A 55,664-nucleotide genomic window follows, 5' to 3' on the forward strand; every position below is an offset into this window, starting at 1 on the left:
TCCCCTCCGGCCTGCATTTTAGGGCCAAACCGGCCCGCCCCCTCTTGATCCGGCTCAAGCCCGGAACAGGCTGCCCGCCAGATAGGCCACCGCAGCGGCACAGGAGCCGATCAGCAGCGTCTCCAGCCCGGATTTCCACCAGGGCGCCAGCGACCAGGCGCTCTTGCTGGCGCCGATGCCGAAAAACACCGCCCCGGTGGCAAGGGCCGCCGTCAGAAACGGATCCGGCAGCCCCAGCATGAAGGGCAAGAGCGGCACGATGCCCGCTGCCATGAAGGCGGCAAAGGTGGTCAGCGCCGCCGCCACCGGGTTGGGCTCGGCCGGCGCCAGCCCGTATTCGCTGGTCAGCATCAGCGACACCCATTTCTCCGGCTTGGCGGCAACCGACCGCACCGCCCCTTCCAGCACCTCGCCGCTCAGCCCCAGCTCCTGGAAGATCTGGCGCAGCTCCTCGCGCTCGCCCTCAGGATACTGGCGGATATGGCGTTTCTCCACCTTGTAGAGCCGCCGCCGGTCGTCCAGATCCGCCTTGGTGCCCAGGTAGTTGGCCGCCGCCATGGAAAACCCGTCCGCCAGCACGTTGGCAATGCCCAGGGCGATGATCACGGCTGGCGAGAACCCGGCCCCCTCGACGCCCGCGGCAATCGCAAAGGTGGTGACCGCGCCGTCAATGCCGCCGTAGACCGCGTCCCGCAGCCGCCCGGTGCCGTTGCTGCCGGCCAGGCGGCGCGCGATTTCTTCCTTGCTGTGCCCGTGGTCGCCCTTCATGCCCGCAGCATGGACCGGCACATCCGCCGCCGCATTGAGGGAGGTCAAGCCGCCACGGCTGCCCGCCCCTGGCGGCGGCGCCCGGCAAGGTAGCGCAGGGTTTTCAGCATCTCCGGCACCAGCAGGACCGGCAGCACCAGCAGCGCGATCAGCCCCCATTGCTCCGCCTGCAGCGGCACCGTGTGCAGCAGCACCTGCAGCGGCGGCCAGTACACCGCCGCCGCCTGCGCCCCGATGGTCACCGCCAGCGCCGCCAGCAGCAGCGGATTGCTGAAGAACCCGATCCGCCAGCACGGCAGATGCAGCGAGCGGAAGGCAAAGACGCTGGCCTTCTCAAAGACCACCATGGCGGTAAAGGCGGCGGTGCGGGCCAGATCCTCGTTGCCGTCCAGCAGATGCAGGAACAGCCACAGGCTGGCGAGCCCGGTATAAAGCCCCAGCGCCAGAATGGTCAGCAACCCGCCCTGCCCCACGATCGGCGTGTCTTTCCTGCGCGGCGGATGCTCCATCTGGTCCGGCTCGCCCTTCTCCAGCCCCAGCGCCACCGCCGTCACCCCGTCCGTGACCAGGTTCATCCACAGAATCTGGGTGGCCAGGAATATCAGCGGCCCGCCGATCAGGATGTTGATCAGCAGCGCAATCACCTCGCCCGCGTTGGAGGACAGCAGGTAGCGCACGAATTTGCGCACATTGGTGAACTGCCGCCGCCCCTCGCCGATGGCCCGCACGATGGTGGCGAAATTATCGTCCAGCAGCACCAGGTCGGAGGCATCCTTGGCCACATCCGTGCCCCGCACCCCCATCGAGACGCCGATGTCGGCCTGCTTCAGGGCCGGCGCATCGTTCACCCCGTCGCCGGTCATCGCCACGATCTGATGCTGCCCCTGCAGGGCGGAGACGATCCGCATCTTGTGGGCGGGCCTTGTGCGGGCAAACAGCACATCCTGCTGCAAGAGCTGGTCCAGCTCCGCATCCTCCAGCGCCTCCAGCGCATCGCCGGTCAGGGTCTTTCCGGCAGGCAGGCCCAGCTGGGCGGCAATCGCCTCAGCGGTCAGCGGGCTGTCGCCGGTGATCATGATCACCCGGATGCCCGCCGACCGGGCCGCGCCGATTGCGGCCCGCACCTCCGGCCGCGGCGGGTCGATCAGCCCGGCCAGCCCGAGGAAGGTCATATCCTGCTCGCGGATCTCCCCGCCCTGCGCCGCCCCGGCTGCCAGGCCGATCACCCGCAGCCCCTCCGCGGCCATCGCCTCATAGGCTTCGGTGATGGCTGCCGCTTCCTCCGCACCCAGCTTCCGCGGGCCGTCCTGGGTCAGCACCTCTGTGCAGATGCCCAGAACCTGCTCCGGCGCGCCCTTGGTCAGAACCTTTTCGCCGCTGCTGCCCCGCACCAGCACGCTCATCCGCTTGCGCTCGCTGCTGAACGGGATCTCCGCCGCCACCGCATCCGGCGGCGGCAGTTCCGCCCAGCCCTTGTAGCCGAGGGTGACCAGCGCGCCCTCGGTCGGGGCGCCGGTCATCTGCCAGTGGCCGCCCTCGCGGTGCAGGCTGGCATGGGTGCAGGTCAGCCCCGCTTCCAGCAGCTGCGCCAGCACCGCATCCTCCCGCGCACCGGTGACCGCCCCTTCCCAGGCAATATGGCCGGCCGGGTCATAGCCGGTGCCGGTGACCTGATAGAGGCGGTCCAGCGTCCAGACCCGGGTCACGGTCATCTTGTTCTCGGTCAGGGTGCCGGTCTTGTCGGTGCAGATCACCGAGGCCGCACCCAGCGTTTCCACCGCCTGCAGGCGGCGCGCCAGCGCCTTCTGGCGCACCATCGCCGCCGCCCCCAGCGCCAGGGTGATGGTGACCACCGCGGGCAGCCCCTCCGGCACCATCGCCACCGACAGCGACAGGCCGGTCATGAACATCTCCGCCGCGTCCCGCCCCATGTAAAGCCCCAGCGCCAGGATCGCGGAGGCGATGGCCAGCGCCGCAAACCCCAGCTGCCGCGCCAGGCGGCCCAGCTGCACCTGCAGATTGGTCTTCTTCAGCCCCACCGCCCCGGTCAGCGCCGCGATCTCCCCGAAGGCGGTGCGCGCGCCGGTCGCCGTGACCACCGCCAGCGCCCGCCCCGCCGCCACCACCGTGCCGGCAAACACCTCCGCGGCGTCTTCCCCGGGCGCCTTGTCCACCGGAACCGATTCCCCGGTCAGGGCGCTTTCATCCAGCCGCAGCCCGGCGGCTTCGTGCAGGCGCGCATCGGCGGGCACCCGGGCGCCCGCCTCCAGGATGATCAGATCGCCCGGCACCAGCTCGCGCGCCTCAATCACCTGCTCGCGCCCGTCCCGCACCGCCAGCGCCTGCGGCGACAGCATGCTGCGCAGGCTTTCCAGCGCAGTCTCCGCCCGCCATTCCTGCACAAAGCCCAGGATCCCGTTCAGCCCGATCACCAGCCCGATCGCCAGCGTGTCCGCATATTCGCCCAGCGTGAAGGCGATGATCCCAGCGGCAATCAGGATCAGCACCAGAAAATTGCTGAACTGGCGCAGGAACACTTTCAGCGGCCCGGTGCGCCGGCCCCGCGGCAGCTCGTTCCAGCCAAACGTCCGCCGCGCCGCCTCAGCCTGCTGCCGCGTCAGCCCGCAAAGCGGCCCGCCGCCGCGCTCCTCAACAGGCTCTCCCATGCTCCGACCTCCGCTGACCCAACCGGCTGCTGCTCCCAGCCTGCCGCAATCAGGCCGCATCCGGCAACCGTGCCAACGCCGCAGGCCGGCGGTTCCCCTGTCTCCGGGGCCAGTGCGTGCCCCTGATATCCAAGCCTTGCGAACCGGCAATGGCACATTGCATAACCGCGTTTTCTTAACGGGCATCCTCAGGGCGTGTCTTCGCCCCAGAGCATTGAAAACTCGCCTGCGGCGGGCATCCAAGCTGGCGCAGGCTGCACTGGCCGTCCTTCAAACCGCCTGCAAAAACTGTGCCAGAATGCACGTACTCAGCATTTACAAACAATAACATTCAAATTATTGATTATGTATGGGCAGAAAACAACAACTTTCCCGCCGCATTTTTCTGTACCAAGGCGCCTGTCTGGCGGCTCTTGGCAGTCAGGCTGAGATTGTGCGTGCAGATTTGCCGCTTGGTTCGTCAGCATGGATCACAACATTATCGGACGGGTACTTGTCATTACCGCCTGAAATGGTGTTCGGGGCGATGCCGCAGAAAGAACTCGAAGAGCTGCTGGCCCGCCATCAGACCAGCCTCAGCAAGTATGAGCCAAATTGCAACGTTGTGTTGTACCGTGATGGGGAAAACACGGTGTTGTTCGACGCGGGCGCCGGACCGGATTTCATGGCCACATCCGGCAAGCTTCCGGAAACTTTCGACGCGATTGGCTTGTCCCCCGATGAAATCACACACGTTGTACTCACACATGCCCACCCGGATCACATCTGGGGAGTTCTGGATGGTTTTGATGACCCGTTCTTTCCCAAGGCCGTTCATCTCTTTGGCCGGAAAGAGTGGGATTACTGGTGGAACCCTGCAACAGTGGATTCCATTGGGGCCGATCGCGCATCATTCGCTGCAGGTGCGAAGCGGCGTATGGAAGCAATCGAAGATCAGGTCGAGTTTTTTGATGACGGGCAGGAGATCCTCCCCGGTATCGCAGCACGCGCAGCCTACGGTCACACGCCCGGTCATATGGCGTTTGAGGTCCGCAAAGGCAACGACGCGGTGATGGTTGTCGGAGATGCGCTCGGCAACCCTCATGTCGCGTTCGAACGTCCCGGTTGGCTCAATGGCACAGATCAGGATCCAAAGGCCGCGGCAACCGCCCGAAAATCGCTGCTGGAACAGATTTTGGCAGAGCAGATGAGGCTCGTTGGCTTTCACCTGCCAAGCGGCGGATTTGGCCGCGTTGAAAAGGCTGGTTCGGCCTATCGCTTTATCGGGGAGCCGTCATGAATCGGATTGTATTGATTGTTGCCGCTTTGGCCCTGCCAGCTTGGGCCAGCGAAGATATCGCAGACCAGTATCCGCAAAGTGTGCTGTACTCAAAACCGGTCGAGTACATTCCTGGCGTGTTTTCCGCCATTGGCGCAACCGCGCCGCCTACTTATGAAAACTCAGGCCACAACAACAATCTGAGCTTCATTGTGACGGGAGAAGGCGTTGTCGTTGTGAACAGTGGTGCGGCATATACGCTTGCCGAGGCTCTTCACCGGGAAATTCAGGCTGTCACCGATCAGCCGGTCAAGCTTGTCTTCAATGAAAACGGACAGGGGCATGCGATGCTCGGTAATGGCTACTGGTCTCAGATCGGTGTGCCCATAATTGCCCATACGGATGCCGCGGCGGAGTTCGAGGAATATGGCCCGCAGATCCTCGATCAGATGAAGAAATACAACCAGGATAAGGCAGAGGGCACTTATCTGGCGGGCCCGACCGAGACGTTCGACGACGAATACGTGGTCGAAATGGGCGAGTTCCGCATCGAAGCCAGATACCTCGGGCCTGCGCACAGCCCCGGAGATATTTCGATATGGCTGCCCAACCAAAGCCTCGTCATTGCGGGCGACATGGCCTTTCACGAGCGGATGCTGCCGATCTTTCAGGAAACCTACACAGCGGATTGGCTTGAAACCTGGGACAATGCGTTTGAACCTCTGGGCGCCACCTATGTCATCCCGGGGCATGGCCATCCGACGAACATGGATCAGGTCCGCAGGTATACACGCGGTTATCTAAGATACCTGCGCAGCAGAATTCAGGAACATATGGACGCCGGCGGAAATCTGGCCGAAGCCTATTACGTTGACCAGTCACCCTACGCCCATCTGGATACATTCGAGGAACTGGCAGCAAAGAATGCCGGCCGTGTCTACGAGCAAATGGAATTTGAATAACTCAGGATCTCTGTGGAACCGGAAGCCGCTTCATCAGCCGATGCGTGGCAACTGCACCAGCCCACATCGCGAACACTGCTATCCATGCGGTCAGTGAAAAGGCCGACCCGCCAGACAGGCCGGCACCAACCGCACAGCCCCCTGCTAGCATTGCTCCGAAGCCCATAAGGACGGCCCCGGCGAGATACCGTTCCATCGGAGTGTCTGCGCCGAACCTTTCAATTTTCCAGTCACCCGAATGAATGGCTGATGCAGCGGCGCCCATTGCGACCCCGGGAACGAGGCCAATGCCAAAAGACAGTTCCACGTTCCGCTCCGCAACCAGCGCCATCAGGGTATCCGTGGCAGGGCCGGTGAACGTGACTGACGATACCGGCACGATTTCAAACGATGTTTGGGCAATCGCAAACGTCATCAGCCAGCCAATCGCCACCGCTCCCCCGACACCCGCAGCTGGCACCATCGTTGCCACGGGCACCTTCTGCGCGACTGCAAACGCTATTGCCAGCAGGAATCCTGCCATTGCCAAAATGGTGTAAACAGCCGTTGGTAAGCCAAATATCATGGACAGATCCCGCGCCGCGCCGCCAGAGACCATCCACATACCGGCGAGCGCCTCACGTACTGGGCTGAGCACACCCGTAAAAGCCGCTTGTGCCACGAGTGTCAGGATCAGCCCCGTGACCAATGCCCGCAAGTTGCCGCAAGAGGCCAAAACCAGCAGGCGCGACGCGCATCCGCGCGCCAAAACCATTCCGGTGCCGAACATCACGCCGCCGATCAAGGCACCGCTGATGCTGCCTGTTGAAGCGATCGCACGCGTGCCGGACAGCTCCAGAAAATCCAGGGCAACAGATCCCTGAACAAGAGACAGTGCCGACATGAAGGCAATCAGCCAAACCGCCAAGCGGGGCCCAAGCCGACCGTCGGCGACTTCAACCGTGGCAGCGCGCAAACAGAAATGGGATTTCTGTGCTGCGGCCCCGAACATGATGCCAACAACCAGCCCGGCAACGGCCAAAGCACCGGCATCCCCCAGCAGATCGATGAGCACCTCCATGGATAGAAACTCTCACTCGGTTACGTGGCTGTCCTTGTCTTTTGTCAAATGCCGCCTGCGCGGCCGCTGGCCTGCTCGCGGACGGGGCAAGGTCCACAGCCTGCTCAAAGAAGAACCTGCCGCTCCACCTCTCCCGGCGGCTGGCCGCATTTCTCTTCAGTTTCCAACAGCCTCTTCGACGATTTCCGACAGCAGGGCCTCGACCTTGCCCATCGGACCGTCCGGATAGCTCCGGTAGCCGACCTGAACTCCGCTTTCGTCCTCGGCGACAAATATTCCGTAAGGGCAATAACCGATGTTCATCGGGTCAGCTTCCATCACTTCACGCGAGATTTTTGCTGAGCAGAAGATAAAGATATCCGCGGCAGAGAAGATCTGTTTATCGCTTCCAACATCGGCACCAGTCCGGTTCAGCATCTCGCCAACGTGGCTCACGTAGTCAATGACCAGCCCTTGACCGACAATTGCAGATTCAACTGCAAATGTGGCGTCATCAAAACTGCCGTCAAAGGGGACTGTGACAATCTCTCCGGCAATGGCCTGGCTTGCCAAAACGCCAGCGATTGCAGCGGCCGCAACATAGTGGTTCATGATCGTATTCCTCCTCCAGACCCGCTGTTCACGTATAGAGCGGCAGTGCCATGGCAACGGCCGCCCTCTGTTTCCCTATCCAAACATGTCCGAGGTGATGCCCGCGTACCAGCCAAGCGATTCTTCGTAGGTGGCTTTCCTCAGGTTGGCGTCTTCGCCGGTCTGGCTGATAAAACCATCCACCTTGGCGATTTTTTCTGGAGTGGCCTCATAGGTCGCACCGACCTTGACCCCGTCATCGGTGCCGATCAGCGACCAGCAAGTGTTCGAGAACTTGGCCGGAAAAACCTTGGACCCGGTGAGCGCGCCGCGAACGGCATTCGCGCAAACCTTCGCCTGGCTATTGGCAGAGAAGCCGGATTTCGGCATATCGCCCTGCTGGCTTGCATCACCAAGGACGTAGATGTCAGGATTTGCCTTCGACGACATGTCGGCTGCGTTCACAGGAGCCCAATTGCCATCGGTCACCCCCGCCATTTCCGCAATGCGGCCTGCTTTCATCGCCGGGATCACATTGCAGACGTCAACCTTGGTTTCTTCTCCGTCGATGGTCACCGTCATGGCATCCGGGTCCACAGAAACGTTGCCGCCGCCGAAATCCTCTCCAATCCAGTCAACCATTCCTTCGTAGTGGTTTGCCCAGCCTTCTTGGAACAGAGCCATCTTGGAGAATTTGGGCTTGGGATCGGCGACAATGATCTTTGCGGCCGGGTTGCTGGCTTTCAAAACATGCGCCACCATCGAAACCCGCTCATAGGGTCCCGGCGGGCAGCGGTACGGGTTCGGCGGCGCCACCATCGCAAAGGTTCCCCCTTCGGGCATCGCCATGATCTGCGCCTTCAGAAGCTCCGTCTGGGAACCGGCCTTGTAGGCATGGGGCATCTTGTTCTGTGCCGAGACATCCCACCCCTCTACCGCTCCATCAACAAAGTCGATACCCGGACTCAGGATCAGCTTGTCATAGGGGACGGTTCCGCCACCAGCCAAGGACACGGTCCTGGCATCAGGATCAACCCCAGTGGCCCAATCGTGGATGACGTTGATACCATAGCCGGCTGCCAGCGTTCCATAGCTGTGCGCGATGCCGGAAAGCTCCTGGAAACCGCCCAGGTACAGGTTGGAGAAGAAACAGGTGTAATAGGTCCGCGACGGTTCGATCAGCGTGACATCAATCTCGCCCTTGCTGTCCTTGGCGATGTAGCGGGCTGCGGTTGCACCGCCTGCCCCGCCGCCGACAACCACAACCCGCGGCTTGCCCTGCGCCAAGACGGCCGGCGCCGACAGCCCGGCAGCGACTGCACCGGCGGTCCCAAGAAATGTGCGTCTGTTGAGTGTCATTGCGTTTCCTCCCCTTTTGCCACTTTTACTCCGGGTTCTTGAAATACGCGGCCAAGGCCGCGATTTCCTCGTTGCTCAGGCGCCCGGCAATCATCTGCATCACAGGATGGGGGCGCTGCTTCTCCTTGTAGGCGTGCATGGCAATGATAAAGTCCTCATCCGGCCAAAAGACGATGGAAGGGATGCCCTCATCGCCGCCTTCGATCTGATGGCAGGTTGTGCATTCGCTGCTGAGATAGGCGCCGTATTCCGGGTCGCCCTGAATCGCCAGAATCCCGGGATCCACTGAGTGGTCCGTTCCTTTGGCCGTCGGGTCAGCCTCCGGGATGTCCTGCGGATTGTCCGAGAACTTGCGCAGGTAAGCAATTACATTTGCCCGCTCTTGCGGGTCTTTCAGTCCTGGAAAGCTCATCCGGGTTCCCGACGCAAATGAGCGCGGATTTTCAACGTAGGCCGACAATGTGTCCGCATGCCATTCCAGGCCGGAGTTTCCCGCACGCTCAAGGCTCTTGGAGTAATTGAACCCTTCAAGCCCTGCTGCTTTGCGCCCAAAGACGCCGTTCAGATGCGGGCCGATCCTGCTTTCAGCACCTTCTCCAACCTGGTGGCAGCCCTTGCATTTCTCGAACACAAGCTTTCCGGCTACTGCGTCACCGAGTTCTGCCGCACTGCCGGCCGCGGGGGAAAGAACCCCGGCCACTGCAGCAAACACCTGTGCGCCCGGCCACCGCATGATCAGCTTCCGAATGACTTGAGGTATACGATCACCGCGTCGATTTCGTCCTGCTTCCCGAGGCCGGCAAAGGACATCCGCGTCCCCTTCATATAGGCCTTGGGTTTGGCAAGGAACGCAGCCAGCTCTTCGTCGGTCCAAACAAGCCCCTCCTCAGCTGCCGCTTTCATCGCCTTGGAGTATTTGAAGCCTTCGATGGCACCCGCAGTGGCACCGGCAATCCCGTTCAAGGCCGGACCCGTGCGATGTTTGGCGCCTTCGCCAACCTGATGGCAGGACTTGCATTTCTTGAAAACCTTTTCACCGCTTTCGATCATCTCGGGGTCAAGCACTGCAGTGTCCTTAACTTCCGCAGATCCTTCCGAAGCCCCTTCAGATTTTGCTGGGGCTTCCTGCTCAGATGCTTGTACTTCCACGGCCCCTGTCTCTTCGGGCGTCACGTCCAGAACGGCCGCCCGCATGGCGATTTCAACATTTTCCTTGCAGTCCTCCATGCACGGCTCATCCATCCAGAAATGCGCCTCGGCGGTTTCGCGGTCATCCACGATGAATCCGTCGGCATTCGGCATGTCCACCTCGAGAAAATTCTCGTGCGTCAGCGTGAATTCATCGTCGACGATGTCGTTGGAATAGAGGATGTAGGCCACGATCGCATAGACCTCATCCGGTTCCAGCGACTGCGCGTTTCCAAATGGCATTGACCGGTTCACATAGTCCCAGACCGTTGAAAGATAAGGCCAATAGGATCCAACCGTCTTTAGCGGATCCTTGTCGGCAAGCGTCCCTTCGCCGCCCGCCAGTTTGGGCCAGTTGCCGACGCCTTCAGCAAAATCCCCGTGGCAAACGGCACAATGTTCGGCAAAAACCTCCTCTCCGGTGAACACGTCGCCGGATCCTTCGGGAAGTCCGGTTACATCCGGGGCAACATCCAGGTCCCAGGCAGCGATCTCTTCCGGCAGTGCTGGACGGCCAAGGCCGAGGCTCCCGGCAAATGCGGGAACCGCCAGGCACAGGCCAAGGGCTGAGGCAGCGAACAGCTTATGATACTTCGACATTTTCCGCCTCTCCGTTTTCCTTGATCCACCAGGTCTGGATGCAATTGTTGTGGTAGATCGAGTTCTCTCCACGCACCTCCCGCAATTGCGCTTTGCTGGGCTGGACGTATCCGGTGGAATCCTTGGCGCGGGCCTGCAGCAGCATTTCCGATCCGTCCCAGTTGTAGTCCAGGTAGAACCGGGTCAGCGCCTTGTCGGTACCGGGTGCTGCCAGACGCGCGGGCATCCAGTTCTTGCCGCCATCGACAGAAACGTCGACACCGGTGATCGAGCCGCGGCCGGACCAGGCCAGACCCGTGATCACCAGCGGCCCCGGTCCATGCGCGATCGGCGCCTGCGGGCTGGGCGCCGTGACAACCGATTTGGCGTCCATCACCCATGTCCACTTGCGTGACATGCCGTCCTCGAGCGTATCTGTATACTTGGACGTCTCTTCGCGGCTTTCAATGGCCATCCCGGTCACTTCGACCCGGCGCAGCCACTTGACCCACATGTTGCCTTCCCAGCCGGGCACCACCAGCCGGACAGGATAGCCGTGTTCTTTGCGCAGCGCCTCTCCGTTGGCCTTGAACGCAACCAGCACGTCATCCAGCGCCTTTTCCAGCGGGATCGAGCGGCCGTTGGAGGATGCATCAGCACCCTCGACATAGACCCACTTGCCTTCAGGTTTGACGCCGGCTTCCTCCAGCAAAAGGCGCAGCGGCACGCCGGAATACTCCATGTTGTGGATCATGCCATGCGTGAACTGCGCGCCGTTCAACTGCGCGCCCGCCCATTCCATGCCGGTATTCGCCGCGCATTCGCAGAAATAGACACGGTTCTCACGCGGGAAGCGTTCAAGATCCTCATAGGTGAAGACAAGCGGCGTATCGACCAGGCCGTTGATCATCAGGCGGTAGTCCGCCTTGCTCAGCTCGATAGCGCCGGAATGGTGCCGTTCGAAGGCGCAGCCTTGCGGGGTGATCGTCCCGTCCAGCGCATGAATCGGCGTGAAGTTGATCGAACTGATCGTGTCGGCTGTCAGCCATTCAACGTTGCGCCGCACCACGTCCTTCTCAAACTGGATCGGCAAACCGTAGGGCGTTGCGTCCACGCCTTCTCCGGTTACCTGCGCCCACTCCTGGACGTTGGTGATCAGCGGATCCGGGTCCGCGGCGCGGGCCGTCCCGGCAGCAGCCGCCCCTACTCCAACGGCGGCTGCCCCGCTCAGGAATTGGCGGCGGGAGGGTGCCTTTGCTCTGGAGTTTGCACTCATTTTTGTTTGCCTCCGTTACTCGATCAGCAAATCTTGTTCTGGCGTTTCAAGGCCGTACGAGGCCCCGGTATCAGGCGCCGATCACCTCGACTGATGTATTCGGCCCGACGGTCACCGTGCCCTGATTGCGAATGTGGTTTTCAACGACGTCCCAGACCGGCGGGCCTTCGGTGCCTTCATTGACGCTGGCCCAGCCCGCCACGACGTAGGTTTTCGCCGGATCGATCGCCTCGCCGGTTTTAAGCAGGGTCATGTTGCTGATCCGCTGCCCCTGCGGCTTGGCCACGTCGATGCGGTAGCCAAGCCCGCCGACACGAACCATATCGCCGCCCTGCTGGTAATAGGGATCGGGGTTGAACAGGTTGTCGCCAACGTCTTCCAGGATAACGTGGATGAATTCACCGGTCATTTCAGTCCGGTAGGCATTCGGATACGTCATCGAGGTAACGTTCCACAAATCCTCGCGCGTGATGTCCTGACCCGGCAGGATCGAAGGCCCCCAGCGCACCCCTGGCGACATCGCGATATCTGCTTCCCGCTCGCTCAGCAGCGCATCGCAGATCAGGTCGTCCCAGGTGCCGTTGAAGTTGCCACGCCGGTAGAGCAGCGTATCCGTCTTTCCGATCACTTCGTTCAGCGCCGCTTCATAAGGCGCACGCTGCTCATCAATCAGTAAGGTGATCGCCGGGTCGGGCGCAATCACGTCCGAGAATATCGGGATCAGCTTGTGCTTCAGGCCCATCATCCGGCCGTCCCGCACATCCAGGTCCACACGGCTGACGAACTTGCCGTTTGAGCCGGATGCAATGATGTGCGTTTTGTTAACCAGAACCGGCTCTGGCAGCGCGTCGTGGGTATGCCCGCTCAGGATCACATCAATCCCTTGGACACGTCCGGCCATCTTCTTATCGACATCGAAACCATTATGGCTGAGCACGACAACCGCATCGGCGCCAGCGTCGCGGACTTCATCCACCATGGCCTGCATGTTCTCGTCACGGATTCCAAAGGAGTATTCGGGGAACATCCAGCTGGGGTTCGCAATCGGCATGTACGGGAACGCCTGTCCGATCACGGCAACCTTGGCACCGCCGCGGTCGAAGAACTTGTAGGGCTTGAACAGCTCAGCCGGTTCGTCCCATTCAGCGTCGAAAATATTCTGCCCTAGGGCGGCAAATGGCAGCCCTTCGACGATTTCATTGACCCGGCCGCTGCCCAGGGTGAACTCCCAGTGGAACGTCATTGCATCGGGTTTCAGCGCGTTCATCACGTTGACCATGTCCTGACCGGCAGTGTGATAGCAGGTGTATGACCCATGCCATGTGTCGCCGCCGTCCAGCAGCAGCGCATCGGGGCGGTCGGCGCGGATGGCGTTGATGACGGTCGAAACCCGGTCCAGCCCCCCTACCCGGCCGTATGTCCGCGCCAGCGAGGTAAAATCGTTGTAGGTCAGCGCATAAGCGGATGGGCTTCCGTCTTCGATCCCGTAGGCCTTGCGGAAGGCCGCGCCCGTCACATGCGGCATCTGCCCGCGTGCATCCCCGATGCCAAGGTTGACTTCGGGTTCGCGGAAAAATACCGGCTTCAGTTGCGCGTGAATATCGGTGACATGGATCAGGCTTATGTTGCCGTAGGTCTCGAATTCCAGCAATTGGTCCTGGGTCAGGCTTTGCTGCGCCGCCAGCCGGGCCCAATTCCCATAACCGGACACCCCGTAAAGTGCCGAAGCCGCCATGGAAACCTGCAGAAAGTCACGTCGCGAAATCATCTTCGGCTTTCCCTTTTCACATCTAAATATGTGAATGTTATTGGTGTGAAATGCCCGCGCCAGGCATCCCCGGCGCGGGCGCAGCGTTACTGTCGGACTGCAGGGGTTTCGACCGAAAGCCCGTTGCCCCGCGATGCAACATAGAGCTCCAGCGCCCGGAACTCGTCCGAACCTTCGGCAAACGTTTCGGCGCGCGTGTCGCGGATACAGCCGCGGAACCGGTTGTGGCGCGAGATCAGCTTGGCCTGTTTCAGCCGGTAGGTGGGGAAACCGTTGGTCATACCCTGGCTCAGATGGTCGGCACGGATCATATTGCCCCAGTTTTCTTCATGGCAGTTGGCGCAGCTGAGCTCCAACTGGCCATAGCGGGTATAATACATCTCTTTACCTTGCTCCCAGAACGGGGCCGCGGCGCCATCAATGGCAACGTTCACAGGCATGCCGCGTGACTGCAGGCCAATCAGTGCAACTATCCCCTGCATGTCGGCACCGGACCATTTCCAGGCATCCGCTTCCATACGATCGGTCCGGCACTTGTTGATCAGGTCCTCCATCACAACCAATTTGCCGCTTTCGGCATCGACCTTGGGCATTGATGCCTGCAGGCCCTTGAAGCTTTCCACGTCTTCATGACAGGAGGCACAGCTCTTGCCAGCCGCTCCATCCACAGTTCCGAAAAGGTCTGCGGCCTGATCGACGAATACCATTGCCGGATTGTCAAAATCGTCAGTCTGCAAGGCCTGCGTTTCGTCGGTACGGAAATGCCACCCGGAATAGATCGTATCCAGGTTTTCCGCATGCGCCGGCGCTTCCGTCACCGAGATCATGTTCAGTTCTTCATTGATCACAAGTTTGTCTTCGTCCGGACCGGCTATCGCTGCAACAGGATAGGCCAAAACTGCCGCGATCGCCGTAAGTGCCTTTTTGTTCATTGCTTTCCTCCCTTGGTGAACCAGCGCCAGCGTTCACAGGCGGGCGCTGATCTGCCTTAGTGGCCGAACCATCAGGCGACCTCGATCGACTTCTTGGTGTCGTAGACGGAGCCGTCGTCGTCATACCAGGTGAACACGAACTCCCCGGCTTCGGGCACAGTGGCCTCAAACTGGAAATAGGGGTTCGTTGAAATCGCAGGTTCCATCGTCACGTCCACCACCAGCTCTCCGTTGAACTCACAGGTGAAACGGTTGATGATCGAACGCGGAATGACATTGCCTTCCTTGTCCTTGCGCTGACCGCTTTCCATCTTGTGGCTGATGAGAGTCTTGATTGTGACCGCTTCACCTGCGGCGGCAGTCTTTGGAACCTTGACGCGGGGTTTAACTCCGGATGCCATTGGGTGATCTCCTGTTCTTCAGGGCGCGAGGCGATCAGCCGCCGCAGCCGCCAATTGTCACTTTTACGGTCGCCGAGGCCTTGGCGAAGCTGCCATCAGCCATCTTGGCCACCGCGATCACATCCTGCGTTCCAGCAAGACGGATGCGCGTGGAAGCGGTCTGTGCAGCTGCCAGCGGGCCAAAGTTGAAGGTTGCGACGCCCGGCTCCGGGTTGCCCGCAGCCACAACCAAGATCGCAGTGGCACCCGGGGCGCTGACTTCGATCGGAACGGTGTTGCCGTTCTCAGCGATTTCCGGCGCCGTCAAAGCTACCCCGCCCTCGGCCATATCCGCTCCGCCCGTGAATGCTGCAATCGCGTCTTCAGCAGCCGCGTTTGCGCGGAATGGTGCCACGGCCAGCACCGCGGCGCCCAGGCCCAGGCCCAGCGTCTCGCGACGAGTAAGTTCCATCTTCAGTCTCCTTTGCGTCCTTCGGGTTCCGTGCTTGCGGACACGGTCACTGCTCCTTCAGCGTCGCAAGAAATGCGACGACATCTTCGATTTCCTGTGCGGTCAGGATCGAGGTCAGCGGTGCAGAAGGAGCCTTGCCGGTATAACCGTCGCCAGGGCGGATATAGCCTTCGTCCTTGTAGAAAGCCGGCATCACCGTTCCTTCAAAGGTCATCTTGGCGTTCGCCACCAGTCCGCGAAGCTCCGCCTCGGTCCACCGGTCACCGGCACCGTCAAGCATCGGGCCGACTTCCCCATGAAACGGAATATCTGCCAGGGCTGTGACCTCATGGCAGGCGACACAGTTGCCTTTCGATTTTTCGCCAACAATGACCGCTCCGTTGGCCGCGTCACCAGCGACGCCGGTCAGCGGTTCCGCAACGGCGCCATACTCGTCGTATTGGATTTCCTTTGGACTGGTCTCCGCCGCGATGGCAGCAGCGCCTGTCAATGCACAGGCCAGAGTAATGAGTCTCAGCTTCATGATCCCTCCCATTTGCTGCCGCGCGGCAGTGCTTTGCGGCCCAACGACTTTGTGTACCGTAGTCGACGAACAAGGCATGTCGCAACATTAAATTCATTTTCATGAATTTTTTTATATGTATCCAGCAAAATCAGTCTTGAGCAACATTGTTGCGCTCACGAATTCGCCGTGCGTGGTACCGTTGAAAATCTTCCCCGTTTTCAATCTCGTACCGTTTCTCGTTGACCCAGGTAAAAAGGTCCAAGGTGGTTTCCTTGGAAAACGCGCCCGGCATAACTGCGACTGCAGCTTCGATCGCCGTGGCATCCTCAGGCACCTCGCCGGGCAGGAAAACGAGCGTTGGCGTGAACAATATGCCCCATTTGCGCATCAGCGATCTTTGCTCGCTCTCCTCTCCGTCAAAATCAACCGCCGTTGCGCTTCCGTGCAAATCCAGTTGAACGGCAAAGAAGTTTTCTTCGATGTAAGCGGCCATGTCAGGCTGCGGGAAAACTTCCTCGTGCATTTTCTTGCAGTAGATGCAGCCCTGCTGTTCGATGAACAACACCAGCCGTTTGCCTTCCCCGGAAGCCTCTTCAAGGTCCTCGCGGAGGTCCTTGAATGTGTCGCGCATCCAGGGCGTTTTGTGGAGGCCGTCATCGCCAACCTCTGCGGCAGAAACCACCCCGGCGATCAGGCACGCTATCATGGAGACAAGAATTCGTTGCATGGCTTCCTCCCGTACTAGCCTATTGCTGCCAGCCACGGCATGTGGTCCAGCATCCATTGTGCGATCAGATTTATGGAGTTGGTTGCGATCAGCAGGCCGAAGAGTATCAGCAGACCGCCCATCGCCTTCTCGATCAGCCCCAGGTGTTTTCTGAAGCGCACCATCCATTGCATGAATGGCTGCACCAGAAGCGCCGCCAGAACAAACGGTGCGGTCATGCCGACACCATAGACGAACAGCAAACCGGCTCCCCTCCAGGCGGTTTCCGCTCCTGCGGCCGTGAACAGAATGGCAGCCAGAACCGGCCCGACGCATGGCGTCCAGCCAAACGCGAAAGCCAAGCCGAGGACATAGGCTCCGGCAGGGCTGACGTCCGAGGTCTCCCCGATATCCGCGCGGATCTGGCGATATAGAATTCCGACCCGAATGACGCCCAGAAAATGCAGACCCATCGCAATGATGATTGCCGCCGCAATCCATCGCAGAATGTCAAAGTACTCCCGGACCAGCTGCCCGAAGACCGAGGCCGTAGCGCCAAGGGCCATGAAGACCGTTATGATGCCCGCGGCAAATGCCATCGCCGACAATGTTGCCCGGCGGCGGACAGCCCCCGGAACATCGGAACCGGCCGAAATCTGCTCCATGCCTACGCCAGCCAGATAGCTGAGGTAAAAGGGGACAATCGGCAATATGCAGGGGGAAAGAAACGACAGCAGGCCTGCGGCCAACGCCCCTGCGAAAGTAATGTCGAGCATGGCCAATTCCGCCCAGGAATGCTATCATTCACATATTCAAATTAACAAAGGTGTAATCCCATCGTCAATCGGAGCTTGTAGTGCGTCGCTTCCTTCCCCTTCTGCTGTCTGTTGCGCTGCTGGCTGCGCCCATGGTTTCACGGGCTGAAATGACACTGCTGATGGCGGAAGAGAACGGCTGCATGTGGTGCGCGCGCTGGGATTCCGAAATTTCCGGGACTTACCCAAAAACCCCCGAAGGAAAGATTGCGCCCCTGCGGCGTCACGACATTCACCGCCCTACACCAGGGGATATTGCACTGGAAAAACCTCTCTACTTCACACCGACCTTTGTCTTGCTTGAAAATGGCAAGGAGGTAGGCCGCATCGAAGGCTATCCGGGCGAGGATTTTTTCTGGGGCCTGCTCGGTGTTCTGCTGCGCGGCAGAGGAGTATCGATTGAGGCCTCTGGCTAAAGCGCAGCAGATCACATAAATTGTTTTGAATACGTGAAGCCAAGAAAGCGAGGCGATCTTGTTGGACAAACCTTCGAAACTGCCAGTGTTCTCCAAGGATATGTGCGCCGAGGACTTGGACAGGATGATGGAGAATGCAGAAACGGCATCGAACTTCCTCAAGGCGATCAGCCACGAGGGACGCCTGATGATCTTGTGTTATTTGTCGTCGGGGGAAAAATCCGTCACGCAGATGGAGGAAATGCTTTCGGCCCGGCAGGCCGCGGTATCCCAGCAATTGTCCCGCTTACGATTTGAAGGCCTCGTCAAAACGCGGCGCGAAGGAAAAGCGATCTATTACAGATTGGCTGACGACCGATCCACAAAGATCCTGGAAGTCATCTACGATCTGTTCTGCCGGGAAAAATAAGGGCCTGTTTGAAACACAGCCAGCTTTGGGAGGAGACTGGCCATGTTCGAAATCTTGGGAGATGCCAATTCCGTGGCCTTGATCGGGCTTCTTGGCGGAATTGTCCTGGGCCTGGCAGCCCGCATCGGCCGCTTTTGCACTCTGGGAGCGATCGAAGACTGCCTCTATGCGAATGACGACCGTCGGCTGCGGATGTGGGCTGTTGCGATCGGTGTCGCCGTCATTGGCAGCCATGCTGCAATGGCCTTTGAATGGTTCGATCCGTCAGGGACCCGTTACCTGGCTCAAACATGGAACCCGATTGGCTCGGTGATCGGGGGGCTGATGTTTGGTTACGGCATGGCCATCAGCGGAAACTGCGGCTACGGCGCGCTGGCGCGGCTTGGCGGCGGTGATTTGCGGTCCTTTGTCATCGTTTTGATTATTGGCCTTTCAGCCTATGCCGTCATGTCGGGTCCGCTGGCGCATATGCGGATCTGGGTTTTCCCGGTGGAAATGGATCTCAGCGAAACTCAGAGTCTCAGCTTTCTTGCTGAACGGCTGACTTCAATTCCAGCGGAATTTGTCGGCTTGCTGACCGGTGCTGCCTTGGTGGTTTTCGCTATGGCAAGCCGCCGGTTTCGTAGCAGTCCTTCGCAAGCCTTATGGGGAGGTGCAGTAGGCTTGGCAATCGTGTCCGGCTGGGTCGGCACATATTGGGTCGCAACCCATGGTTTCGACGGGGAAACGGCACAGACCCATACCTTCGCCGCACCTTTGGGAGACACGATGCTCTACCTCATGACCGCATCGGGAACCACGCTTTCATTTGCAGTCGGATCTGTCTCCGGCGTGCTCATTGGTGCTTTCCTGGGCTCCTGGTCCAAAGGCCACTTTCGCTGGGAAGCTTGCGAGGATCCGCGTGAGCTCAAGCGGCAAATGGTGGGAGCCGCGATAATGGGGCCCGGGGCGGTAATCGCTGTCGGATGCAGCGTCGGACAGGGCATTTCGGCCTTCTCCCTTCTGGCCTACAGCGCACCCGTCACTTTCGCAGCGATATTTGCCGGGGCTGCTCTCGGGCTTAGGCAACTCGTCACAGGTTTGCCGTTTGTTGCAGGACGTTGAAATCCGGATCTTTTGCAAGCAAGAAACCCTTTCTGCATCCCATCTTCCAAAAATGCCGAGATTGGCTTGCAGTGACAGCTTAGGCAGCAGTTGAATAGTGTCTCCCAACGTCAGCAATATGTAAGCTTGCTGCTTGAACACGTTTCAGCGCCACCAGCTGACTGTGGTCGGCATACTGCAACCGCAACGCAGCCCGACCGTGGCATTGGCGATAGAGGCCGGCAGGACGTTCGGGCCTTCGCCGCAAACAGCTATGCCGCGGCAACAGCATCAGATGCAGAATACTCAGACGCAGCCGTCTTGGGCTTCATCGTTTTAACTCTCTGGCTGACTGCGCCTGTATGGCGTTCACCTGCCGGCACGCCCGGCCCCTTAAGCTTAGTATTGTCTAACGGCGGGTACTTCCGGGAATACTGTCAGAGGCTGATGTGCTAAGGGGACAGACCTTGCTCCCCGAGGTCAGACAGGTTTCGATTTCCTCAAAGTTCAGCGTTTCCCTCGTTTCCAGTTCGTGAACCAGGAGGCTGACCCCTGCCCGATGGGTTTGAAGAAGCTCCGTAGCTGCCGTCTCAGCTGTTTTCAGCAGTTTCATCACCGCTCTATCCACCTGAGCGGCTGTCTCGTCGGCATGCTCTCGCGGCTGGGCGATGGATTGTCCTAGGAAGGGGTGATCTTCACTCTGCCGCAAGTCAATCGGACCGATTTCCTCAGTCATGCCCCAGCGTGCCACCATGGACCGGGCAAGCGTGGTTGCGCGGTTGATGTCGTCATCCGCACCGGAGCTGACTGTGCCGGTCAACAGCTTTTCTGCCGCACGGCCGGCCAGCAGGATCATCAGTTGGGCGCGCAGGTAATCTTCCGGCAGGGTATGGTGCTCTTCGCGGCTCAGCATATGGGTGCCGCCCAGGGTGCGGCCGCGTGGAATGATTGTGACCTTATAGAGCGGATCAGCTTCAGGGGTAAAAAAGGCTGCAGCTGTATGGCCGGCTTCATGCACAGCCAAACGGTGCCGCTCTTCGGGTTTGAGAGCCAGAGTCCGCACGGTTCCCATCATCACTTTATCCCGGGCTTCCTGAAGATCCGCACTAGTAATGTCCGCGGCATGCCGCCGGGCTGCATTAATGGCGGCCTCGTTCAACAGGTTTTTCAAGTCAGCGCCGGAAAATCCGGGAGTTCCTTCGGCGATGGTGCTGAGATCGTCAGGACAGCAGAGCGGCAGGCCGCGGGCATGAAGATCGAGAATGGCGCGTCGGGCCGGCAGATCGGGCAGGTTCAGTGTGACGTGGCGGTCGAAACGGCCGGGGCGCAGCAGCGCCGGGTCCAGCACGTCCGGCCGGTTGGTCGCGGCCAACACCACCACCGCTTCCTTTCCCTCAAACCCGTCAAGCTCTGCAAGGATTTGGTTCAGTGTCTGTTCACGCTCATCGTGGCCGCCGCCAAGCCCAGTGCCGCGGGTGCGGCCAATGCTGTCCAGCTCATCAATGAAAATCACCGCCGGGGTGGCTTTGCGCGCGGCTTCGAACATCTTCCGCACCCGGCCGGCGCCGACACCAACAAAGACCTCGATGAACTCTGATCCGGAAGTAGAAAAGAACGGCACACCCGCCTCACCGGCGAGCGCCTTGGCCAGCAAGGTTTTGCCGGTTCCGGGCGGGCCCATCAGCAAAACCCCATGCGGCACCTCAGCGCCGACTTTGCTGAAGCGGTCGGGCTCGCGCAGGAACTCGACAAGCTCAGCCACCTCGCGTTTGGCCTGCTCCTGGCCTGCAACGTCATCAAACGTGGTTTGCGGGCGGGTTTCGCTGGGTTTGGAGAACCGTCCGCTGAAGATCCCGCCCAGCCCTGGTGGGCCCAGGCCGCCGCTGATCCGGCTGAACATCCGCCGCTGAAACCAGAGATAGACCGCAAGGATCAAAACCCAAGGCAGCATGTAAGACAGAACCGAAACGCCTCGCGGCGGTTTGGCGGTAATTCCACCCCCTTGGCTTCAAGCAGCGGCAGCAGATCCGGGTCGCCTTGGGCCGGGATGGCGGCACGAACGGGTTCGGCTCCGTTTGAACTGCCGCTGACTACCGTGATGTTGTATTCTTCCAGTAAAACTCGGGTTACCTCGCCGCGCTGAACCATTGCTTTCAATTCGCTGTAAGGCACGGATTGAACACCAGCGCCTGAGTTTAGCAGGGCCCAAAGCATCAGGCTGCCGAAAAGGGCAGCCCAGATCAGCCCCCGCACCAGCGGCAGCTGCCATGGAGGTCCGGTCCCATTCGGTTCATTCTCGCGGTTGTTTTCCATTGCGCCACCACATGCTGTCAGCATTCCTGATTTCACGTGTCCAGGCATTGCGCCAAGTCAACTCCGGGAAAACCCAGGAACTTCTCTGCGTTCCTGGCGTCTTTCACCGGTTTCAAGCAGGCTGCGCCACGCGCCTGCCAATAAGGATGCGATGCTGATTCCGTTGCTTTCGTGAGGGATGCTGTCCGTGGAGACAATCCTGCGGGCGCCCGCTGCTAAAACTCGGGCATAGGCCCCGTCAGCAAACACAGCATGTATCACCACACAGATTGGCGGGCTTTCCCGCACAGGCGGCAACTGTTCGATGGTTCTGACCAATGTGCCGCCGGAGGAGGCTATGTCATCCAAAATGACAGGAGTACCGGCCGTCAGCGCTACCCTGGACGGGGCACTGATTTCTACCTGGTGATCGCCGCTTCGGTGTTTACGAAACACCTCGAAGCGGCACCCGGCCTGTGCCGCAACCTCGGCCACCCATTGCCGGCTTTCTTCATCGGGACCGATCAGGACGGGGTCGGCGACGTTCCGGGCGATCCAATCGGCAAGTGCCGGAGCTGTGGCCACCCGCCGTGTGGGAACTGAAAAAAGTTCTGCCAGATCCTGAATCCGGTGCAGATGCGGATCCGCAGTTATAAGCCAGTCAAAGCTTTCCTCAAGGCAGGCTGCAAACAACGGCGCGCTGACGGCCTGCCCGGCAGCAAAGCGCCGGTCCTGGCGCATATAGCCAAGGTAGGGCGCAATCAGCCCGATTCTGGCCGCTCCCATCTCACGGGCGGTGGCTGCCGCAAAACGCAGCGGCAATAAATGCCGGTCGGGATCCCGCAATGTGCACAATATGGCCAGATCGCAGCCCGCAACGTCCCCTTCCACGGTTATCAGGCTCTCACCATCCGGGAAGTGCCGCCAGCCGATTGGCACGATCCGGGCGCCAACCGATTGAGCAAGACGGGCGCCCATAGGCATCATGGCGGAAAACGGAGCAAGAACGGGAGTCATTGCTGCCTCCTGATGGTGAACGGGCCAGTCTGGCGCGCGGTATAGTCCCGCGCATATGCAAGCTCTCCCGGGGTTTCCGAGTGGATTTCAAACAGGGGTTCGGCACGTTGAATTCTGTCGCCGGGGCGGGCCAGCAGCAGAATCCCGGCGCGCGCGCGCTGCGGTGCGCCTGCAAGTTTGGCAATCCGGGCAATCAGGCGATTGTCGATTGCGGTGATTGTCCCGCTGTGCGCGGCAGTCACAAGTGTCCGGTGCGCAGCGGCTTCCGGTTCTCTAAACCCGCCCTGCGCTTCGCATATTGCCATGAAACGCTGCTCGGCGGCGCCGCTGTCCAGCAGCTTTGCAGCGGTGTCTGCGCCGTTTCCCGCAGCACCGCCCAAATCAAGCAATTGTCCCGCCAGCGTCAGCGCCCGGGTGCGCAAATCCGCAGGCGCATCCGGTGTCCGGCGCAGCACTTTCAGCACATCCGCCGCTTCCAGTGCCGGACCGATCCCGCAGCCCACCGGCTGGCTGCCGTCACTGACGTGGACTTTCAACTCCAGCCCGATCGCTGCTGCAACCGCTTTCAATCGCGCTGACAGAGATGCGGCCGCTGCCGGAGAGCGGACTTTGGCGGTAGGTCCTGCAGGAATATCGATGATCACCCTATCGGCCCCTGCGGCGGCCTTCTTGGACAAGACACTTGCCGCAAGCTGGCCGTCGCTGTCGAAATCCAGAGGCCGTTCAATGCGGATCACGACGTCATCTGCCGGACTGAGATGAAGCCCGCCGCCCCAAACAACGCAGCCGCCCTGCGCCTCGATCACCCGGCGCATTGCAGTCAAATCCAGCTCCACTGGTGCCATAACTCCCATGACATCTGCGGTCCCGGCGGGTGATGTGATGGCCCGGCTCGACGTTTTCGGGATGATGTGTCCGGCTGCGGCGGCAATCGCCACCACGATCGGCGTGGTCCGGTTGCCGGGCAGTCCACCGACGCAATGTTTGTCCAGCACAAGTTCCTTGCCCCAGCTCAGGGTCTTGCCTGCGGCCTGCATGGCCCGTGTCAAAGCAATTGTTTCTTCGATATCCAGCCGGTCGCCGGCACAGGCCGTCACAAAAGCAGCCAGGTCCAGGTCCGAAAGCCTGCGGGCCAGCGCATCGCCGATTATGGTGCTGAACTGCGACTGTTCAAGACGTTCGCCGTACACTTTCGCACGAATGAAAGACGCGGCTGCTGGCGGTTCCGGGTGCGATAGCCGTCCCATAGCATCAGGGCCGGGCTGCAAGGCCTGCCAAGCTGCATCTGACAAAGCAGCAGCATCCGGCGGCAGCCAGCCGCCGCCGGTTACCACGTTCAGCGTTGCAATTACCCATTTGCGGCCGCAGTCAATTCGCACCCGCGTAAGCGCCCGGAAACCTTCGGCCTGACAAACGTGGCAATCCGCGTGCATATAGACAACGGGGTGGCTGTAGGTGTCGATGCCAGCCGGAATCAGCCGCAATCTGTGAGGGCTGGTTTTCATCTTACGTGCTCCAGACGGATGGTGCACAAGTGCGGAGGGGACAGCAGCACAGCACCGATATTGCGGGCGCGTACCGGAAAGGACTTTCGGTTGTGCGTTCGCAACCTCATGTACCTTGCGAACAAGCCGCAAACGGCCAGCGCCAGCAGCTGCCAAACCTCCACCTGAGGCCGGGGGCCGGTTACAGTATCTGCAGGCCCAAGTAACCGCAGGCGCATTTGACCGGCTTGTACCATGGATCAAACCTTATCCACGAAGCATTCCGGTTACCAACTAGCTGGCAGAGGTACGATCGCAAGGCCCGCCGTCTTGACCGCAAAAAGTTGCAAGTGGGGCTTTTAGGACGTTCTGCTCGTCCACCTTGCGGCCCGCAGGCTGAGGCGGACCTGCAAATGCAGGAAGCCAAATGTTTATAGCAAGGCGGTATTCTGATCAGACTCCACGGCGCCGCTCACAGGCGTCAGTGCGGTCGTCGGGGGCAAACCTTGTGCAGTTCAAAATACCTTGCAGGCATTAGGGGCCGAACCTTAGGGATCGCGGCTTGGGCATCATTCGCATGGGCGAGTGCTGTACTTAGGACAAATCAGACCTGATCCGACTTTTTCAGTGCCCACATCGTCGCGAAAGGTCCGATAATCTCAAAAACAACGGTGGCCCCAATCGTCAAACCCATAATCTGGTCTTTCCACTGCGGAAGCGCCTGTCCGGCCAAAAGCGCCATGCCGATTGCCACGCCGGCCTGCGGCAGAAGCGCGGCACCGTAAAGCCCGCGCTTGGGTTTCGGGACCTTTGCGACGGCCGCGCCAAGCCATCCTCCCAGCAGCCTTGCCGCAATGCGCAGAACGACAAGCACCGCCCCCAATACACCCAGTTTGGAAATTGAGGAGGTATCCAAAGCAGCGCCTGCAAGAATGAAAAATACAATCATGAACGGCCACTGGATATGCTCGATTTCGTGAAACGCTCTGCGGTGATGGCGGGCGAAGTTTGCAACCAGCGCCCCTGCAGTCATCCCAGTGATCAGGAAGGACACACCCAGCCAAACCGCCAGGCCGGCTGTAAGAAACGCCACAGACAGTGCTTCGACAAGCAATGGCTCGCCCGCGTCGATCCGGCCGGTAAGAAACACGGCAGGCAGGCCTATCAGGCAGCCAAGTATCAACGCACCGCCGATCTCATGCACAACAGAGACGCGCAATTCCGCTTCAGACCCCGCCATCTGGGTTGCGACGGCCAGGCAAATACTGAATGCCAGCAAACCCCAGGCATCATCCACTGCAACGATCCCCCGGATGGTCTGAGTAAACCCGTTGGAAACACCTGACTGCCGGATCACATCAAGTGTCGTCGCCGGAGCGGTCGCCGTCGCCACACTGGCCAGAACCAAAGCGAGCGCCGGGTCCGCGCCCAATAGGAACAATCCCGATGTAACCAAAAGCAGCGTCATCAAAATGATTGCCAATGAGATGCAGAGGATCGCGGCGCCATGCGCTTTCAGCGTGTCTGCCTTGAACGACCCGCCCAGCAAAAATGCAACCATCGAAAGTGCAATCACCGTCGCAGTTTCCGAAAGGTCTGCCAGTTGCTCGGGAACAAGGTCGAACGCGGATGCAAGCATGCCGCAGGCCAGCAGCAGCGTTACCCGCGGGACTTTGCTTCTGCGCCCTATTTGGTCGGCAAAAAGGCCAACTGTAAACAACACCCCAACTGAAATTATTAGTTCAGATTGGATCATCCTTATCGAAAAACCTTCTGCCTTTGGGAAACACCACAGTTCGGGCCGCTTATTCTTGAATACTCTGCAGGTAACTGGCCAGTGCCAGAAGATCCGCAGGAATGGGCGTGGCCAAGTCGTCTTTCTCGACCAATATTACAGGCCCCAGATCTCCGGCGCCAAACTCAGGCATGGCGGCTGCGGGATGGTTCCTCCGCTCGTAGCCATCGATGACCCCCATAACATAGTCGCGAGGGAATTCTCCGCCGTTGCGCGCCGACAGCAATGTCAGCGCCGGCGCTCTCTGTCCCGGTCCAAGCGATGTCGGCCCTCCTCCCTGACCTCCGCTGCCGTGGCATTCCGCGCATTTTTCAGCAAAGAGCGCCTTGCCATGCCTTGCATCCGTTCGCGCGACGGTCTGGTTGGAAGTACATCCGCTGATAACCAAAGCAAGCTGTATGCAAACAACTGTTATGATAGAAGTTATTTGGTTCATATGATCCTCGCAGCCAAAATCTGTAGTAAACCTGATCAGCTCCGCCCAGACAGGCCAATTCGATAGCTGGTGCATGACAGGCCTTTGATCCATCGAAACGATAGCTTCAGGCGCGGGCGGCAACCCGGAGTTCCGGGCTGCAATACACTGTTGCAATCCTTACATCCCGATTTGATCAAATCCTGCCCCTTTCAGGAAAATTGCAAGGCCAAGTTTTCGCGCGCAGCCGAGCGGATGCTGCAACCGGTTAAGGGCCGCTAGTATCCATTCCGGCCAAGCTCTTCTATCAGCGCTCAAAATGCCAGGCCTTGAGGCACCTGCGCTTTGTCTTCGGGATCTTTCACTTCCGTCATTGTCGCCTCCGTCAGGAGCAGGACACCAGCCACCGAAACCGCGTTTTCCAATGCAATCCGCACAACCTTTGTCGGGTCCACGATGCCCGCCTCCAACAGGTCGACATATTCGTTGCGCGCGGCGTCGTAGCCATGGCTGCCCGTGCCCTTCAGCATCTCTGCAACGACAACCCCGCCGTCGACAGCGGAGTTTTCTGCAATCCGGCGCGTTGGGGCGCTCAAGGCGTGGCGCAGGATTTCAAGGCCGGTCTTCTCATCGCCTTCCGCATTGGCTTCTTCGGCCTGAACCGCCCCGGTGCAGCGCAAAAGTGCAAGCCCGCCGCCGGGAACGATGCCTTCGGCCACGGCCGCCTTGGTGGCATTGATGGCGTCGTCCAGGGCTTCCTTCTTGTTCTTCATTTCCGCCTCGGTCAGCGCGCCCACCCGGATCACCGCCACCCCGCCCGAAAGCTTGGCCAGCCTTTCCTCCAGTTTCTCCCGGTCGTAGTCGCTGGTTGTTTTCCCTATCTGAGCCCGGATCTGCGCCACCCGATCGCTGATCGCCTCGGGATCGCCAGCCCCGCCAATAATCGTGGTCGTGCCATTGTCTGCAACGACGCGTTGCGCAGCCCCCAGATCAGTAAGCCCTGCATTTTTCAGTTTCAGCCCCAATTCCTCTGAGATCATCTGGGCACCGGTCAGCGTTGCTATGTCCTGCAGCATGGCCTTGCGCCGGTCGCCGAAACCGGGCGCCTTGACGGCAATGCAGCGGAACACCCCGCGCAGCTGGTTGACGACAAGCGTCGCAAGCGCTTCGCCCGACACGTCCTCTGCGATCAGCAGGATCGGTTTGCTGCTCTTGGCAATATCTTCCAGCAGCGGCACCAGATCGTTCAGGTTGGCGATCTTTCTGTCGCAGATCAGGATCAGGGCGTCCTCAAGCACCGCTTCCATCTTGTCAGGGTCGGTCACAAAATAGGGCGAGATATAGCCGCGGTCGAATTGCATGCCCTCGACCACTTCCAGAACGGTTTCGGTTGTCCGCGATTCCTCCAGCGAGACGATGCCGTCATCACCGACCTTTTCCATCGCATCGGCGATCATCTCGCCCACCGCCATATCATTATGCGCCGAAATCGCCGCGACCTGGGCTTTCTCGGTGCGGGACCTGACAGGGCGGGACAGTTCTTGCAGCGCTTTGGTTGCCGCAGCCAGCCCCCGGTCAAGCCCGCGCCGGATGCCAACGCCGCTGGCACCGGCGACGATGTTGCGGGTGCCATCAGCAAAGATTGCATGCGCCAGAAGTGTTGCAGTGCTTGTACCGTCTCCAACAGCATCCCCCGTCTTCTCGGCGGCTTGCCTGAGCAGCTGCGCGCCCAGGTTCTCCTCCGGGTCTTCCAAGACGACCTCTTTTGCTATGGTCACACCGTCATCGCAAACAAGCGGTGCCCCATATGCCCTTTGCAGCAGAACGGATTTCGAGCGCGGCCCCAGCGTTACGCGCACGGCTTCTGCAAGAGCAGTTGTGCCCCGAAGAAGTTTTTCGCGTGCCTGTGAATGAAACAGCATTTTCTTGTGCGTCATTTCTCCATTGCCCCCTCACCCGCTATATGCACTAGCGCCACAATGGTCCGCGTCAGCCGCAGCACACTCTAAGTTTATCACAGCAAGGACCTGCTCGAATTGATGCGCAGCAACATGCGGCTCCGCCTGGCCGTTCTTCCGCCGCGACTGCGGGAACTCAGGTTGACGGCGGTCAATGACCACCTGACTGGCAAGGGACATTCTGGACCCAAGACCGGACAGGAGGAGGGACCGGAGAGTGCCTCACAATCAACGGCAGCAAAAGAGGTCCGTTTGGATTGCGGCAGCCTGCAATCCACAGCCCTCATCCAACACTATGAAGTGCCGATGATTTCCCTTCCCCGGCATAGCCGGGCTGGAAAGCCGGCCGCAAGGATGTCGGGGCTGGAGCGCCGCGTACGGCAGGGGTAATCCGGCGCTGCAGTAATTTTTTGTTCCGTTGGTCAAATACAAAATACGTTGGAGGTAAGGAAATGCCGCTAAAGAACAGGATTGCATCCTTGCTGATCGCCTTGGGACTCCTCCCTGCGTGCGAAAATCTCACTCCCGAACAGCGTACCGTTGTCGGAATAACTGCTGGCGCAGCGGCCGGCCTGATTACGGCTGATGCGCTTAAGGCAGATGATGATTGGCGGCTGATCGCGGCGCTGGCCGGCGCGGCCGCCGGAACTTTGGTGGCGCAGAACAATGCAGCCGGGCGGTGCGCCTACGCGCACGGAGACGGAACCTACTACACCCGGCCCTGTTATTGAGCAGTAGTGTTCGGCAATCCAGCGGCACACTGAAATTGCAAAGGGGGTCCGAAATGCAAACTGAGCCGGTTGTAACATACCGCAATGTCGATCCCTCGCCATCGGTGGATGCACTGGTCGCCAGGCGGGTGGAGGCCCTTGAGCGGATCAACAACAGGATCGTTGGTTGCGAAACCGTCATTGAAGCGCCTCAGAAACGCAAGGTTACCGGACGGGAGTACCGTGTCCGGCTCACACTCAGTGTGCCAGGCCCGGACATTACGGTAACCCGGACATCGGCCAAGGGCAGCGCCAGGGAAGACTTGGCGCTTGCCTTGAACCGGGCGTTTTCCGCCGCCGAGAAGCTGCTGAAACGGCAGAAGAAGACAATGGCGGCCATTGAGGTCAAGCACCATCCGCCAGTGCTGCATGGCTGCATCTCGCTGCTGGAAAAAGAGCTTGGCTATGGATACATCCGCGCTGACGACGGGCGCGAGGTGTACTTTCAGCAGGATGCGCTGACTGCGGATGTGTGGGACCAGCTTGCTAAGGGCACCCGGCTCCGGTTTCGCGCAATGGAGGGTGAAAAAGGCCCCTATGCCACGGCCGTTTCCCTTGCCGGCGCCGGATAATCCCCGTTTTGAAATCGCCAGGGCTCGCCTGACGGGTAACCTCAGCTGCCCGCGCTGAGTAAGGATCGCTGGCCGGCGGCGCCATCCGTCAGCTCGGTTTTGTTGCAGCGCCGGACCGCCCGCCAGCCGCTATGAGAACGGCCAGCACCGATCCGTTCTTCGGAAACTCCACCGCGGTGGCGCCGGCAGCTGAAACACTGAACTCCGCAGACCAGCAGTGACAGGCTTCGCAACACGCGCCGAAGCACAAGTGAATCAGGCATAAGCATTTGCAAAAATTACATTAATGAAAGTCTCGCCCGGTCGCCCCGGAAGAGCTTCTGCCAGCCATCGGTGCGTGATGCCCCCTAAACGATAATTCTGCTGCTGTGGCTGGCGCAGACGGCTTGGCCCTTTACGCGCCCATCGGAAATGCCCACCGGAAAGCACCCATACACCCGAAAAAACGGAGTTCAGGGGAGCATTCAAAGCGGCCAGAACACCGGAACAAGTATCAGCAAAAGAGTGAGGCAGATTATTGTGAGCGGCAGACCGGCCCGGACAAAGTCCCGGAAATGGTAGCGTCCCGGTCCATATACGAGCAAACAGGCGGGCTCGAACGGCGTGATGAAGGAAAGCGAGGCCGCTAGGGTGACCAGAACCACCAGAGATCGCGCATCAACACCCAAGGCTTCGGCCGAAGCCGTGGCTACTGGTAACACCGTCAATGCGGCTGCCGCGTTGGACATCGGCTGCGTTAGAAGGATGGTGAGAACCGCGAAAGCCGCCATGGAGGCAGTGACACCGAACGGCAGGGTTGCGCTTACGATCAAGTCCGCCAGATAGGCCGCAGCACCCGTCTTGACCATGGCCCCTCCAAAACTGGTGAGTCCGGCGATTAGAACAAGAAGGCGCCATTCGATGAACCGGTACGCTTCTTCCATGGTGACAAACCGCGCCATGACAAGCACCAACGCAGCCAACAGCAGCGAAACCGATAAGGGCAGAAAGCCTGATGCACCAATAAATACGGCGATTGCTACTATACCTATAACAATCGCTCCTTGCTGATGTGTGAGGATCCTGCTCTCCACTTCCAATAGGCCCCAAAGATTGCGGTTTCCCTTCAGGTTCTCCAGTTCCTCCCGTGCGCCTTGCAGCAAAAGAACATCCCCGACCTGAAGCCGCAGGTTTTCGATTTTGGCCGGCCGGGCGTGACCAGGGCGGTGAATTGCCACGACGGTGACACCGTACCTGCGGTGAAAATTTATTTGTCTCAGGGTTCGGCCAACTAAGTTTGATTGCGACAGCAGAACCGCCTCTGCCATAGCGATCTCTTCGGGTTGAAGGTCCTGCACGGAGAAATGCTGAGTGGCATCAATTACCAATCCGAGTTGCGCTTCGGCGCGAAGCAGGTCTTGGCGCGAAGCTCTCACAATCAGGAGATCCCCCTCATGCAGCTTGCGCCGGTGATGAGGGCGCAGGCGCTTGCCGGCCTGAACAGCTGCAAGCGCGGTCACATTGAACGCCCCTAGCTTGAGCTCGCCAATCGTCCGCCCCTCGGCACGTGACCCTGGCGGAACCACGAGTGCCGACAGATAATCAGGTTTCCCAAATTCATCCTCAAGTTCCACCGGAGCACGAGACGGCACTAGCCGGCTGCCAAAGAACACCAGCCAAACGATGCCGCAGGCCGCCATTAAAAGGCCAATTCCCAGAAATTCGAACATTGAGAACGGTTCAAGCCCCAACTGTGCTGCCATGGCGCTTCCCGCGATGTTCGTCGACGTCCCGACCAACGTGCAAGCTCCTCCAAGGATCGAAGCGTATGCCACCGGCATGAGAAACCGGCTCGGGCTGGCCTGTGCGTTTCTTGCGATCTGGAGCACGGCTGGCATAAGTATTGCGGTTGCAACCGTGTTGCTCAAAAAGGCGGAAGCAGCGGCAGCGATGGTCAGCAACATGCCCATTCCGCGCCATTCCGTCTTGCCGCCCAAGTTCCGAATGCTGCCGCTAAGCCATTCCATCACACCGGATTTGATTAAAGCGCTGGATAATACAAACACCGAAGCCAGAATGATCACCATCTCGTTCGCGAAACCGGAGAAAGCCTCGGCAGGTGTCAGGACGCCCGAAACGACGAGAGCCGCAAGGAGGGACAGCGTAACGACGTCGACCGGCAACCACTCCATCGCGAAGAAAAGGATCGTCAATGAAAGAAAGGCCAGAACCAGTATGATTTCGACAGTCATGTTCTATCAGGTGCCAGTTTGCTGTTCCCCGTCGAGATCTAACCCGGGTCTTTTTGTAAAGAAGTGACCCGCCTGACAGTTATCTTCCGGTGGTCATATCCGGGTCAACGGCTCTTTACCTCCCGTACTTATCTCGCAGAGACTCTCTTGAAGCCTTCCGCATCAAAGGAAGAAGGCAATCTGGCAGCATTTGTATCAGACGGGCCGGCCTATCAATCTCGTGATACGTCGCAACCCAGGAATACAATTGATGGCCGTCAAGGCGCGCGTGCGGTCAAAGGCTACCATTCCCTTGACTGCATGGGATCACGATTTTGACGAACGCAACCTTCCCTGTCTGGGCCGACCGGAAGTCTGGTCCTGGCAAATGCCAGCTATTGTCTGCGGCAGCGAGCGCAAAGTCCTCGCATCTCTCCATCATGGCTGACGGCGCAATGTCTCTGGCAATGTCGTCACGGGCATCTGCGAGCACTCACGCGCATGACAGAAAATGCTGACCGGCAACATGCGAATTCTTGCTGGACGGACCGGCCTTGCGGTCCTTCCCGTACACTAGGCAACCAGAAGTCATGGTCAAACACTCCAAAGCGAACCCTTCGGCAGCAAAGAAAACTGCCAAGCTTGAAAGTTGCCGGGTGCCCGCTCCGTCAGAACCGCAGCCTATGCACCCTTATGAAAAGCTGGACCGTGCAACCCGCGCGGCCTTGGCGCGCGTCACGGCCGGCGTGTCGCCTCATTCGATCATGGCCACTTGGATGGACTGGGCGCTGCATCTCAGCAGGTCTCCCGGCCGGCAGCTGGAATTGGCGGAGCGGGCATTGACCAACGCGGCAAAGGTCGGGTTGTCAGCATCGAACCTGACCGGCACGCTGCCGTTCAAACCGCGAAGCTTCGATCACCGCTTCGAGGCCGATGGCTGGAAGAAGGCGCCCTTCTCCGTATGGCAACAGGCCTTCCTTGCGACCCAGGACTGGTGGGAAGCGGCAACGGGAGAGATGCCGGGACTTGCCAGACGGGACGCCGACCGCGCCCGGTTCCAGGTCCGCCAGGCCCTTGATCTTTTCTCGCCATCGAATTTCCCGTGGTCGAACCCCGAAATCATCGAACGGACGATGAAGGAAGGCGGCCGGAACATCATCGAAGGATCACACCACTTCTGGGAGGATTTCAACCATACCGTGACGCAAAACCATAAGCCGGCGCCCGAAGGTTTCGAGATCGGCAAGGACCTGGCCTGCACACCAGGCGACGTGGTTTTCAGGAACGAGCTTTTCGAATTGATACAGTATAAGCCGACAACAGACCTCGTGCATCCGGAACCGGTTCTCTTCGTCCCCGCTTGGATCATGAAATATTACATCCTCGACATGTCGCCCAGGAACTCCATGGTGCGCTACCTCGTGGAACAGGGCTTTACCGTCTTCATGATCTCATGGGTCAATCCCGGCGCCGGCCAAGCTGATCTGTCGCTTGAAGATTACCGTCTCAGGGGCATCATGACGGCGCTTGATGTGATCGGGTCCATTCTGCCGGATCAAAAGGTCCATGTGAACGGCTACTGCCTTGGCGGAACGCTTCTGGCCATCGCAGCGGCAGTCATGGCGCGGGATGCGGACGACCGGCTGGCGAGCCTGACCTTCATGGCCGCGCAGGTCGATTTCGCCGAGGCGGGCGAACTCCTGCTTTTCATCGATGTCAGCCAGATCGCCTTCGTCGAGGATCTGATGTGGCTGCAGGGCTACCTCGACCGGCCGCAGATGACTCGCACCTTCACCTCAATCCGGGCCGAGGATCTGATCTACTCACGCGCAGTGCGACGCTATTTTCTGGGCGAAGACGACCTGCCTAGCGACATCACGGTCTGGAACAATGACACCACGCGCATGCCTGCCAGGATGCACTCCGAATACCTGCGCGGGCTGTTTCTTGAAAACCGGTTGAGTGCGGGGCGCTTCGCTGTCGAAGGCAGGGTCGTGGCGCTCAAGGATATTCGCGTGCCGATGTTCGTTGTGGGGACCGAGACCGATCACATCGCGCCCTGGAAGTCGGTCTTCAAGATGCGCTTGTTTACTAACGGCGATCTTACATTCGTCCTGACGAAAGGCGGACACAACGGCGGTATCCTGAGCGAACCTGGACATCCCGGCCGGCGCTACAGGATCGGCCACCGGCCTGCCGGCGCGCTCTATCAGCCGCCGGACGAGTGGATAGCATCGCATAAACCCAAGAAGGGCTCGTGGTGGCCTGAGTGGGTAGCATGGCTGGCTGGACGCTCGGGCGAGCGGGCGAAACCGCACGTATCGAAGACAGACAGCAAACGGCCGAAAAGGCTTTACTCCGCACCCGGCGCCTATGTGCGCGTCCCATAAACAGTCTAAGACACCTGGGGCGTTGGAATGCGCTGTCGCCGGAGTCGGCCTGCCGCCCATAAAGGTCCATGGCACTGGCAGCGGCTTCGATCGGGTGTGGCAGTTCTGACCCCGGCTAATGTGGAGTTTCCGAGTTCGGCTGACAGATTTTGATCTGTCTTGCAGCCAAAGGAGAAACCAGCGTGAACAAAAAAAGCTCTGAGCGGCATCGCACGCAAGAAGCGCGTACTTGCCTATGCTGAGGAAATCGGAAACGTCGCCAAGGCCTGTCGTGAATACCGTTCTCGGACCGGATTTCTGCTTCTGGCAATTGTCGCACCTGACGCCCGGCCAATTGATCCGGGCACGTTTGACCACCGATCACGGAAGCACTCGGGGTTATTCACATTTGCATCCTCGCCGATCAATCCGCCTGCCCCGCCAATCCATCCGCAACAGCGGAAACACGCCTAGCAACCTGCGTTAAAATGCACGAGGAAAGGGCATAAGGGACTGAAAATATATAATTATTTCGAATTTCGCCCCGCCTCCTCAGGAACGCCGTTGTCGGCTATCAATGCCTTATGCCCCCGGAACCATAAGATTGGCTGCAGTGTTTGCGAGTGACTCGCGTTTCTCTGAAGGATGAATGAGATGAAGGATATCGATCTTAAGCAGGATATCTTGGACGAGCTGGACTATGATCCAAGCATTGATGCCGCTGACATCGGCATCGCGGTTGAAGATGGCACGGTCACCTTGACCGGGCATGTCCCGACCTATTCCCAGAAGCTGGCGGCCGAGAACATCGTCAAAAGGGTGAAGGGCGTGCGGGCCATTGCACAGGAAATCGAGGTGCGGCCGTTTGGAGCCCACAGGACAGCAGATGACGAAGTCGCGAAACGGGCGGCAAACTCCCTGCGCTGGGACAGCTCGATACCCAGAGATGCCATCAAGGTAAAAGTCGAGAACGGGCTCGTGACGCTCACCGGGAACGTCCGATGGTACTATGAAAAGCAGGCCGCGGAACGAGCTGTTCAAGGGTTGGCAGGCGTCAAAGCTGTTTCCAATCAGGTCCAGATTGTCCCTTCGGTCAAGCCGGCCGATGTGCGTCAGCGCATCGAAGACGCGCTCAGGCGCGATGCGGAACTGGAAGCGAAGCGTATCCGGATCAATGTCCATGACCGGGAAGTCACACTTGAAGGCCAGGTCCGGACCTTGGCGGAGCGTGACGCGGCTGAACGCGCAGCCTGGGCAGCACCGGGCGTCTCGAATGTGGTTGACCATATTTCCATCGGCAACTGACGCAGTCATGAAGCCGGGTGGATGAAGCCCGCCCGGCAACAACAGGGCATTGCCGTAGGCGCGTCGGCAGCTTGGCTGCTGTAAAAGCAGATGAGACTGATTGTCCTGATCACGGTGCCGAAGTCTCCAATTGGAACGTATTCTCAACCGTGGAGCCCGAAAATTGCTCAGCCGGGCAGAATTCAGCCTGATGCGTCCGGCTCCGCAGCCAAGTCAATCACACCCCTATTCCAGGTTGCTTGATCCTTTTCCCGCTACCGAAACAGTGCCGCGGAGCCTTTGACAGAGGTCATTGCCGGCAACTGCCTATATCCGTGGCAGTGGCTGCGGCTTGCTTCCGAAGCTGGCAGGTAACCCGCTTCCTGCCCGGGCCAAACCGTTTTTTCTCGCGGGAACCGGCTCTTGGGACGGCCCGGAGCAAGTGTTTGACCGCCTCGGCAGCCGGCCGGGTCCGAGGTTGGCCGAAATCCGCCAAGGCCTGCAGCTCACTCTTGTTTGTAACTCTGAAGCGATTGGATGCCTGCAAGCTTATGACACCTCTGTCCGCCAGCTGGTGCAGCCCGCGGCAGAGCGTTTCCACGGTCATGTTCAAAAAGGACGCGACATCCCGCCGTGTCAGGATCACCTCAATTTCCGGCGCGCCCGTTCCGGTGCCCATTGGCATCTGCTGAACCAGCCAGTAGGCGATGCGCTGAAGCGACGTGCGGCCCCGCAAGGCTGCCGCCCAAAGCCGGTGCTCGGTCAGCTGATGCTCCAGTGCAGAAAGATAGGCAAAGAAGATCTGCGGTCTTTCAGACTGGAAATCCTGGAATGTGCTGCGGGCCACCCAGCACACCTCTGCCGGGACAGCAGCTTCCCAGGAGAAGGCGTTTTCCACCGCGTTCAGCTCTCCGATCAGCTGTCCGGGGCCGAGTATCTGGAGCAACAGCTCCTCGCCATCCTCCGTGATCAGAAAAACCTTGACCAGGCCGGAAACGAGAATGCCGATGTTCCCGGCCTCTTCCCCCTGAACCGATATGCTGGCACCCTGCTTGTAATGCGCGCGGAAACTTCTGGACGCCAGATGGGACAGAGATCCGCTGCCGAGCATGTGGCACAGCCCGTGTTCCCTTGAGGCACAGGTTTCGCAAAGGCCGCCTGCAGATGTTGGAGAAAAGGCGCAGTTTGGCATTTTGCCCCCCCGTGGTTTAAAGTTTTACTCATCACACAGTCCCGGCGGACCGCCGGCTCCTGCAAAAACCCTCGCAGAACAGAGGCAGCGGCGGCAGGGGGGAAATTGTGCAGAATTGTGCGGGCTTGGAACGGCAAAAAAAGGCTGAGTGTTTTTAACGAGGTGCGCTTATGTCCAATCCTGATCCGCAGGATGCTGAACCCGCCGCCGAGGCGCTGTCTGCCCGCCTGTCCGCCTTTATTTCAGAATCTCCGCTGGCTGCGGCCATGTTCGACAGGCAGATGCGCTACGTTGCCTGGTCACGGCAATGGGCTCTTGATCATGGCGCAGATGGATCCGGCCTTCAGGGGCGGTGTTACCACGAAGAACTCCCTGATCTGCCGCCGCAGTTCCGCAAGGCCATTGCACAGGCACTGGCCGGGGAAAGCACCTCCTGCGAGGCGGAACGCTACCAGTACCCAAGCGGCCGCACCGTGTGGGAGCGCAGGCAGGTTCAGCCGGTCCTGAATACCGGCGGCGCGGTCGCCGGGGCGGTTGTCTGGTCCCAGCAAGTCACTGACCCAGGGATATTGGAAACCGCAAGCAGGGACCGTTTCCTCCAGGCGATGGACGCAACCGGAATCGGCGTACTCGAACTCGATTACCGCACCGGCTTAGTGAAGGCATCAGACGGCTTCCTGTCCCTGCTGGCAATAGGCGAACAGGATATTCCGAAAACGTTAACCGGTTGGGCGAAGGTTTTGCGGCCGGCTGACCAGGACGCGTTCCGCGCGATGAGCGATCAGGCGCTTGATCCAAATGGGAATGGCTTGATCAGCAGCGAACTGCGTCCGCTGGTCAGCGGATGCGAAAAACACCTGCAGGTTTTCGGCAAGGTTTTTTTCAACGGCAAGGGCAAGGGCGCCCGGCCGGAGCATTTTGTCTGTCTTCTCATCGACCAAACCAAACGTCAGCAATTGCAAGCGGCACTGGCCAAGGCCCAGCGGCTGGAAACGGTGGGGCAGCTGGCCGGGGTGATCGCCCATGACTTCAACAACCTGCTATCGATCATTCTTGCCAACCTGGAACTGGCGGCGTTGCGTGTGCCGGGCGGCGATGCTCAAGACTTTCTGAAGCGCGCGATTGATGCGGCTGAGGCCGGCGGCAATTTCAACGCAAAGCTGCTGGCCCTGACAGGGGAAAACGGCCGCAATCCGGAAGTCTTGCAGCTGGACAGCCATATACTCAAGACATGGGCAATGCTGGAGCATTTGCTGAACGAGTCTACCACCTTGCGCTTTCTGCCAGGTGCCGATGGCTGCTATGTCCGAGTTGATCCGCCGGAACTCGACGGCGCCGTGATCAATCTGGTGATCAATGCCCGCGACGCTCAGCCGGACGGCGGGCGCATCGATATTCGTACCGCGGATGTGTCCCTGGACGAGGCTGCCGCCAGCCGCTATCCGGACGGGCGGCCCGGCGAGTATGTCCGGCTCTCGGTGTCGGACAGGGGCACCGGCATGACCGAGGACGTCAGGAAACGCGCGCTGGAGCCGTTCTTCACCACCAAGGGAAGCGGTCTGGGAACCGGGCTGGGGCTGGCCAGCGTTGCTGCTGCCGCTGCCCGGGCAGAGGGGTTTGTTCACATCAGTTCCGAACCGGGCCAGGGTACATCCGTATCTCTGTTCCTGCCTGCCGCCGGACGGCAGGCCGCTGGACCGCAGGCAGACCAGAAGGACATTCAATTCGGAAACGGCGAGCTGGTGCTGGTGGTGGAAGATGACCCGAGGGTCCGCGAAGCAACGCTGCAGCGCCTTGAGGCGATTGGCTATGCCGTGACCGAGGCGGCGGATGCCGCCACTGCCCTGAAGCAGCTATCGGAAGGAGAACCCGTGGATCTGGTGTTCTCCGACGTCGTGATGCCGGGCGGGATGTCGGGCTACGGGCTGGCGGCAGAGGTCAGGCGCCTGTTCCCCGAAGTTGCCGTACTGCTGACCTCAGGGTACCTTTCCCGGGCCGTGGAAGCCGCGCTGGAAATGGACAACCGGCCGGAACTCTTGCGGAAGCCCTACACGCTCAAGGTGCTGGCTCAGGCCGTTTCGCGGGCGCTCAGGACCGTGCAGCAGGAGGAGTGACCTCGCCGCTGAAGACATAGCCGACGCCCCGCACCGACCTGATCATCAGCGGCGCTTCACCGCCGGGCTCGATTTTAGCGCGCAGCCGTGCGACATGGCCGTCCACCGTTCTGTCGAGGGGTGCCCACTTCCGCCCCAGCACTTCTTGCGAGATTTCATCCCGGCTCAGGACGCGCCCGGGATTGCGCAAGAACAGCTCCAGCAGCTGCAACTCGGTACCGGTCAGGTCTATGGGGCTGCCACCCGAGTCCCGGACCAGCCTGGCCTTCACATCGAACTCGCAATGGCCAAAACGGACCGCCGCCGCCAGATCAGAGGCCCCGCGGTAACGTTCCAGCGTCTTGCGGGTTCTCAGGACCACCTCCCGGATATGGAAGGGTTTGACGATATAGTCATCGGCACCGCATTCCAGCCCCCTCACCCGGTCAAAGGGATGGGCTTTCCCGGTAATCATGAGGATTGGAATATTGCGCCGCCGCCGCAATTCCCGGGCCAGCTCCAGGCCGTCCTGCTGCCCCAGGCCAATGTCCAGCGTGACAAGGTCTATCTCATAGGTCTCAAGCGCTGTAAACAGCCCCTTGCGGTCCCACGCCTCACGGACCGTCCAGCCTTCCGGCTCCAGCCCTTGACGAAGCGCCGCCCTGACGCCGGCTTCGTCATCTACGACAAGAATTTCAATTGGCTGCATGCAAGTGGCACTTTTACAATCACTGCGTGATCCAAAGACATCCTATCACACTTGCGTTATTGAATCCGGTATTTCTGCACCGCCGGAATACCTTCGCCGCAAGGCGGCGGTCTCAGGGGCTGCATACAACGTGCTGCGCCGCGAAAGACTTCCCCTTGGCGGCGCAGGATTCAGATGTCACGCCGCCTTGACAGCAATCTTCTTCTCGGAGGCGATGGCTGCCTCGGATTTCGGCAGGTGCACCGTCAGCACGCCATTGGAAAACGTCGCACTGATCTTATCCTGGTCGATATTGTCCGGCAGCCTGACCGAACGGAAGAAGCTGCCCCAGCGGCGCTCGCTGAGGTGGTAGCTGGGTTCATCCTCCTGCTTTTCCTCCGTCTTCTCGCCGCTGATCGACAATGTGCCGTTGCTTGTCTTCACCTCGATGGACTCCGGGTCCAGACCAGGCAATTCCGCGGTGACGGAATACTCGGTGCCGTTCTCGGTCAGGTCGATAGCCGGGCTCAAGGCCATTTCCGTGCGCAAGGATCCGAAATCCGGCCCTTCGCGGCTAAACCATGAGCGCGGCTCGAAGGCATCGAACAGGCGCTCCATTTCCTCCCGCAGGGTTCCAAAGCCGCCCCAAGGGCTGAGCGCGGGTGAACGCTGCGCCGGTGCCGTCTCGCGGGCAACGGGAACTTTGGCTTTCGTGGTCATAGGCATTCTCCTTTGTCAAAAGAACTCCGCTGACAGGGGCACAGGGGAAAACCTTTTCCCCGGCCAGCGGAGAAGTTTGCGGAACACTAGGACAAGGGACGTGGCTGCCTGCGACTGCTCAACGCGTCGTGTCCGCGAACAAAATTATGGAAGAATCGCGGTGTGCAGGCATTGATGGCGGTCAACCGGAAACCAGCGCCCGCACCGCCGCTGCCAGCTCCCCGGACGACAGCCGCACGAGGTTCTTCTGAAATTCCTGGCGCACACATTCGCGCAGCGTTCCGGGCAGTTCAGTCCGCCAAAGGCCGACGCAGCCAGAAGGCGCAATCAGTACCAGCCCATCGAAGGCATGAAGCCGGTACTGTTCGTCCAGAAAGCCCAGAACCTCTCTAAGAAAGGCACGCGCGTCCTCCTGCAAGGGGTCAGCGCCCGGTTCCACACCGGATCTTCGGCCATCTCTGGCCGAAGCAAAACTGCGGGTGGGTTTGTTGTGCAGAATGTCGCGCAGGTTCCGGCGCGCAGACTGCATCGTTATCTCTGCCGCTGCCTGATTGCGGGCGCCGGGCAACTCCCGGATTATCCGGGCGCGGCTGGTGTTCATGACCACATACCAGATCCGTTCTGAAGGGCCGGGCGGCATCATCCTGTCCTATTTGTGATGATCGGCCACCGCCCGGGTCAATTCACCCGTGAGTTCCAGGCCGGCAGCATGCGCCACGTCGCCAAGGCTGAGCATGCCGACATAGCGTTTTTCCTCGTTCAAGACCGGCAACCGGCGGATCTTCTTCTGATCCATGAGGTGCACAGCGTCCTCCACGGATTCTTCGGTGCGGCAAAAGACAATGCCAGGCGACATCACGTCCTCTGCCTTTGTCTTATTGGCGCTAAGGTTCTTTGCAACAACCCGCGTCGCAAGATCGCGGTCGGTGATCATGCCGATGAGCTTGTCATTCTTCCCAACCGGCACCGCCCCGATGTCATCTTTTGCCATGCGGGCGGCAATTTCACTGACAGGTGTATCAGCGCTGACCCACTCTGCAGGGGCATGCATTGCTTCACTGATCTTCATTGTATCCTCCATGCCAAAGCTTCTGACCCATTCTGGCCCGCGAGGGCCTTTGTGCATTGATGGCTGTCAAGCAGGCCCGGAGTGACAGCGGTCCATGCAATCACACCGGCTGCTAGGGCAAGAGTTGAAAGGCAGGCAGCACCTGACGGAAAGCTATGCGCCTTTCCGCGGTCCGGAGCTGACCCGCATTTCTAATGGAAGACCTATGAACCCTCAAAAAACACCGCCTGCCGCCGAACCAGATACCGCAGATCTCCGGGTGCCGCCCAAGGTGGTCTGGTTCATAACAGAACTGGCACAGGACCTGATGGGAAAAAGCGCCAGCACGGCACCGGAGGATGCCGGGGACGACGACAACCCTGCCGCAGACATACTGGAAGACTGAGGCCGGGATCCGGCAGAGGAAGAGCTCAGATCCGTGATCTCGGATCTCGATGAGGAAGCGCAAACCGATCTTGTCGCCCTCATGTGGCTGGGCCGGGAAGAGAGCGACTGGCAGGAACTCCGCGAACTGGCCGAGTTGGAGCACAACGACTTCACCGCTGACTATCTGCTCGGAACCCCGCTTCTTGCCGATTACTTCGCGTAATTTCCTGGCATTTCGTTGACGGCTGTCAATGGCGTGCGGCCAGGACCCAGCAATACTGTTCTCATCGATGGAGGGAGCCAATACCAGTGAAGGTCCCAGGCGAACCGCCGCAAGGCGCGGAGCTGCGGAACGATGGACTGGCGCGGCAATGAATGCCATCGGTCTGGGATTGCCGGCATTTCAGCGAGCGCAATAGGGGAGACCTTTGTTGTGGAAGCTGGGACCGGCAATCCTTCGCTGTTTTCAGTCGCTGGCTACCGGGGTCAGGATCCGTGAAATCCGCACCGCTTGCGCCAATACCGGACCGCGCTCTTCAGAGCAAAATGCTCCCGGAATTGCCATGTATCAAAACTCCAGTCCTTCCGGCTCTTCAGACTGCAGCTATGCAACTTTCTCTGCGGAGGCTGTCATGCAACGTTTCGCGTTCACTTTTATTGTACTCGCGTCCCCTGCAATGGCGGACGTGGAAGGCTACAGGCATATGCCGGATTGGAGCTACGGCCATGGCCTGTTCATGATCTTCGGGTCCATCCTGTGGCTGGCCGTGCTGGGTCTTATCATTGCCGGCATCATCTGGTTTGTCCGGCGCAACGAGGACAGCAAGGCTTCGCGCAGCCGCGAAAGCGCGCTTGCCGAACTCGACATGCGTTTCGCACGCGGCGAAATCGAACCCGAGGAGTATACCACCCGCAAGAAGCTGTTGGCGGGCTGAAGCGCACGGTTCAATCAAGGGCGCGTGCCCCCCAAAAAAACGGGGCAGACCGAATGCCGCCCCGCCATCAGCCTGTCCGGACAGGTGTCACCGCCGTTTCATTGGCCAGTCAGCATACACAACCGTTGCGCCCATCGCGACGATGACCGCACCGCCGATAACGGCCATCCAGGTCAGAATGGCCACACTGGAATAGCCCAGAACCCATGGTGAAATGATCAGCCAGGCACCAAGTACGATCTCAATCCATTCCTCCCAGATATTGAAGTTCAACAGGGCAGTGGCAGCGAGTGCCGCCGCCGCAATCCCGACAAGAACAAAGTTCCAAGTCGCCGGTGTCAGGCTTCCACCGTCCGCCGGGGTGACGTTGAGAAAAAACAGGGCTATTGCCAGCGCAAACCCTGTCAGCAGGGTAACTCCATCCTGCCAATGAATCCGTTGCATTCCCGAGCCTCCTGAGTTCTTCCGCGGCGCACCGCCGCTAACTCCATTATGCCCCGGCCTCCAGGCACGGCATTGACCCGCGTCAACGGATAAAATCCCTTGTTTTCAAATCGGTATCAAAAGCATGGGTCAGAATATCATCAACGGTTTCCAGCCAGACGACCTCCAGCACGTCCCGCGCGGCCATGGGAATGTCATCAAAATCACGCCGGTTGCGGTCAGGTAAAAGCACACGCGACAGCCCCGCGGCGGCTGCAGCCATCACCTTTTCCCGTATGCCGCCCACCGGAAGAACAAGGCCGCGCAGCGAAATCTCACCAGTCATTGCAGTGTCATTCCTGAGCTTGCGGTCAACAAGCAGCGAAACCATTGCCGAGAAAATGGCAGTGCCGGCGCTCGGCCCGTCCTTCGGCGTTGCTCCGGCCGGAACATGCACATGAATATCGGAATTCTCGAACACGGCTTGATCTATGCCGAGCTCGCCCATCCGTGCCTTGACAAGCGTCATGGCCGCCTGCGCGCTTTCGCGCATGACATCGCCAAGCTGCCCGGTCAGCACCAGCTTGCCTTTGCCGGGAACGCGGCTGGCCTCGATGAACAGGATGCTGCCGCCGGACGGCGTCCAGGCAAGCCCGGTCGCCACCCCAGGTACCGAGGTGCGCATTGCAACCTCATCCTCATATCTGGGCGGCCCCAGGATCTCTTTCAGATCGTCTGCGCCGATCTGCACGCTGGCCGCCTTGCCGCCGGCAATTCCGACGGCGGCGTGCCGCAACAATGCGCCGATCATGCGCTCCAGGTTCCGGACCCCTGCTTCCCGGGTGTAACTGCGGATAACGCCCAGCAGCGCGGCATCGCTGATTGCGGCCTGCTCCGGTGCCAGGCCGGTGGCCTCCAGTTGGCCCTTCAAAAGGTGCCGTTTGGCGATTTCCAGCTTCTCGTCTTCGAGGTACCCGGGCAGTGTTATGACTTCCATCCGGTCAAGCAACGGGGCCGGAATTGTCTCCAGCAGATTGGCGGTTGCCAGAAAAACCACATGCGACAAGTCAAAGCTGACACCCAGGTAATTGTCGCGGAACGCCGCGTTCTGAGACGGATCCAGAACTTCTAGCAACGCCGAGGAAGGATCGCCGCCAGGGCCTCTGCCCAGCTTGTCAATCTCGTCAAGCATCAGCACGCAGTTCCGCGCCCCTGCCCGCCGGATGGACTGAATCAGCATACCCGGCATCGCCCCGATATAGGTGCGGCGGTGGCCGCGGATTTCCGCCTCATCATGCACCCCGCCCAAGCTGAACCGGGCAAAGGGCCGTCCCAGGGCGCGGGCGATTGACTGGCCCAAGGAGGTCTTGCCGACACCGGGCGGCCCGGCGAGACACAGGATCGGTGCCTTGCCGGCAGGTGCAAGCTTGCGGACGGCAAGATACTCGATGATCCGGGCCTTGATCTTCTCCAGCCCATAGTGATCCTCATCCAGAATTCCCCGGGCCTCTTGCAGATCGACAGGCTGGGCCTCCGGAAGCTGCCACGGCAGTTCCGTCATCCATTCAAGCCAGGTCCGAAGCATCCCCGTCTCGCCTGCGGCTTCCGGCATCCGGTTGTAGCGCCCAAGCTCCTTGAGCGCATATCTTTCCGTGTCTTCCGGCATTCCGGCTGCGGTGATGCGGCGGGACAGTTCGGCAAACTCCTCAGCTGTGCTGCCCTCCCCCTCGCCAAGCTCCCGCTGAATGGCAGCAAGCTGTTCGCGCAGCACCGCTTTCCGGTGCCGCTCATCCAGCGCCTCGCGCGTCTGTTCTCCGATTTCCTTCGTAATGCGCAGCACTTCGACGCGCCTGGCCAGAAGGCGCGCGGTTTTTTCTATGCGCGCCCCGATTCCGAGCGTCTCAAGAATCTCCTGCCGCTCCGCGACCGGAAAATCAGAATAGGCTGCCGCCAGATCTGCCAGCAGGCCCGGTTCCGCCATATCCTTCACCGACTCGGCCAGCCCGCCAGGCGCGTCGGGAAGCAGTTCGAGAAGCTCCACCGTCAGATCCCGGAGATGCAGAAACCGGGCCTCTGTCTCAGGCCGGTGGTCAGCCGGCTCGGTGATTTGCTCCACATGCGCAACGGCAAACGGCTTTTCCTGAAGCAGTTTCGACAGGCGGAAACGCCCGGTGCCCCGGCAAATTATGTGGTTGCCGCTGTCCGGCGATCTCACGTAGCGCAGAATATCTGCTGTGCACCCAATTCTGTGCAGATCCTCGGCAGCGGGCTGTTCCAGGGAAGGATCGCGCTGAAGAATAACGCCAAGCGGCCGGTCCTCGCGGACGGCCAGCTCGACAGCGGCGACAGAGGCCTCGCGGCCGACCGCAAGCGGGAAAACCGTGCCCGGAAAGGCGACGAAATTGCGCACCGGAAGCAGTATCAGACCGTCAACGGCACAGGGCTCCGTAATTGGCGCCGGAGCCGGGCCTCCATTTTCTGCCGTTTGCTTTGCCGTCGTTTCCTCAGTCATCACAACTGCTCCGCAACTTCCGCATACGGATAATCAGACAGCCCTGCCCCTCCCGGCTGCTGACCTGGTAATGCCCGTCCGGGATCCTGACCTTGCGCTCGAAGGGGCCATTGGGCAGCTCGAGGCGCAAAAACCCTGCGGTGCGCCATTCCGGCGGCCGCTGCCTGTAACCGCGCAAGACAAGAACGCCGCTCTCGGCCGAAATCTCCACGCTGGACATGTCGACCCCCGGCAGCGCGACATAGGCCAGAACCTCAGAGTCTGTCTCGATCAGGTCCAGCGGCGGCTCCCAGGCCGGGACCGGCCCCAGGCCGAAAGTCACCCGGTGCAGTTCCTCCGCCCGGGCCAGCAGGCTCAGCGCCTGTGACAGCATCCTGTTTTGCGCGGTTTCTTTTGGCATTCTCCGTGTCCTGACACCTGCTTCCACCCTGTTTGCGGCAACAAGAGAGCTGCTGCATTGATGGGGCGCAATGCAGCCGTCCGCAAACAAAGGAAAATCCCGGTAACGCCTTCCAACAGCCAGGCAGCCGCATGGAAACCAAACCCGCCATAGGCACCGAGGACAGTCCGGGTCTGCAAGAAAACAGCCGGATCGCAGAACAGCTGAACCGCTATTCCAACCTTCTTGAATCGCAGGGCGGCGACGGTTTCCGGATCCGGGCATACCGGAATGCAGCCGCCAGAGTTGCCGAGCTGCGCCAGCCTTTGCGCACACTCTATCAAGAGGGCGGCGGCGCCGCGCTGATCGGGCTGCCCGCAATCGGGCGTGGCATTGCAGCGGCGATTGCAGAAATCCTGACCACGGGACGATGGCAGCAGCTTGACCGTCTGCAGGGGGAAACCGGACCGGAAGACCTTTTCCAAACAGTACCGGGCATAGGGCCAGCCCTGGCAAGCAGATTCACCGAACAGTTTGATGCCCAGACGCTGGAAGACCTGGAAACCGCATTGCGCAATCCCAGAATGAAGGTCTCCGGTCTCGGCCCGCGCCGCCGCAGCGCCATTCTTGCCGCGCTGTCCGGCAGGCTTGAAGCAATCCGTCGGATCCGGGCGCCGCGCCGCGGCGGGCACGAGCCTCCTGTACAACTACTGCTTGAGGCAGACGCCATCTACCGGACAAGGGCTGCGGCCGGCAAGCTGCGCACAATAGCACCGCGCCGGTTCAACCCAGAAGGCAAGGATTGGCTGCCTGTCCTCCACCTGACGCGCGGCGGCTGGCATTTGACACTGCTGTTTTCCAACTCCGCGCGCGCGCACGCGCTCGGGAGAACGGCAGATTGGGTGCTTGTCTTCTGCCACTTCGAGGACGAACCCGAAATGCAGTTCACCGTGGTGACACAGCGGCAGGGGCCGCTGGAAGGCCGCCGCGTGGTGCGCGGCCGCGAGAGCGAATGCGCCCGCTATTGGGCCGGCCAGCCGGTGGGGAACTGACAGGCCGCTCTGCTCCTTGCCCATTAACCGCCGTCAATGCGCCTGGCAGGAGCGCGTGGTCAAATACCAGCAACATGCCGTGGTTAGCGCCGGGAGGCCCAGCCGCCACCGGCATGAGCAAAGGGAGTGCACTTATGACCTCGGAACACAAGCGAAACCCTGCCGCCGCGCGGGGCGGCACCGCTGAAACGGAAGCGTCTCCCGGCGCGGGCCGCCGCCGCTTCCTGAAAACCGCAGGCCTGGCTGGCCTTGGCGCAGTGGCAGGCATGGCGGTTCCGTTTCACCGCAACCTGCCGCACGGGTTTTTCCCGGCCGCGATGGCCAGCGAAAACGGGCTGGCGGGCAAGGACGGTCTCACCCTGCTGAATGACCGCCCGCTGAATGCCGAGACGCCGCCGGAGCTGCTGGATGATCCAATCACCCCGACAGAACGCCATTTCATCCGCAACAACGGGCTCGCGCCAGATGACACAAGCCCCGAAGGCTGGATGCTGTCGGTTGACGGCTTCGTAGACAGCCCGCTGGAACTTTCGATTGCGGATCTCAGGGACCGCTTCGAAGTGGTCACGCTGGCGCTGACGCTGGAATGCGGCGGCAACGGGCGGGCCTTCTTCGACCCGCCGGCCAGCGGCAACCAGTGGACCTACGGCGCGGTGGCCTGCTCGGAATGGACCGGGGTGCGGCTGCGCGATGTGCTGCAGGCGGCTGGCGTCCAGGACAACGTGGTCTACACCGCGCACTACGGGGGGGACGGGCATCTTTCTGGTGATCCGGACAAGCTGCCGATCTCGCGCGGGCTGCCGATTGCCAAGGCACTGACGGACAACGTGCTGATCGCCTTTGCGATGAACGGGGCGGACCTGCACCCGATGAACGGTGCGCCGCTGCGGCTGGTGGTGCCGGGCTGGCCCGGCTCCTGCTCGCAGAAATGGCTGACCCGGATCGAGCTGCGCGACCAGGTGCATGACGGCCCCAAGATGACCGGCACTTCCTACCGCGTGCCCGCGTACCCGGTGGCCCCGGGCGACGACGTGCCCAAGGAGGATTTCCGGATTATCGAACGGATGCCGGTGAAATCGCTGATCACCTTCCCCGCCAACGGCGCCGCGTCCGGGTTGGAGACAGAAGTGCGCGGCCACGCCTGGTCCGGCGACCGCACGGTGGACCGGCTCGACATCTCCTATGACTTCGGCGCCAGCTGGCAGGCCGCAGAGCTGGACCCGCCGGTCAACGAAGGCGCCTGGCAGAACTGGCGCAGCAGCGTGCGCTTCCCGGTTGCCGGCTATTACGAGATCTGGGCCCGCGCCATCGACAGCGCCGGCGAAATGCAGCGTTTCGCCATCGACTGGAATCCCAAAGGGTATCTGAACAACCGGATGCACCGTGTCGGCCTGCGGGTCAGCTGATGCCCGGGCATCCGGCATCAGGGAAGGGCTCCCGTCAGGCACGGCTCAGGCTTGCAGCCGCCTGTGCCGCCCTGTGCAGCACGCTTTCGCAGGCCCACGCCCAAGCTTCTGAGGACAGCGAATTCGGCCAGCTGGTCGCGGCAGAGGGAGCGGAAGAAACCTACTATGCCTGTACCGCCTGCCATTCCGAGATGATCGTCGCCCAGCAGGGCAAGACCCGCGAAGGCTGGAGCGGTTTGCTGGACTGGATGACCGAGGAGCAGGGCATGCCCGAACTCGACCCTGACGAGCGAAGGATTATCCTGGATTACCTCTCTGCCCACTACAACACGGACCGGCCGAATTTCCCGCTCCGCTGAGAGCGAACCAGCAGCAAGGAGTAAAGCGATGACAATCAAATCCCTGGCGGTTGCGCTGTTTTCGGCAGAAGAGGCGCAGTGGCTCATTCCTGCAGCCGCGGATATGGCCAGCCGCACCGGCGCCCATCTGACCGGCGTGCTGCCGATGGAAGCCCAGGTGCCCTTTGCCGGCACCGAAGGCAGCCTGGTAAGCTACGGCGCGGCATTCATTCCCGAATGGCAGCGGCAGGAAGCAGTGGCTGTCGCCGAGGCCTTTCAGGCTGCTGTTGCGGGACGGGATTTCCTGTCCGATTTCCGCCAGCAGCCGCTGGGCAGCGAAAGCGCGGAGAACTTTCTGCTCGAGAATGTGGCCGCTGCGGATCTTGTGCTGGCGGGGCAATGCCCGCATCAGGGTGCCAGGCACAGCCACCGCCAGCTGCAGGAACAGCTGATCCGCCATTCCGGGCGCCCTGTCCTGATCCTCCCGGACGGCTGGCCCCCCGCCCTCATCGGCACAAACATCCTGATCGGCTGGAGCAATACCCGCGAGGCTATCCGCGCCGCTCACTATGCCCGTGCACTGGCGCAGCCCGGTGCCAGTATTTCGATCCTCCACATCGGCGACGGCGGCCTTGGGCTCGCCTGCCGCGAGGACATGGCTGCGGCTTTTGACAGGCACGGGCATGCCGTGACCCTGATCGACCGCGAAAAATCCTCACAGGATATCGGGTCCACACTGCTCAAGGTGGCAATGGAATGCGGCGCCGACATGCTGGCGGCGGGCGCCTTCGGGCATTCCTGGGCCTATGACTTCGTGATCGGGGCCGCCACGCGCGAACTGCTGGAACGTTCGAAGCTGCCGGTCCTGTTTTCCAAGTAGGCCGCGGCAGGACAGGAGGGTGCCATGCCGCCGCCAATTAATGCCAGGCTGCGTTTCCTCGGGGCCACCGGAACAGTCACCGGCTCCCGCTACCTGATCGAATCCGGGCGCCAGCGGGTGCTGATCGATTGCGGGCTCTATCAGGGCTACAAGCATCTCAGGCGGCGCAACCGCAAGCCATTCCCGGTCCGCCCCGGATCCATCACCGCCATCCTGCTGACGCATGCCCATCTCGATCATTCCGGCTACCTCCCGGCGCTGTTCCGCTCGGGCTGCCAGGCACCGGTCTACTGCACCCCGCCGACCCGCGACCTTTGCGGGCTGCTGCTGCCGGACAGCGGCCGCCTGCAGGAGGAGGAGGCGCAGCATGCGCGGCGCAAAGGCTATTCCAAGCACAAGCGCCCGGCCCCGCTCTACACTGAAGCAGACGCCTGGGCGGCGCTGCGCCGGTTCCGGCCCCACCCCTTCGGCAAGCAACTGGATCTTGGCGGCGGCCTGAGCGCCGAATTCATCCGCGCGGGCCACCTGCTGGGGGCTGCTCAGATCCGGGTCAGGGCCGGCGGCAAGACGGTGCATTTCAGCGGCGACCTCGGCCAGGACCGCGATCCGCTGATGCCGCCGCCGGAGCCCTTTGCAGGCGCCGATGTGCTAGTCTGCGAGTCGACCTACGGCGACCGCCTGCACCCTGCCATTTCCCCAGAAGACGAACTGGCCGGTATCCTGGCCCCGTTCCTGAAGCAAAAGGGCATCGTGCTGATCCCCGCCTTTGCCGTCGGCCGCGCACAGGGCATCATATACCTCCTCTCCCGCCTGATGACGGCCGGCCGCATTCCGCGGGTTCCCGTATTCCTCGACAGCCCGATGGCGGCGGACGCCACGGAAATATATGCCCGCCACTGCGCCGAGCACCGGATTGCCCAGCAGGACTGCGCGGCGGTGTTCCAGCTCCCTGTCCGGACCAATACGGTTGCGCAGTCCAAGGACCTGAACACCCGCGAAGGCCCGATGGTCATTATCTCGGCCAGCGGCATGATCACCGGCGGGCGCATCCTGCATCACGTGGTGAACTTCGGCAGCCGCCTGCAGACCATGATCGTGCTTTCCGGCTATCAAGCAGGCGGCACCCGCGGCGCCTCTCTGGCCGCAGGCGAACGCCGTTTGCGCATGTTCGGGCAGGACTACCGCATCAATGCCCAGGTCGCCCAGCTTCAAACCTTTTCAGGCCATGCCGACGCCGATGAGCTGCTGCGCTGGATGGCAGCCGGCACGGCACCTGCCATGACATATCTGACACATGGCGAGCCCGAAGCCTCCGACGCGCTCCGGCGGCGCCTCGCGCATGAACTGGGCCGCCCGTCGCGGGTGCCCGAGCACCTGGAATCGATCCGCATCGGTAGACCGTCATGATCCCGGCGCGCGCCCTGGCGCACGCCTTGCCCGGCGGGCCCGGCGCCGTCATCCGGCTGCCGCAAGATCCTTCCAGGCCTGGAACTGCGACAGGTACACCCGGCCGTTGAGGTCATCGAGGAAATGCGTCTTTTGCAGACGGTCCATCACCGGCCCCTTGACCTCCGACAGGTGCAGGCCGATGCCCTGCTCCTTCAGCCTCAGATTGATAGCCTCCAGGTTTTCCAGCGCGGAATAATCGATTTCGTTCACTGCGGAACACATCAGCACCACGTTCCGCAGATCCTTGTCGCGGGCCAGCCGGTCAAGCACCAGGGTCTCGAGAAACCGCGCGTTCACGAAATACAGGCTTTCATCAATCCTGAGACTCAAGAGGCCAGGGCTGGTCTCAACCTTGTGGCGGTTGATATTGCGGAAATGCTCAGTGCCCGGCACCCGGCCGACCTCAGCCACATGCGGGCGGGAGGTTTTGTAGAGATGCAGCAGCAGCGACATCAGCACCCCGGCCGAAACGCCGGCCTCAACGCCCAGGGCCAGCGTCATCGCTATTGTGACAGCCACCGCCGTGAAGTCCGCCTTGGAATATACCCAAGTCCTTTTGAGGATCGAAAAATCGACCAGGCTCAGGACCGCTGTGATGATCGTAGCGGCCAGTGTTGCCTTGGGCAGGAAATGCACCAGCGGGGTAAGGTAAAGGGCGGCGGCACCCAGACCGATGGCCGTGAATGCGCCAGCGGCCGGTGTTTCGGCACCGGCGTCGTAATTCACCACCGAACGGGCAAATCCGCCGGTTACCGGAAACCCGCCGGAGAACGCGGCCCCGAGGTTGGCCGCGCCAAGGCCGATCAGCTCCTGATCCGGATCGATGCGCTGACGTTTCCTTGCCGCCAATGTCTGCGCAACCGAAATCGATTCAACAAATCCGATCACGGAAATCAGCAGGGCCGGAACAAAAAGCGCTTGCAGCAGCTCCGGCGAAAACGAAGGCAATGTCAAAGGCGGCAGGCTTTGCGGTATTTCACCGACAATGGCGACGCCGCGCGCGTTCAGCTCATACGCCTGCACCAGCCATGTAGTAGCAACCACTGCCGCAACCGGCCCCGCCTTGACGGCAACATCTGACAGCGCAGCCGGCAGGCCAATCCGCCGCAGAAGCGGTTTCAATCCCCTGCGCACCCAGAACAAAAAGGCCGTGGCCCCGCCCCCGATCACCAGCGCCAGCAAGTTGGTGTCCGGGATGAGACCCGCAAGCGATGCGGCAATTTCCAGCAGGGTGTGGCCCTGCGCAGGCACACCCAGAATATGCTTGAGCTGGCTGGCGGCGATCAAGACACCAGAAGCAGTGATAAAACCCGCAATCACAGGATGGCTGAGGAAATTCGCAAGAAACCCCAGTTTCAGAAGGCCCATCGCCACCAGAAGCGCCCCTGACAGCATGGCAAGCGACAAGGCTGCCAGCGCATAGCCCATCGTGCCTTGCTCCGCCACCTGCCCGACTGCGACCGCAGTCATCAGCGACACCACCGCCACAGGCCCGACTGCCAGAACCCGCGATGTCCCGAACACCGCATACAGCAGTATCGGAGCAACCGAAGCATAGATCCCCGCTTCGGGAGGCAGCCCGGCCAGCAGGGCATAGGCCAAGGATTGCGGGATCAGCATGATTGTGACGACAAGCGCCGCGATCAGATCGCTGGACATCTGGGCGCCGGTGTATGAGCGGCCCCAATCAAGAACGGGCAGATATCGCACCAGCCGGGTCAGCACTGCACTCTCCTCGGATTTTTCAGGCAGCGCCGACCGCCCGGCACGCTGTTATGGGACACGGCAAGGCGAAGAACAAGGCAAAGCAGGCAGCCCGCCGGCAATCGCCCGGGTATCCTTCACGGCCACGCGCTCCGGGAGTGTTTGAGCATGTGCCGTCACAGCACATTCACCGGCACCTTGAGAAAACGCCTGCCGCTGTCATCGGGCGGCGGCAATTCACCGGCCCGCATGTTCACCTGCAGGGACGGTATGATCAGCCTGGGCAGGTCCAGCTGTGCATCTCGCTCGGTGCGGAATCTGATGAACTCCTCCCGCGTCTTGCCGCCGCCCACATGGATGTTGCGGGCCTTTTCCTCGGCAACCGTCGTCTCCCACCGGACCTCGCGGCCGCCGGGCGCATAGTCGTGGCACATGAACAGCCGTGTTTCCTCCGGCAGGCTCAGCACTTTCTGAATGCTGTCGTACAGTTCTCCCGCGTCGCCGCCCGGGAAATCAGCCCGCGCCGATCCGCCATCGGGCATGAAAAGCGTATCGCCGACAAATGCGGCGTCGCCCATGACATGCGTCATGCATGCGGGCGTATGGCCCGGAGTGTGGATGGCCAGGCACTCCATACTGCCAACCTCATAGCTGTCGCCATCGTCGAACAGCCGGTCGAACTGCGACCCGTCGCGCCGGAATTCCGTGCCCTCGTTGAATATCTTGCCAAAGGTCTCCTGCACGACAGTGATGTTCCGCCCGATGCCCAGCTTGCCGCCCAGTTCCTTCTGGATATAGGGGGCCGCCGACAGATGATCGGCATGGACATGCGTCTCGATCAGCCATTCCACCTGCAGCGCATTGCTCCTGGCAAAGGAGATAATCTCATCGGCATGTTCAAAGCTGATGCGCCCGGCGGCATAGTTGATATCCATCACGGAATCGACAATTGCGCAGGCGTTCGACGCCGGGTCTTTGACAACATAGGAGATCGTGTTCGTTTCAGAATCGAAAAACCCCTTAACGGCCGGTTTCACATTGCGGTTCACATGGTAGCCGGTCATGATTTCACGTCCTTTCCTGGTGCTTCTGTGCTGATGTGCGCTGACCGAACCACCTCTGGAGCCGCTTGGCCGCAAGGATTCCAGCGACCATGGCTGCGGCAAAGATAAAGACCTCGTAGTTGCCGGTGCCAAGCGCAGGCAGCGCGCCGCCGGGGCAGAAACCGCCAATGCCCCAGCCCACGCCGAAAACGGCTGCGCCGCCGATCAGGGGCAGATCGAGATCACGGCGTGCCGGCAGGTTGAAACGGTCTGAAAGCAGCGGGCGGCTGAAGCCGAACACAAAGCGGTAGCCGATAAAGGCAGTGGCCAGTGCACCCCCCATCACAAAGATCAAGGAAGGGTCCCACATACCGGCAAAATCAAAGAAGTTCAGGACTTTGGCCGGATTTGCCATTCCCGATATGGATATTCCGATGCCGAAAATCAGGCCGATGGCATAGCTGGAGATCAGTTTCATCGCCTATCCTCCGACAACGTGGCGCAGCACAAATACGGTCAGGGCGGTGACCGCCATGAAGGTCAGCGTGGCCACAACCGACCGCGGCGACCTTCGCGCCATACCGCAAACGCCATGGCCGGACGTGCACCCCGATCCAAAGGTGACGCCAATGCCGACAATAAACCCTCCAACTGCCAGCATCGCCGCCGGCACGGGCACCTGGACCACCGGCATCGCACCAGTAACCCCCATGACCGCCGCCGGCCCGGTGACCATGCCCAGCAACAGCGCAACCCGCCAGCCCGCGTCGGCGGCCCCGGATGGCGGCAAGAGTCCCGAAAGAATTCCGGTGGCCCCCAGAATGCGGCCCTGCACGGCCATCAGCAGCACCGAAGCGACACCGATCAGCACGCCTCCGGCAAGGGACATCCAGGGTGTGAAGGTTGTTTCTATTCCGGTCATCTGCAACGCCTCCAATCACCGTTTTCTTGCTGTGATGAACGAGGTGCGAAAGCTGGCCTCCGCAGCCAGGCCCTGCTGCCAGCTCCACAGAATAAGCCCACCCTGCCTGACCGGAACGTGCCGCGCATTGACCCGGCGCAAGAACCCGCTGGGTTTCGGGTCGGGCAGCTGCTGTTGATGCCAAGCAATGCATCCAGGTTCGCTCTTGGCTAGGCTTTCCGGGAATCGCTGGGATGATAGGAGGCTGGCCATGACCGGAAGAATTCTCGTTGCCACAGATGGATCGGAAGCAGGCAACCGCGCGCTCGATTGCGCCGCGGAACTGTCAAGCAAGCTTGGACGCGGGCTCAGCATCGTTCACGTCTTTCTGCACGGGCGGCCGCCGGCGGAAATGATGCAGCTGGCCGATTCCGAGCATCTCATTGAACAGGCCGCCAAGGCCCAGAACCTCACACCGCGCGGCCAGCCCGCAAATTTTCTCGGCCTCTTCGCCGGCGCCGCAGAAGAGGCTGACAGGGCCAAGGCCACACTGGCGATCGGCGAAAAAATCCTCGATTGGGCAGCGCACCGTGCCAAGGAAGCCGGTGCACGCGACGTGGAGACGCATATTTGCGCCGGCGATTACGCCGAAGCCATTCTGAAAACCGCTGAAACCGAGAATGCCGGGATGATCGTGATTGGCAGGCGCGGGCTGGGTCTGACCCGCGAGATCCTGCTGGGCAGTGTCTCTCAAAAGGTGCTGCACCACGCGAACTGCACAGTGGTTGTCACGCAATAGCCGGAAACCAGCAGACATTTGGTTTGGAGCCCAAGGAACGCGCTATGGGTCTTTACGCGGACGCCCCGAACAAGGCCCAGAGCAGCGGCCGGCTAGGCCCCTGGCCTGTTGCCGCGGTCACGGTGTTTGCGGATCTGGGCATGGATGATGGCGAGATCGCCAGGTACTTCGGTGTCGCGCCTTCCCTGATCGCGCAGCTGCGTCAGGCAGGGCGCCGGGGCCGGCAGCCGGTGTTCCAAGGCGGCAGCCTGCTCGAAGCCTGGCACCCAAGCGATCCGCCGGCCACACCGCCCTGGTGCGTAGGCCTGAGCCGGCTTCCCGAAAGATTGCGCCACGCGCTGCGCTGGCTGCCTTGGTAAGGCAGCTCCTTCCGAATT

Annotated in this window: 54 protein-coding genes and 1 pseudogene; 20 read left to right on the forward strand and 35 right to left on the reverse strand. The window is 60.7% G+C overall.

The features are described from left to right. Window positions 1-54: 54 nt before the first annotated feature. Together LHL23_RS19535 and LHL23_RS19540 are read right to left on the reverse strand one after the other, a co-directional pair. On the reverse strand, window positions 55-768 hold the full coding sequence (locus LHL23_RS19535) for a VIT1/CCC1 transporter family protein (RefSeq protein ID WP_226431236.1): 714 nt from the start codon (window positions 766-768) through the stop codon (window positions 55-57). A gap of 44 nt (window positions 769-812) precedes the next feature. After that, a complete protein-coding gene (locus tag LHL23_RS19540; RefSeq protein WP_226431173.1) occupies window positions 813-3,434 on the reverse strand; it encodes a cation-translocating P-type ATPase in 2,622 nt (873 codons plus the stop codon). 349 nt (window positions 3,435-3,783) lie between these two features. On the opposite strand from LHL23_RS19540, the gene LHL23_RS19545 reads away from it, so the two are divergent. Together LHL23_RS19545 and LHL23_RS19550 are read left to right on the forward strand one after the other, a co-directional pair. Next, the gene (locus LHL23_RS19545; protein ID WP_226431174.1) at window positions 3,784-4,713 is read left to right on the forward strand and encodes an MBL fold metallo-hydrolase; all 930 of its coding nucleotides are present in this window, start codon (window positions 3,784-3,786) and stop codon (window positions 4,711-4,713) included. Continuing rightward, window positions 4,710-5,654: an MBL fold metallo-hydrolase gene (locus LHL23_RS19550; RefSeq protein WP_226431175.1), complete on the forward strand. Its 945-nt coding sequence runs from the start codon at window positions 4,710-4,712 to the stop codon at window positions 5,652-5,654. Before LHL23_RS19545 ends, LHL23_RS19550 begins: the two co-directional genes overlap by 4 nt. 1 nt (window position 5,655) lies before the next feature. Here the strand turns inward: LHL23_RS19550 and LHL23_RS19555 are convergent, their stop codons facing one another. From LHL23_RS19555 to LHL23_RS19615, 13 genes are all read right to left on the reverse strand, one after another. After that, window positions 5,656-6,714, reverse strand: coding sequence for a YeeE/YedE family protein (locus LHL23_RS19555; RefSeq protein ID WP_226431176.1), 1,059 nt, complete (start codon window positions 6,712-6,714; stop codon window positions 5,656-5,658). 156 nt (window positions 6,715-6,870) lie between these two features. Next, window positions 6,871-7,305: a DUF302 domain-containing protein gene (locus LHL23_RS19560; protein WP_226431177.1), complete on the reverse strand. Its 435-nt coding sequence runs from the start codon at window positions 7,303-7,305 to the stop codon at window positions 6,871-6,873. Between the two features lie 75 nt (window positions 7,306-7,380). Further along, the gene (locus LHL23_RS19565) at window positions 7,381-8,643 is read right to left on the reverse strand and encodes an NAD(P)/FAD-dependent oxidoreductase (protein ID WP_226431178.1); all 1,263 of its coding nucleotides are present in this window, start codon (window positions 8,641-8,643) and stop codon (window positions 7,381-7,383) included. Between the two features lie 25 nt (window positions 8,644-8,668). Further along, the gene (locus LHL23_RS19570) at window positions 8,669-9,376 is read right to left on the reverse strand and encodes a c-type cytochrome (protein ID WP_226431179.1); all 708 of its coding nucleotides are present in this window, start codon (window positions 9,374-9,376) and stop codon (window positions 8,669-8,671) included. A 2-nt stretch (window positions 9,377-9,378) separates the two neighbouring features. Beyond that, window positions 9,379-10,431 carry a c-type cytochrome gene (locus LHL23_RS19575; RefSeq protein ID WP_226431180.1) on the reverse strand — a complete coding sequence of 351 codons (1,053 nt, stop codon included), beginning with the start codon at window positions 10,429-10,431 and terminating at the stop codon, window positions 9,379-9,381. Next, a complete protein-coding gene (gene soxC, locus LHL23_RS19580) occupies window positions 10,415-11,686 on the reverse strand; it encodes a sulfite dehydrogenase (protein ID WP_226431181.1) in 1,272 nt (423 codons plus the stop codon). The genes LHL23_RS19575 and soxC overlap by 17 nt, the downstream gene beginning before the upstream one ends. 70 nt (window positions 11,687-11,756) lie before the next feature. Then, on the reverse strand, window positions 11,757-13,454 hold the full coding sequence (soxB, locus tag LHL23_RS19585) for a thiosulfohydrolase SoxB (protein WP_226431182.1): 1,698 nt from the start codon (window positions 13,452-13,454) through the stop codon (window positions 11,757-11,759). Window positions 13,455-13,540: 86 nt separating this feature from the next. Next, window positions 13,541-14,386, reverse strand: a complete 846-nt coding sequence (gene soxA / locus LHL23_RS19590; RefSeq protein ID WP_226431183.1) for a sulfur oxidation c-type cytochrome SoxA — start codon at window positions 14,384-14,386, stop codon at window positions 13,541-13,543. Between the two features lie 71 nt (window positions 14,387-14,457). Beyond that, window positions 14,458-14,787, reverse strand: coding sequence for a thiosulfate oxidation carrier complex protein SoxZ (gene soxZ / locus LHL23_RS19595; RefSeq protein WP_222482468.1), 330 nt, complete (start codon window positions 14,785-14,787; stop codon window positions 14,458-14,460). Between the two features lie 34 nt (window positions 14,788-14,821). Continuing rightward, a complete protein-coding gene (soxY, locus tag LHL23_RS19600) occupies window positions 14,822-15,238 on the reverse strand; it encodes a thiosulfate oxidation carrier protein SoxY (RefSeq protein ID WP_222482467.1) in 417 nt (138 codons plus the stop codon). Between the two features lie 46 nt (window positions 15,239-15,284). After that, window positions 15,285-15,761, reverse strand: a complete 477-nt coding sequence (soxX, locus tag LHL23_RS19605; protein WP_222482466.1) for a sulfur oxidation c-type cytochrome SoxX — start codon at window positions 15,759-15,761, stop codon at window positions 15,285-15,287. Between the two features lie 130 nt (window positions 15,762-15,891). Beyond that, the gene (locus LHL23_RS19610; RefSeq protein ID WP_222482465.1) at window positions 15,892-16,470 is read right to left on the reverse strand and encodes a thioredoxin family protein; all 579 of its coding nucleotides are present in this window, start codon (window positions 16,468-16,470) and stop codon (window positions 15,892-15,894) included. A gap of 14 nt (window positions 16,471-16,484) precedes the next feature. After that, window positions 16,485-17,225, reverse strand: a complete 741-nt coding sequence (locus tag LHL23_RS19615; protein ID WP_226431184.1) for a cytochrome c biogenesis CcdA family protein — start codon at window positions 17,223-17,225, stop codon at window positions 16,485-16,487. A 149-nt stretch (window positions 17,226-17,374) separates the two neighbouring features. On the opposite strand from LHL23_RS19615, the gene LHL23_RS19620 reads away from it, so the two are divergent. The 3 genes from LHL23_RS19620 (at window position 17,375) to LHL23_RS19630 (ending at window position 19,193) form a co-directional block, all read left to right on the forward strand. Continuing rightward, a complete protein-coding gene (locus LHL23_RS19620) occupies window positions 17,375-17,680 on the forward strand; it encodes a hypothetical protein (protein WP_226431185.1) in 306 nt (101 codons plus the stop codon). 100 nt (window positions 17,681-17,780) lie between these two features. After that, complete coding sequence (locus LHL23_RS19625) at window positions 17,781-18,089, forward strand: ArsR/SmtB family transcription factor (RefSeq protein WP_222482482.1); 309 nt, start codon at window positions 17,781-17,783, stop codon at window positions 18,087-18,089. 42 nt (window positions 18,090-18,131) lie between these two features. Then, window positions 18,132-19,193, forward strand: a complete 1,062-nt coding sequence (locus tag LHL23_RS19630) for a YeeE/YedE family protein (RefSeq protein ID WP_226431186.1) — start codon at window positions 18,132-18,134, stop codon at window positions 19,191-19,193. Window positions 19,194-19,581: 388 nt separating this feature from the next. On the opposite strand, the gene ftsH is transcribed toward LHL23_RS19630, so the two are convergent. The 7 genes from ftsH to groL all read right to left on the reverse strand — a co-directional run bounded on the left by ftsH (window position 19,582) and on the right by groL (window position 28,112). Beyond that, window positions 19,582-21,123, reverse strand: coding sequence for an ATP-dependent zinc metalloprotease FtsH (gene ftsH / locus LHL23_RS19635; protein WP_226431187.1), 1,542 nt, complete (start codon window positions 21,121-21,123; stop codon window positions 19,582-19,584). Then, entirely contained in the window at window positions 21,105-21,485 is a 381-nt protein-coding gene (locus LHL23_RS19640) for an ATP-dependent metallopeptidase FtsH/Yme1/Tma family protein (RefSeq protein WP_226431188.1), read from the reverse strand. Before LHL23_RS19640 ends, ftsH begins: the two co-directional genes overlap by 19 nt. Before the next feature lie 57 nt (window positions 21,486-21,542). After that, complete coding sequence (locus tag LHL23_RS19645; protein WP_226431189.1) at window positions 21,543-22,481, reverse strand: ribose-phosphate diphosphokinase; 939 nt, start codon at window positions 22,479-22,481, stop codon at window positions 21,543-21,545. Further along, window positions 22,478-23,986 carry a thymidine phosphorylase family protein gene (locus LHL23_RS19650; RefSeq protein ID WP_226431190.1) on the reverse strand — a complete coding sequence of 503 codons (1,509 nt, stop codon included), beginning with the start codon at window positions 23,984-23,986 and terminating at the stop codon, window positions 22,478-22,480. The genes LHL23_RS19645 and LHL23_RS19650 overlap by 4 nt, the downstream gene beginning before the upstream one ends. A 583-nt stretch (window positions 23,987-24,569) precedes the next feature. Continuing rightward, window positions 24,570-25,721: a cation:proton antiporter gene (locus LHL23_RS19655; protein ID WP_226431191.1), complete on the reverse strand. Its 1,152-nt coding sequence runs from the start codon at window positions 25,719-25,721 to the stop codon at window positions 24,570-24,572. 49 nt (window positions 25,722-25,770) lie between these two features. Continuing rightward, on the reverse strand, window positions 25,771-26,271 hold the full coding sequence (locus LHL23_RS19660; protein WP_226431192.1) for a c-type cytochrome: 501 nt from the start codon (window positions 26,269-26,271) through the stop codon (window positions 25,771-25,773). Between the two features lie 218 nt (window positions 26,272-26,489). Beyond that, window positions 26,490-28,112, reverse strand: coding sequence for a chaperonin GroEL (groL, locus tag LHL23_RS19665; protein ID WP_226431193.1), 1,623 nt, complete (start codon window positions 28,110-28,112; stop codon window positions 26,490-26,492). 473 nt (window positions 28,113-28,585) lie between these two features. Here groL and LHL23_RS19670 point away from each other — a divergent pair, with 473 nt between their 5' ends. Both LHL23_RS19670 and LHL23_RS19675 read left to right on the forward strand, forming a co-directional pair. Continuing rightward, window positions 28,586-28,864, forward strand: coding sequence for a glycine zipper 2TM domain-containing protein (locus tag LHL23_RS19670; protein WP_226431194.1), 279 nt, complete (start codon window positions 28,586-28,588; stop codon window positions 28,862-28,864). Between the two features lie 53 nt (window positions 28,865-28,917). Beyond that, window positions 28,918-29,475 carry an HPF/RaiA family ribosome-associated protein gene (locus LHL23_RS19675; RefSeq protein ID WP_226431195.1) on the forward strand — a complete coding sequence of 186 codons (558 nt, stop codon included), beginning with the start codon at window positions 28,918-28,920 and terminating at the stop codon, window positions 29,473-29,475. Between the two features lie 464 nt (window positions 29,476-29,939). Here the strand turns inward: LHL23_RS19675 and LHL23_RS19680 are convergent, their stop codons facing one another. Further along, on the reverse strand, window positions 29,940-31,706 hold the full coding sequence (locus LHL23_RS19680) for an SLC13 family permease (RefSeq protein WP_226431196.1): 1,767 nt from the start codon (window positions 31,704-31,706) through the stop codon (window positions 29,940-29,942). 569 nt (window positions 31,707-32,275) lie between these two features. Between LHL23_RS19680 and LHL23_RS19685 the strand changes: the two genes are divergently transcribed. Then, entirely contained in the window at window positions 32,276-34,075 is a 1,800-nt protein-coding gene (locus tag LHL23_RS19685) for a PHA/PHB synthase family protein (RefSeq protein WP_226431197.1), read from the forward strand. 633 nt (window positions 34,076-34,708) lie between these two features. After that, window positions 34,709-35,359 carry a BON domain-containing protein gene (locus LHL23_RS19690; protein WP_226431198.1) on the forward strand — a complete coding sequence of 217 codons (651 nt, stop codon included), beginning with the start codon at window positions 34,709-34,711 and terminating at the stop codon, window positions 35,357-35,359. A 289-nt stretch (window positions 35,360-35,648) separates the two neighbouring features. Here LHL23_RS19690 and LHL23_RS19695 read toward each other — a convergent pair whose 3' ends face one another. Further along, entirely contained in the window at window positions 35,649-36,449 is an 801-nt protein-coding gene (locus LHL23_RS19695) for a Crp/Fnr family transcriptional regulator (RefSeq protein ID WP_226431199.1), read from the reverse strand. Between the two features lie 251 nt (window positions 36,450-36,700). On the opposite strand from LHL23_RS19695, the gene LHL23_RS19700 reads away from it, so the two are divergent. Then, the gene (locus LHL23_RS19700) at window positions 36,701-38,644 is read left to right on the forward strand and encodes an ATP-binding protein (protein WP_226431200.1); all 1,944 of its coding nucleotides are present in this window, start codon (window positions 36,701-36,703) and stop codon (window positions 38,642-38,644) included. Here LHL23_RS19700 and LHL23_RS19705 read toward each other — a convergent pair. From LHL23_RS19705 to LHL23_RS19720, 4 genes are all read right to left on the reverse strand, one after another. Beyond that, window positions 38,619-39,332: a response regulator transcription factor gene (locus LHL23_RS19705; RefSeq protein WP_226431201.1), complete on the reverse strand. Its 714-nt coding sequence runs from the start codon at window positions 39,330-39,332 to the stop codon at window positions 38,619-38,621. The genes LHL23_RS19700 and LHL23_RS19705 overlap by 26 nt on opposite strands. Window positions 39,333-39,509: 177 nt before the next feature. Further along, a complete protein-coding gene (locus tag LHL23_RS19710) occupies window positions 39,510-40,031 on the reverse strand; it encodes an Hsp20/alpha crystallin family protein (protein ID WP_226431202.1) in 522 nt (173 codons plus the stop codon). Between the two features lie 181 nt (window positions 40,032-40,212). Further along, window positions 40,213-40,674, reverse strand: coding sequence for a host attachment protein (locus LHL23_RS19715; RefSeq protein ID WP_319005221.1), 462 nt, complete (start codon window positions 40,672-40,674; stop codon window positions 40,213-40,215). Between the two features lie 6 nt (window positions 40,675-40,680). After that, on the reverse strand, window positions 40,681-41,100 hold the full coding sequence (locus LHL23_RS19720) for a CBS domain-containing protein (protein WP_226431204.1): 420 nt from the start codon (window positions 41,098-41,100) through the stop codon (window positions 40,681-40,683). Between the two features lie 205 nt (window positions 41,101-41,305). On the opposite strand from LHL23_RS19720, the gene LHL23_RS19725 reads away from it, so the two are divergent. The 3 genes and pseudogenes from LHL23_RS19725 to LHL23_RS19735 all read left to right on the forward strand — a co-directional run bounded on the left by LHL23_RS19725 (window position 41,306) and on the right by LHL23_RS19735 (window position 42,401). Further along, entirely contained in the window at window positions 41,306-41,485 is a 180-nt protein-coding gene (locus LHL23_RS19725) for a hypothetical protein (protein WP_222482448.1), read from the forward strand. A gap of 27 nt (window positions 41,486-41,512) precedes the next feature. Beyond that, window positions 41,513-41,689 (forward strand): annotated as a pseudogene (locus LHL23_RS19730) (DUF3775 domain-containing protein); the annotation flags it as partial. Window positions 41,690-42,098: 409 nt separating this feature from the next. Beyond that, complete coding sequence (locus tag LHL23_RS19735) at window positions 42,099-42,401, forward strand: SHOCT domain-containing protein (protein WP_226431206.1); 303 nt, start codon at window positions 42,099-42,101, stop codon at window positions 42,399-42,401. Window positions 42,402-42,488: 87 nt separating this feature from the next. Here LHL23_RS19735 and LHL23_RS19740 read toward each other — a convergent pair whose 3' ends face one another. The 3 genes from LHL23_RS19740 to LHL23_RS19750 all read right to left on the reverse strand — a co-directional run bounded on the left by LHL23_RS19740 (window position 42,489) and on the right by LHL23_RS19750 (window position 45,736). Then, complete coding sequence (locus tag LHL23_RS19740; protein WP_226431207.1) at window positions 42,489-42,845, reverse strand: SPW repeat protein; 357 nt, start codon at window positions 42,843-42,845, stop codon at window positions 42,489-42,491. Between the two features lie 82 nt (window positions 42,846-42,927). After that, on the reverse strand, window positions 42,928-45,336 hold the full coding sequence (gene lon, locus LHL23_RS19745) for an endopeptidase La (RefSeq protein ID WP_226431208.1): 2,409 nt from the start codon (window positions 45,334-45,336) through the stop codon (window positions 42,928-42,930). Beyond that, the gene (locus LHL23_RS19750) at window positions 45,329-45,736 is read right to left on the reverse strand and encodes an Hsp20/alpha crystallin family protein (protein WP_226431209.1); all 408 of its coding nucleotides are present in this window, start codon (window positions 45,734-45,736) and stop codon (window positions 45,329-45,331) included. Before LHL23_RS19750 ends, lon begins: the two co-directional genes overlap by 8 nt. Before the next feature lie 131 nt (window positions 45,737-45,867). Here LHL23_RS19750 and LHL23_RS19755 point away from each other — a divergent pair, with 131 nt between their 5' ends. The 5 genes from LHL23_RS19755 to LHL23_RS19775 all read left to right on the forward strand — a co-directional run bounded on the left by LHL23_RS19755 (window position 45,868) and on the right by LHL23_RS19775 (window position 50,798). After that, window positions 45,868-46,767: a DNA-binding protein gene (locus LHL23_RS19755; RefSeq protein ID WP_226431210.1), complete on the forward strand. Its 900-nt coding sequence runs from the start codon at window positions 45,868-45,870 to the stop codon at window positions 46,765-46,767. 134 nt (window positions 46,768-46,901) lie between these two features. Next, window positions 46,902-48,173 carry a sulfite oxidase gene (locus LHL23_RS19760; RefSeq protein ID WP_226431211.1) on the forward strand — a complete coding sequence of 424 codons (1,272 nt, stop codon included), beginning with the start codon at window positions 46,902-46,904 and terminating at the stop codon, window positions 48,171-48,173. Then, window positions 48,173-48,532 (forward strand): aldehyde dehydrogenase, encoded by a 360-nt coding sequence (locus tag LHL23_RS19765; RefSeq protein ID WP_226431212.1) that lies wholly within the window; start codon window positions 48,173-48,175, stop codon window positions 48,530-48,532. The genes LHL23_RS19760 and LHL23_RS19765 overlap by 1 nt, the downstream gene beginning before the upstream one ends. 28 nt (window positions 48,533-48,560) lie before the next feature. Continuing rightward, window positions 48,561-49,391: a universal stress protein gene (locus LHL23_RS19770; protein ID WP_226431213.1), complete on the forward strand. Its 831-nt coding sequence runs from the start codon at window positions 48,561-48,563 to the stop codon at window positions 49,389-49,391. A gap of 24 nt (window positions 49,392-49,415) precedes the next feature. Next, window positions 49,416-50,798 (forward strand): MBL fold metallo-hydrolase RNA specificity domain-containing protein, encoded by a 1,383-nt coding sequence (locus LHL23_RS19775; RefSeq protein WP_226431214.1) that lies wholly within the window; start codon window positions 49,416-49,418, stop codon window positions 50,796-50,798. A 48-nt stretch (window positions 50,799-50,846) separates the two neighbouring features. Here LHL23_RS19775 and LHL23_RS19780 read toward each other — a convergent pair whose 3' ends face one another. The 4 genes from LHL23_RS19780 to LHL23_RS19795 form a co-directional block, all read right to left on the reverse strand. Beyond that, a complete protein-coding gene (locus LHL23_RS19780) occupies window positions 50,847-52,562 on the reverse strand; it encodes a SulP family inorganic anion transporter (RefSeq protein ID WP_226431237.1) in 1,716 nt (571 codons plus the stop codon). A 158-nt stretch (window positions 52,563-52,720) separates the two neighbouring features. Further along, window positions 52,721-53,608 (reverse strand): MBL fold metallo-hydrolase, encoded by an 888-nt coding sequence (locus tag LHL23_RS19785; protein ID WP_226431215.1) that lies wholly within the window; start codon window positions 53,606-53,608, stop codon window positions 52,721-52,723. Between the two features lie 4 nt (window positions 53,609-53,612). Then, window positions 53,613-54,065: a DUF6691 family protein gene (locus LHL23_RS19790; RefSeq protein ID WP_226431216.1), complete on the reverse strand. Its 453-nt coding sequence runs from the start codon at window positions 54,063-54,065 to the stop codon at window positions 53,613-53,615. A gap of 3 nt (window positions 54,066-54,068) precedes the next feature. Then, window positions 54,069-54,509 (reverse strand): YeeE/YedE family protein, encoded by a 441-nt coding sequence (locus LHL23_RS19795; RefSeq protein WP_226431217.1) that lies wholly within the window; start codon window positions 54,507-54,509, stop codon window positions 54,069-54,071. Window positions 54,510-54,759: 250 nt separating this feature from the next. Here LHL23_RS19795 and LHL23_RS19800 point away from each other — a divergent pair, with 250 nt between their 5' ends. After that, the gene (locus tag LHL23_RS19800; protein WP_222482435.1) at window positions 54,760-55,287 is read left to right on the forward strand and encodes a universal stress protein; all 528 of its coding nucleotides are present in this window, start codon (window positions 54,760-54,762) and stop codon (window positions 55,285-55,287) included. A 44-nt stretch (window positions 55,288-55,331) separates the two neighbouring features. Then, window positions 55,332-55,646, forward strand: a complete 315-nt coding sequence (locus LHL23_RS19805) for a hypothetical protein (RefSeq protein WP_226431218.1) — start codon at window positions 55,332-55,334, stop codon at window positions 55,644-55,646. The last annotated feature ends 18 nt before the right edge of the window (window positions 55,647-55,664 follow it).

The sequence above is a fragment of the Leisingera sp. McT4-56 genome, from assembly GCF_020514995.1.
Lineage (GTDB): Bacteria > Pseudomonadota > Alphaproteobacteria > Rhodobacterales > Rhodobacteraceae > Leisingera > Leisingera aquaemixtae_A.

Coding starts and splice junctions, on each gene's coding strand:
- LHL23_RS19535 (WP_226431236.1), bottom strand. CDS start 768: ATGAAGGGCGACCACGGGCACAGCAAGGAAGAAATCGCGCGCCGCCTG.
- LHL23_RS19540 (WP_226431173.1), bottom strand. CDS start 3,434: ATGGGAGAGCCTGTTGAGGAGCGCGGCGGCGGGCCGCTTTGCGGGCTG.
- LHL23_RS19545 (WP_226431174.1), top strand. CDS start 3,784: ATGGGCAGAAAACAACAACTTTCCCGCCGCATTTTTCTGTACCAAGGC.
- LHL23_RS19550 (WP_226431175.1), top strand. CDS start 4,710: ATGAATCGGATTGTATTGATTGTTGCCGCTTTGGCCCTGCCAGCTTGG.
- LHL23_RS19555 (WP_226431176.1), bottom strand. CDS start 6,714: ATGGAGGTGCTCATCGATCTGCTGGGGGATGCCGGTGCTTTGGCCGTT.
- LHL23_RS19560 (WP_226431177.1), bottom strand. CDS start 7,305: ATGAACCACTATGTTGCGGCCGCTGCAATCGCTGGCGTTTTGGCAAGC.
- LHL23_RS19565 (WP_226431178.1), bottom strand. CDS start 8,643: ATGACACTCAACAGACGCACATTTCTTGGGACCGCCGGTGCAGTCGCT.
- LHL23_RS19570 (WP_226431179.1), bottom strand. CDS start 9,376: ATGCGGTGGCCGGGCGCACAGGTGTTTGCTGCAGTGGCCGGGGTTCTT.
- LHL23_RS19575 (WP_226431180.1), bottom strand. CDS start 10,431: ATGTCGAAGTATCATAAGCTGTTCGCTGCCTCAGCCCTTGGCCTGTGC.
- soxC (WP_226431181.1), bottom strand. CDS start 11,686: ATGAGTGCAAACTCCAGAGCAAAGGCACCCTCCCGCCGCCAATTCCTG.
- soxB (WP_226431182.1), bottom strand. CDS start 13,454: ATGATTTCGCGACGTGACTTTCTGCAGGTTTCCATGGCGGCTTCGGCA.
- soxA (WP_226431183.1), bottom strand. CDS start 14,386: ATGAACAAAAAGGCACTTACGGCGATCGCGGCAGTTTTGGCCTATCCT.
- soxZ (WP_222482468.1), bottom strand. CDS start 14,787: ATGGCATCCGGAGTTAAACCCCGCGTCAAGGTTCCAAAGACTGCCGCC.
- soxY (WP_222482467.1), bottom strand. CDS start 15,238: ATGGAACTTACTCGTCGCGAGACGCTGGGCCTGGGCCTGGGCGCCGCG.
- soxX (WP_222482466.1), bottom strand. CDS start 15,761: ATGAAGCTGAGACTCATTACTCTGGCCTGTGCATTGACAGGCGCTGCT.
- LHL23_RS19610 (WP_222482465.1), bottom strand. CDS start 16,470: ATGCAACGAATTCTTGTCTCCATGATAGCGTGCCTGATCGCCGGGGTG.
- LHL23_RS19615 (WP_226431184.1), bottom strand. CDS start 17,225: ATGCTCGACATTACTTTCGCAGGGGCGTTGGCCGCAGGCCTGCTGTCG.
- LHL23_RS19620 (WP_226431185.1), top strand. CDS start 17,375: ATGACACTGCTGATGGCGGAAGAGAACGGCTGCATGTGGTGCGCGCGC.
- LHL23_RS19625 (WP_222482482.1), top strand. CDS start 17,781: ATGTGCGCCGAGGACTTGGACAGGATGATGGAGAATGCAGAAACGGCA.
- LHL23_RS19630 (WP_226431186.1), top strand. CDS start 18,132: ATGTTCGAAATCTTGGGAGATGCCAATTCCGTGGCCTTGATCGGGCTT.
- ftsH (WP_226431187.1), bottom strand. CDS start 21,123: ATGCTGCCTTGGGTTTTGATCCTTGCGGTCTATCTCTGGTTTCAGCGG.
- LHL23_RS19640 (WP_226431188.1), bottom strand. CDS start 21,485: ATGGAAAACAACCGCGAGAATGAACCGAATGGGACCGGACCTCCATGG.
- LHL23_RS19645 (WP_226431189.1), bottom strand. CDS start 22,481: ATGACTCCCGTTCTTGCTCCGTTTTCCGCCATGATGCCTATGGGCGCC.
- LHL23_RS19650 (WP_226431190.1), bottom strand. CDS start 23,986: ATGAAAACCAGCCCTCACAGATTGCGGCTGATTCCGGCTGGCATCGAC.
- LHL23_RS19655 (WP_226431191.1), bottom strand. CDS start 25,721: ATGATCCAATCTGAACTAATAATTTCAGTTGGGGTGTTGTTTACAGTT.
- LHL23_RS19660 (WP_226431192.1), bottom strand. CDS start 26,271: ATGCACCAGCTATCGAATTGGCCTGTCTGGGCGGAGCTGATCAGGTTT.
- groL (WP_226431193.1), bottom strand. CDS start 28,112: ATGACGCACAAGAAAATGCTGTTTCATTCACAGGCACGCGAAAAACTT.
- LHL23_RS19670 (WP_226431194.1), top strand. CDS start 28,586: ATGCCGCTAAAGAACAGGATTGCATCCTTGCTGATCGCCTTGGGACTC.
- LHL23_RS19675 (WP_226431195.1), top strand. CDS start 28,918: ATGCAAACTGAGCCGGTTGTAACATACCGCAATGTCGATCCCTCGCCA.
- LHL23_RS19680 (WP_226431196.1), bottom strand. CDS start 31,706: ATGACTGTCGAAATCATACTGGTTCTGGCCTTTCTTTCATTGACGATC.
- LHL23_RS19685 (WP_226431197.1), top strand. CDS start 32,276: ATGGTCAAACACTCCAAAGCGAACCCTTCGGCAGCAAAGAAAACTGCC.
- LHL23_RS19690 (WP_226431198.1), top strand. CDS start 34,709: ATGAAGGATATCGATCTTAAGCAGGATATCTTGGACGAGCTGGACTAT.
- LHL23_RS19695 (WP_226431199.1), bottom strand. CDS start 36,449: ATGCTCGGCAGCGGATCTCTGTCCCATCTGGCGTCCAGAAGTTTCCGC.
- LHL23_RS19700 (WP_226431200.1), top strand. CDS start 36,701: ATGTCCAATCCTGATCCGCAGGATGCTGAACCCGCCGCCGAGGCGCTG.
- LHL23_RS19705 (WP_226431201.1), bottom strand. CDS start 39,332: ATGCAGCCAATTGAAATTCTTGTCGTAGATGACGAAGCCGGCGTCAGG.
- LHL23_RS19710 (WP_226431202.1), bottom strand. CDS start 40,031: ATGACCACGAAAGCCAAAGTTCCCGTTGCCCGCGAGACGGCACCGGCG.
- LHL23_RS19715 (WP_319005221.1), bottom strand. CDS start 40,674: ATGATGCCGCCCGGCCCTTCAGAACGGATCTGGTATGTGGTCATGAAC.
- LHL23_RS19720 (WP_226431204.1), bottom strand. CDS start 41,100: ATGAAGATCAGTGAAGCAATGCATGCCCCTGCAGAGTGGGTCAGCGCT.
- LHL23_RS19725 (WP_222482448.1), top strand. CDS start 41,306: ATGAACCCTCAAAAAACACCGCCTGCCGCCGAACCAGATACCGCAGAT.
- LHL23_RS19735 (WP_226431206.1), top strand. CDS start 42,099: ATGCAACGTTTCGCGTTCACTTTTATTGTACTCGCGTCCCCTGCAATG.
- LHL23_RS19740 (WP_226431207.1), bottom strand. CDS start 42,845: ATGCAACGGATTCATTGGCAGGATGGAGTTACCCTGCTGACAGGGTTT.
- lon (WP_226431208.1), bottom strand. CDS start 45,336: ATGACTGAGGAAACGACGGCAAAGCAAACGGCAGAAAATGGAGGCCCG.
- LHL23_RS19750 (WP_226431209.1), bottom strand. CDS start 45,736: ATGCCAAAAGAAACCGCGCAAAACAGGATGCTGTCACAGGCGCTGAGC.
- LHL23_RS19755 (WP_226431210.1), top strand. CDS start 45,868: ATGGAAACCAAACCCGCCATAGGCACCGAGGACAGTCCGGGTCTGCAA.
- LHL23_RS19760 (WP_226431211.1), top strand. CDS start 46,902: ATGACCTCGGAACACAAGCGAAACCCTGCCGCCGCGCGGGGCGGCACC.
- LHL23_RS19765 (WP_226431212.1), top strand. CDS start 48,173: ATGCCCGGGCATCCGGCATCAGGGAAGGGCTCCCGTCAGGCACGGCTC.
- LHL23_RS19770 (WP_226431213.1), top strand. CDS start 48,561: ATGACAATCAAATCCCTGGCGGTTGCGCTGTTTTCGGCAGAAGAGGCG.
- LHL23_RS19775 (WP_226431214.1), top strand. CDS start 49,416: ATGCCGCCGCCAATTAATGCCAGGCTGCGTTTCCTCGGGGCCACCGGA.
- LHL23_RS19785 (WP_226431215.1), bottom strand. CDS start 53,608: ATGACCGGCTACCATGTGAACCGCAATGTGAAACCGGCCGTTAAGGGG.
- LHL23_RS19790 (WP_226431216.1), bottom strand. CDS start 54,065: ATGAAACTGATCTCCAGCTATGCCATCGGCCTGATTTTCGGCATCGGA.
- LHL23_RS19795 (WP_226431217.1), bottom strand. CDS start 54,509: ATGACCGGAATAGAAACAACCTTCACACCCTGGATGTCCCTTGCCGGA.
- LHL23_RS19800 (WP_222482435.1), top strand. CDS start 54,760: ATGACCGGAAGAATTCTCGTTGCCACAGATGGATCGGAAGCAGGCAAC.
- LHL23_RS19805 (WP_226431218.1), top strand. CDS start 55,332: ATGGGTCTTTACGCGGACGCCCCGAACAAGGCCCAGAGCAGCGGCCGG.